We start from the raw sequence: 42792 nt of genomic DNA, 5'->3' as shown, positions 1-42792 counted from the left end.
CTGCAGAAGCGCTACAGCTTTTCCAGGGTAACCGGCAAACCATCGGCGGGCACCGGCAGGCTGCTGGTGTCCACCGGCATTTCGTAGTCCTCCGGCACCGACCATCGATAGTTGAGCAAAACCTGGTGTAGAACCGCTTTCACTTGCAGGTCGGCAAAGTGCAGGCCGATGCACTTGTGGGCACCACCGCCAAAAGGCATCCAGGCATAGGGATGCACCTTGTCTTCGCGCCGTTCGGCACTGAACCGTTCCGGGTCGAAGCGCTCCGGGTCTGGCCAGTACTCCTCCATATAATGGGTGAAGTAGGGCACCACGTTGATAAAACTGCCGGCGGGGATAAAGAAACCCTCATATTCCACATCTTTGACTGTTTTGCGGGGGAGGGAAGGTACCGGTGAGCACAACCGCAAGGCTTCCTTCATGGCCATGCCGATACCTTCCAGCCTGGGCAGATCGTCATATTCCAGATCCCGCTTGTTCAGGGCGCGACTTTCTTCGCGTAGCCGCTCCTGCCACTCGGGATTCTTGGCGAGATAATAAAAGAGGGTGGAGAGAGTGATCGTGGTGGTGTCGTGGGCGGCCATCATCAGAAAGATCATATGGTTGATCACGTCATCGTCACTGAACCGGTCGCCGTCTTCGGTGCTGGCATGACAGAGCGCGCTGAACAGGTCCGATTCCTGGCTGGCGCGCTTGGCAGGTAATTCCTTGCGGAAAAACGCTTCCAGAATCCGTCGCCCCTTGAGGCCTTTGGACCAGCGCAACCCCGGCACACTGGTACGCACGATGGCCGTGCCGGCGCGAACGGTATCCACGAAAGCCTTGTTGATAGAATCTGCCTCCGGCCCCAGCTCATAGCCCATGAATACATCCGTGGCCAGATCCAGAGTGAGCTGCTTTACCTCCTCAAGTACCTTGAATTGATCAATACGCTCCCAATCTGCGATCCCGCTGGCGATGTGTGGCCCCATGCGGTCGAGATAGCCTTTCAGCACGTCCTTGTTAAAGGCTTGCTGCATGATCTTGCGATGCCAGCGATGCTCTTCGAAATCCAGCAACATGATACCGCGATGGAAAAAGCGACCGATAAAATAATCCCAGCCATCATGATTGGAAAACAGGTCGCCGCGGTTGAGCATGACGAACTGGTTGGCGTCGGGGCCGAGCATCTGGATCATGCGCAAGCCAAATACGCTGCTCCAGGATACCGGCCCATAGGTGTCATAGCGTTTGCGCATTAATCCAATCGGGTCGCGCATGAAAGCCAGGGTGTGGCCGATAAGGGGCAATCCCGCATCACCAGGGATTGCCTTGAGAGAGCTTGTCCGTGGCGGGGCGCAGAATGGCTGAGACATATAGAGCACCTGAAAAATAGCTGTGAACGGCGCAGGTGAAGCGCCGAAATGAAACATTGTGTTTACTTTTAGCTCGCTTGCTGGCGCTCAGCAAGGGGAAGTAAATAGATTTCGCGTCCACGTTTAATTTGGGTGTTTTTTAATCGAACCGTAACGTGCGTCTGATCGGCCACGCTTTGCCGATTTCGCTCAGCGGTTATTCACCAGGTTATCCACAGTTTCTGTGGACAGTCTGAGTAGCAGTTTATGCCCGGCACTTTGGCACTGTGAGTGGCTTGGCAGGCTGTGTATGATTCGGCAACGCCAATACTTGCTGTTTAAGGAGAACAAGGAATGCGTAGAGTGGTGTTCAATCAGAAAGGGGGCGTGGGGAAGTCCAGTATTACGGTCAATCTGGCGGCTATCAGCGCGTCGGAGGGCAAACGCACCCTGGTTGTCGATCTGGATCCACAGTGCAACGCCAGCCAGTATTTGCTGGGCATGCCCGCGTACAGTAACGGGCACGGGCCAAAACCCAACATCGGCACTTTTTTTGCTCAGACCCTGTCGTTTCGGCTGAAAGAAAAAGATCCGCGTGACTATGTGCATGCCACCCCGTTTGAGAACCTGTTTGTGTTGCCGTCCGATGGCGAGCTGGGGGAAATCGAGCATATGCTCGAGTCCAAGCACAAGATCTACAAACTGCGTGGTTTGCTGAAGGCGCTGGCGAAAGACTTTGACGAGATTTTTGTGGATACGCCGCCAGCGTATAACTTCTACACCTTGTCATCGTTGATTGCGGCTGATCGGGTGCTGATTCCCTTTGACTGCGATGCGTTTTCCCGCAAGGCGTTGTACACACTGCTGGAAAATATTCAGGAAGCCCGGGAAGACCACAATGATGACCTGCAGGTGGAAGGCATTGTGGTGAATCAATACCAGCCTCGGGCGCGGTTGCCTCAGGAGTTGGTGGCGTCTCTCGAAGAAGAGGGGTTGCCGATTCTTGCCAACAAACTCTCCAGCAGTGTAGTGATGCGCGAATCCCACGAGAAAGCGACGCCACTGGTCAATATGCAGCCACGGCACAAGCTCACCGATGAGTACCGTGCGCTGTTCAGGGAAATCAGTGCCGGTTAATCCGTTCCGGGTCGAGGCCCGGCGTCGGGCGGGGCGAATCCTTCGTTCTGCCACGGCCACCCGCTGGCTGGTCCAGGCGGTTTTTAATCGCTCGGACCGGTTCAAGGCTCGGCTCGGAGATACCTTTGCCGACCTGATCTTGCTGGCGTCATTGCTACGGGATTGGGTAACCGGGCGATACCGAACGGTTCCCTGGGGTACCTTGCTAACGATCACTGGCGCGCTGGTTTATTTTTTGATGCCGCTGGATGCTATCCCTGACCCGATTGTGGCGTTGGGTCTGCTGGATGATATTGCAGTGATATCGCGCACACTTAAGCTGACCCGCACGGATCTGGACCGCTACCAACAGTGGCGCAATGTGCAGGGTGAGGCCGGGGGAGAAAACAATGAATGACGGCTACGGGGCTGAATCACTCAAGCCTGGTTATCAGGGCAAGGGCATGATTGTTTATGAGCCTCTCTCCGTGCTCAGCCTGCGGCAACGGCTTGGCCGCCTGCGGTTTGCGTGCTACCAGTTTGGTGCTGTGCTGCTGTCGGGCTTGCTGATGGCCCTTTTCCTGTTGTTGTCCGCCGAACTGTTGCCGCAGTGGGTGGGTTGGGGCGTCGTCGCAGTGGTGTCGCTGGCGTTGCTGGTCTACCAAATTGGACTTCTGGTGCGCCGTTTGCACGATATGGAAAAAAGTGGCTGGTGGGTCATCCTGGCGTTTGTGCCGTTGGTCAATTTGCCATTCCAGCTTTATCTCTATCTTGGTGATGGCAGCAGCATGATGAACCGTTTCGGAACGCCGAACCCTCCGGTTAGCACCGTGGTTATGCTGGTGGGCGGTTTGTGTTGGTTTATCAATGTGTTAGTGCTTTTATCCATGATGGTCTTGTTGGTGTTGGGTTGGTTTCTGCCCGACCTTCTGGCGCCTTATCTCGCCCAGCTTCCTCAGGGGTGGGCGCAGCCGGTACAGCAGGCGCTTAACGCTCGATAACTATTAGTCGCAGGCTCCTATTTTTGCTACCTTTTATGCTATTGTCTTGTGATCCAGGTCCGGGGAGAGCGGACTTGGCGATATAAATAAAGCCATAACCAGTAACAACAATAATAGCGATTATTAGGGAGTAGCTATGAGAAAGCGTCTTCTGGGGTGTCTCATTGCGATGGTGTTGCTGCCAATGCAGGGATTTGCGTCAATCAGCAATGCGGAACTCGAAGATTTTGAACTGGCGTTGTGGAAAGTCCGCGCTGATTTCCACATGTTGACCGTCATGGTCGGCAGCAAAACCTATATTTCCAATCTTGATGAGGCTATTGACCAGGCTCAGTCCGGGATTGATTTGTTACGCCGTGATGCAGAAGGTAGCGAGGAGCGCTCTCTGGTTGCTGACCTTGAAAAGAGCTGGGGTATTTTCAAAGCTGCTGCAGAAAGCAACACCATGGCGGAGCAGGGGTTCACCAACTCTTACACCATCCAGGATGTGAACGAGTTGCCAGTGGAGATGTCACTGCGCATGGAATCGTTCACAGGCACCACCGACGGCAAATACGATGATATTCGCGAGCTTTCCGCTTACCTTCAGCGCATGACCTCAGAATACCTGAATATCGCTGCAGACCCGGCAGGGGGGATGGCGTCGGGCTCGGATGAAGGTCGCATTGAATTCAAGGATGCCGTGCCCGAATTTGAGCGGATGCTGGCAGCGGCGAAAAAGAACCATGCCGATGATGAAGCCATCAGCCGCGCCTTGAATCAGGTAGGCGTCAAGTGGATGTTTATTCGTGAATCCATGGTCAAGTTTTATGAAAATGCGGTGTCTTATCTGATTTATCGGTACACCAACCAGATGGTGGACACTATGAGTCAGGCAATCAGTCTGGCGTCCACGGATGTAGAAAAGCCCAGCTTCGGGCCGGTTGAATAAGGCGGAGCCAGCGTGGCTCTTTCTACTGACCCTCGCATGTGTGCGGGGGTTTTTTGATGGTGGCTTGTGTTAAGCCGCTCTTGTTTACATGAATAGGGGGAGTTTGGGGTGAATAAAGGGATTCGACATGGCCTGATTGCGACGCTGCTATTGGTGTCAACAGGGGCTCAGGCAGCAATGTCCGCCACGGAATTGGCACTGGTTCAGGCAGATGCATGGCGTGTTCGTATGGGGTTTCATCTGCTTTCGATTCGTGGGGACAACCCGGAAGATCGTGTAGCGCTGAAAGCCTTGTTGGCGGATGGCGAGCAACATGTGGATGCGCTGAAGGCGCAAGCCGCTCCCGGTGAGAAAGACACTGCAACGCAACTCAATGCGTCCTGGGAAGCACTCAGCGCACGCGCCCTGGATAATCCGCTGGCCTCACTGGGCTATGCGGATTACGGCGCCATGAGTGAAATCAATACCACCACGCTGGCGGTGGATACGCTGGCTCGAGAGGCTGATGTGGCGGGCGATGCAACCTACCTGGATATCGCTCAGTTATCCGTGGCGATGCAGCGTCTGGCTAGTGAATATGCCGCCCTGGCAGCGTTTCCCTCAGCGGGTTTGAAAACCGGCACGGGCCTGCAATCCATGGACTTTGGCGCGGAAGCCCGGGGCATCGACGAGTTGCTGGCCAGCCTGAAAGGCAAATATGCGGGGGATCAGCAGGCGAGTGATGTGCTGGCGTTTATCGATCAACGCTGGGCGTTCGTGCGCAAGTCGATTCCCGGTATGGATGACCCGAACACGCAGAAAATTCCTTATCTGTTCTACCGCTATGCCACGCAAATGGCGGAACGGGTGAGTGAGCTGGCCCAGCCATAGAGTGGGTTCATCACGGAATTGAGTGATCAGCCTGCCTCGGAGCTTGTCGCATTATCTCTCCCTGACAGCCGCTGGACGCCGGATGTCCCTGACTACGCCTCAAAAGGGATACCACAATAACGACAGCCTCTCAGGCTATGGGGTTTACGTCAGGCATCCGGCGTCGAGCTTTTGGCAAAGCGCCGGATTATTCGCTCTGATCCGCGAAGAGCCATAAAGCGGTCCGGTTTTCGGCCAGGCGGTGCGGCTACTGCGAGCGCGCTACCAGCCAGTCAGCGCTGATGCGCCAGGCGTGGGAGGGGGCTTTTGAACCTGAAAAGACCCCCGCATGGCCACCCGGCACTTCCTCGAAGCGTTTCTCTTTGCTGCCGACAAGATGCATCACATCCCGTGCTGCGCGCAGGCTGACAATGTTGTCGGTGATGCCGGCAAAGGAAAGCAGGTCCTGCTGAATGGATGAAAAATCCACACTGCGCCCGCCGATCCGGATTTTCCCTCTAGCCAGGCTGTTGGCCAGAATCATCTTCTCGATCACCTCACGGACCACCGCACCGGGATAATCCACCATATCGTTGAACCACTGGCCCATGGTCATGTACTCAGTCACGTATTCACGGTCACCAAGATTACGGATCAGATCCATGTAGGCCTGGACCACGCCGGGGGGATTGGTCATCTTGAATCCCAGCGTCAGCAGGTTGGCGGGAATGTGAAATAGCTTGTCGCTGAGCGGCTCCAGACGAATTTGGAACCAGTCGTGGATCTGCATGGCGGGAATGGCGGCCAGGCCCAGCGCCTTGCCGAACGGTCCACTCTTGTGAAAATTCACCGGGCTGGCAATGGTGATCAGGCTGCGGACAGGTGCGTCATGGTGGCCGCCCAGATACATCAGGCAAAGCAGCCCGCCCATGCAGTAGCCCATCATGTTGATGGTTTCGGTTTCCGCATGGGCCTTTACGGCATCCACCGCAGAGGGAAGCCACCGGTTTACATAGGTGTCCAGGTCCAGGCTGCGATTGGCGTTGGACGGTTTCCCCCAGTCCACCAGATATACATCGTAGCCGCGGGCCATCAGGTAAAGGACCATGGAGCGGTTGGGCATCAAGTCGTAGGTCCAACAATGAATGCCCAGCGCAGGCACCAGCAGCAGGGGGATGCGGTGCTTGTCGGCGGAAACCGGCAGGACGTCATCGTTAAGCGGGACTTCGGTCACCGGTGGCAGGCTGTAATGGCGTACAGCCATGATGCCATCACGATAAATTTCATCCCACGGGCATTTATCCACCTGGATAAAGCGTTGCGGGTGGCGCCTGCGTTCAACAATGTGGCCAACGGCCCGCAGGCTGTTCTTTAATCGTGATGTAGCCATTCAAAACGACTCCTGAAATGGGCGGAGAAGCCTAGGGAACCTCTGAATAACTCCTTGCGTACTCAGCGTGACCTGAAGCGTGCAGCTGTTGCGCCTTGTCTCGACAGACAGGGTGGTTCCCTTTCTTAGAGAAAAGGCGCAGCAGATGTGCGCTTCAGGCCGCGCCCTCCGGGTCTTTCAGGCTGGCCCGCACTCGTTGTTGCGCTTTTTCGACAGGCAACCAGCATGCCATCAAAATCGCGCCTAGATTGCGAGCCAGTCTGAAAGACTGAGCATGCAAGGAGTTATTCAAAGGTTCCCTAGCAGAGAGCAAGGCCGTTTCTATGGTAAAACGGTAACACTTGCAGATTAGCCGCCAGCGGTTAATCTTGCCCCGGATATCAGCTGGAGACATTGGCCGCCGTGACAGAAAAAACACTTCCGTATACACGCCAGGACATATGCAATCGCTTCCTGGATTCCGTCCGCCACTCTGTTGTGCTTGGGCTTGAGGTTGTCAGCGCTACTGAAGAGTGCGTCCGGGTCCGAATGCCCTGGCGAGACGATCTGGTCGGTAACCCGGAGACCGGAGTCATGCACGGTGGGGCCATTTTCGCGATGATGGACCAGGCTGGGGGCATGGCAATCACTTGCCGAACTTTCCCCACGTTCGAGATTACTCCGACCATCGATTTTCGCGTGGATCATCTGCGTAGCCCGGGGAAAGGGCGGGCTGTGGTGTGTGAGGCCCGCTGCTATCGGCTCACCACCCACGTGGCCTTTGTCAGTGTCACCACCTGGGAAGAAGAGGGGGACGAGGAGCCCATTGCCACCGGGTTGGCAACCTATACGCGGTTAAAAATTGACAAGGCAGGCACGGTGGTGGGCCAATGAAAGCACTGAAAACGCTGATCGAAGAATGCCGTAGCGGCAAGGCAGACTATCAGGCCCTGATCGACCGGGTACCGTATGCCCGGTTCCTGGGCATTCAGGTGATTGCCCAGGGGGACGAGCTGACTTTTGTGCTGCCCAAGCACGACAATGTGGTCGGCAACCCGACCTTGCCAGCGCTGCACGGCGGGGCGGTGGCCGGTTTTATGGAGCAGGCGGCGATCATCTTCATCCTGCTGCAAATGGGCGAGCCCAAAGTGCCGAAAACCATCGATTTCACTATCGATTATCTGCGCGCGGGGCTGTTCCGCGACACCTACGCCGAATGCAGCGTGACTCGTCTGGGCCGGCGTATCGCCAACGTGCGCATCAGTGCCTGGCAAAAAAACCGCCAGGAGCCGATTACCATTGCCCGAGCTCACTTTCTGCTTTCTGACGATGGCAGCACCGATTAAGCGGATCTTGATCCATTGTGTTTAGGCGCCACGGACGGCGTTAATTGTCATATCACGACATTGCTCCCTTCCCGGCATCCGCCTAGCGTTGAGTCATGACTTAGCGCTACCAGGGATGCCCCATGAAAATAACTAAAGTCAGCACGCCGCCTGCCCATGTCAGTATCTATGAAAACTGGGATGGCCCAGGTCATGAGGATATTGAAGACAAACTGACCACACAGCACGTTGAAGATGTGGTGGAAATATTCCAGACCCCGCTTACCGGGCATTACAACTGGGACTACTCCTCCGCCGACGGGCGGATCCGCAAATTGTACAAATTGGGAAAAGAGCTCAACTGGAATGCGGATATGGATGTGGATTGGTCGCAGGATTTCCCCAAATCCGAGGTGCCACTGGATCAGTCCTTCAATCCCTTTAACGGCTGGTCCACCTTTGAGTCGCTCAGCGATGAGGAAAAGCTCCGTTTCGGCTGGCACAACCTGGCCTGGATGCTGGCCCAGTTTGTACACGGGGAGCAGGGGGCATTGCTGGTGGCGTCCCAATTGGCCAGTTGCGCACCCACCTACGACGCCAAACTCTACGCGGCCAGCCAGACCTTTGATGAAGCGCGCCATGTGGAGGTTTTCACCCGTTACCTGCAGGAAAAGATCGGCATTCTTTACCCGGTGAACCCCAACCTGAAATCCTTGCTGGACAAAATCCTGTCTGATCCGCGCTGGGATCTGAAGTTTATTGGCATGCAGATCATCATCGAAGGGCTGGCGCTGGCCGCGTTTAATACCCTGAAACTGACCGCCCAAGACCCCCTGCTGAAGCAGATTATTCACCTGGTTATTCGCGATGAAGCAAGGCACGTTACCTTTGGTGTCAATTACTTGGAGGACTTTGTTGAGACTCTGTCTGAAGAGGAGAAAGAGGAGCGCGCCCACTTCGCCTTCGAGGCCTGCGTGGTCATGCGGGAGCGCCTAATCAGCACGGAAGTGTTCGAGCACTTTGGCTGGGATGTGAACGAAGCCCGAGAGCAGGTTTTGTCATCCTCCATCATGGCGCAATTCCGCAATCTGCTGTTTACCCGGATCATGCCTAACCTCAAACGCATTGGTCTGCTCACCGATTCCGTGAGACCACGGTTTGAGGAGCTGGGCATCCTGCAGTTTGAAAACCTGGTGGACGATGGGCAGATCGATTGGGCAGAGCTTTCCAAGCCTCTTTACGACGAGGCGTCCTGAACCGATTCGATGATCAATGCATCAGCCACCGGCCGGGCCAATGCCCGGCCGGTGGCGTTATAGGCCTGGCGCATGGCCAAGCGGCCCTGTTCCAGCTTGCCGGGGCCGGAGCGGACCAGGCCGTCAATGGCAAGGGTGACCAGATTCGGGCGCGAGGGGTGATGCAGCGCCATGCTGTTACGGCCACGCCAGGGAGAGCGGGACTGCAAATGGTGATAAAGTACCCGCTCTCCGGGGAAGGTGGCAGCCAGCCCGTGGCGGTCGGCAATGCCGCCGTCCCAATAGTAGCGCCCGCCAATCCGGGCGGGTTGAAAGAGCAGGGGCACGGCACAGGACGCGTATACCGCTTCCACCAGATCCCCCTGTTGCAACACCTGCGTGCGCCGGCTTTTTCCCTGCCAGGCGGATACCGCCAGCGGGGTTCGGGACTCTTCCACGCGCTGAGTGGGTAGCAGGCCCGCCAGCATCCGTCGAAAAGCCTGACCGGATAACAAACCCAGCCCGGGGGATGGGTCCCAGAAGTGTGACCGATCCAGGCTAAGCAGTGTGTCTTCGATGGCATTGATGCTAGCGCCGGAGGCTATGCAAGCCGCCACCAGAGCGCCAGCGCTGGAACCACAGAAACGGGCGGGCGACAGGCCATGGTCAAGCAGGGCACGCAGCGTGCCGAAATGGGCAAAAAAGCCGAAAAACCCGGATGACATGGCGAGGGTGAACGACGCCTCTGCCAGCCAATCCGCCAGTAACGCCTGATGAGATGCGCCCCCTGGCGGTGCGTGATCCGCTACCCCTTGAACCGGAATATGTAATGCCACAGCTTGACCCTTCCACCAAAATCGCCGGCAAGACTATCTCGCGAGCCTTCAGTCACACAATGTTGTTGGCGGCAGTAGCGGTAACCGCACTGGGCCAGACCCTGGTTTTTACCCTGCTGCCATCACTGGGGCGCGCCACCGGCATGACGGAAATGCAGGTGGGGCTGATCATCAGTTGCTCGTCACTGGTGTTTGCTTTGGCAAGCCCGGTGTGGGGCACCTTGAGTGAGTCGCTGGGCCGCAAACGAGTGATGGTAATCGGTCTATCCGGTTATTCGCTGGGTACGCTGTCGTTTGCGGTGGTGTTTGATCTGGGACTTCGCGGTGCCCTGGTGGGAGTCGGTCTGGTGGCGGCTCTGGTCCTGAGCCGCATGCTGCAGGCCGCCATCATGGCGGCAACTCCGGCGGCGGCCGCTGCGTATACCGCTGACATCACCACCCCGGAGCAACGCACCCAGGGGATGGGCCGCATCGGTGCTGCCAACAATATCGGCACCGTCGTGGGGCCGGTGTCCGGCGGCATGCTCGCTGCCGTTGCGTTGGTGTTCCCGCTTTATGGGGTGGCGGCACTGACCGCGCTAATGGCGATCAGCGTGGCCTTGTGGCTGCCGCCGTCGCCGCACCAGCCAACCGCGCGCACCGTACCGCTGCGTTCCGTTTTGCGCCATGGATTGGCCGCCTATGCGGACCCGCGCTTGCGCGATCTGCTGTTGACCGGAGTCATGCTGTTTATGAGCTTTGCCCTGATTCAGCAAACCCTGGGTTTTCTGTTTCAGGATCAGTTCCAGATGAGCCCGACCGAAGCGGCAAGGGCGCTGGGGCTGACCATGATGATGGCGGCGCTGACGTCGCTGTCAGGGCAGCTGATCGTGGTGCAATGGCTGAAGGCGCCCGCAACCCTGCTGATCGCCCTGGCCGTGCCCAGCATCGGCGCGGGTGCCGTTATTCTCTGGTTGGCCAATACGGAGGCCTGGATGAGTGGGGCGGTGCTGCTGGTCGGGCTGGGCCTGGGGTTTGGCATGCCTGCGGTCATGTCCCTGGCCAGCCTGAGGGTGCCCACGCAAGAGCAGGGCCGGGTGGCTGGCCTGGCCAGCGCCTGTCCGGCGCTGGGGTTTATTGTCGGGCCACTGGTTGGGACCGGCCTGTACACGCTGGATCAGCGTTGGCCTTATCTGCTGGTGATCGCGTTGCTGTTGCCCATGTCGATGCTGGCCTGGCGGCTTGCCCGCAAGGCTTGAGACGTTCAGGCTTGCACCTGTAACGACTGCCACAGGTGCGCCGCCACCAGTGCCCGCCATGGAGTGAATTCGGCCAGCCAATCCCGGGTGGCCTTCGCTGCTGGGCGCTCATTCCAGGCCAGCAACTGTTGCAGCGCTTTCTGCACCGCCACATCCCCGTGCAGGCTGCCATCCAGGTAGCCATATCCCCGTAGCAGCGTGTAATTCACACTCCATGGCCCCAGGCCGCGAATACGCAGCAAGGCGCGCTCCAGGTTTAGTGCGTCAGCGTTTGAGTGCAATGCGTCGGGAAGCAGGCAGTGATCACAGCAGCGCTGCGACACCGTCAACAGTGTCTGCGCCTTGCTGGCTGAAAATCCGACACTACGCAGCGCGTTGCTATCCAGCTGGCTCACCGCAACGGCATCGGGGTAGCAGTGCAGGCCATTGATCACTTCTTGACCTGCCAGCTGAATAAACCGTCGACGAATGGCAGTAGCAGCGCTGACGCTGATCTGTTGTCCGATAATGGCCCAGCTCAAAGCCTCGAACGGGGTCGCCGATTGCGGGACACGCAGGCCCCGCTGTTGCTGCACCAGGTGGCCGAGTGCGGTCGGCTCCGCCATCGCCTTCTCGAAGGCCTCTACCGGTTGGTCCAGGCCCAGCATGGCGCGAGTGTGTCGGGATAATGCCGTGCGGGTGAGCGACTTGGCCGTGGCGCGGACCTGGCCAGGCTGGCTGAAGTCCAGGGTGAGCACGCAGGGGCGACCGTCGATGGTAGCGGCCTTGTGGAGTACATGGCCTTCCACCCGCTCGGAAATGGCGTGCCGATCACGGCCATGGAAATCAAGAAAGGCAGGCACACCAAAGCGTGCGGGTAGCGCGAGCGAAAGGCTGCTCACGCCTGTTCTTGTCCTTGTTCGCGGCCGAGCAGGGCGGCCTTGCGCTCAACCCCCCAGCGGTAACCGGACAGGCCGCCATCGGCGCGCACAATACGGTGGCAGGGCACCAGCACCGCCAGCCGGTTACTGGCGCATGCCCGCGCCACGGCGCGGGCCGCGGTGGGCCGGCCAAGCTTTTCTGCCAGTGCCTGGTAGGAGAGGGTTTGCCCTGCCGGAATCGATCTCAGCATCGCCCAAACCTGCTCCTGAAAGGCGGTGCCCCGGATATCCAGGGGCAGGGCATCCGGCATCGAAGCCTGTGTGCCGAGAGGCTGGTCGATCAGCGTAATCACCATGGCAACACGCTGATCGAATGCATTATTGCCGGGTAATATCTCTGCACCGCTAAATTCCTGTTGGAAATCTCGCAGCAGGGCATCCGGGTCATCGCCCATGGCGACGGCACAGATTCCATTTTTGCTTTCGGCCACCAGCACGGCGCCCAGCGAGCTGTCCGCAATGGCGACACGCAACGCCAGGCCTTTACCGGCTTTGCGGTACTGCCCCGGTTTCATGCCCAGTGTTTGCCCGGAGGAGCTATGGAGATGGCTGCTGGAATCAAAACCCGCGTGATGGGCGGCGTGGGTCAGCGGCTGGTCGTCACGCAGTTGTTGGCGAACTCGGCGGCGGCGGACCGCAACACCATATTGATGCGGGGAGATTCCGGTGATGGCCTTGAACTGGCGTTGCAAATGGAAGGGAGTCCAGCCGGATTGCGCGGATAATTCTGCCAGTGTGGGTTTGCGCTCCGCCATGTCGATGGCGCGGCACAGGGCAATCACCGTGGTCGTGGCGGGCGACGGGGCGTTCCCCAGCGGATGACAGCGACGGCAAGGGCGATAACCGTCTTGCAAGGCGGCCTTGTCGTTATCGAAAAGGCGAATGTTTTCAGTGCGTGGGCGGCGCGATGGGCACGTGGGCAGGCAGAAAATACCGGTTGTGACGACCCCATACACAAAGGGATCACCAGGAATGCACCGATGTTCATTGATGGCGCGTTGCCGTTGCTGGTCTGCATTCATGGTTGTGCGTTGGCCTGTTCGCATGGGTCCTGTCCCGTAGTTCTGAAAGGAAGTATGAAGGGAAATGAAGCTGACGGGGAGCATGGAGGAGGGACGACAAACGCACATTCGAAATATTGCGGTTGTATTGGAAAAAGCACAGGTGCTGAAAATAGAGGGGAGGACGTAAAACAATGGCGGCGAGCCTGGCCCGCCGCCATGCGGGAATCACTACGGTGCTTACTTGGTGTAAGGCAGCAGTGTCAGTTCCACGCGACGGTTCTGTTCCCGTCCGCTGGCCGTGTTGTTGCTGGCAATGGGTTGGGTTTCACCAAAGCCCACGGTGTCCAGACGAACCTGTTCAACCCCGAAGCCAGACAGCTTGTTGGATACCGCCTGGGCCCGTTGCTGGGACAGCAGCAGGTTGTAGCGATCGCCGCCAGTGCTGTCTGTGTGTCCGGCCACCTGGATCATGGTGGATTTGTATTCGTTAAGCACTTCGGCTACTGCATCCAGCACCGGATCGAAAGAGGATTTAACGTTGGTGCTGTCGGTGGCAAAGGTCAGGTTGCCCGGCATGTTGAGAATGATGTTTTCGCCATCACGGGTAACGGAAACCCCGGCACCTTCGAGTTTCTGACGCAGCTTGGCTTCCTGAACGTCCATGTAATAGCCCACACCACCACCGGTAATCGCACCGATGCCGGCCCCGGCCAGAGCGCGTTCTTTACGCTCTTTGGCGCTGTCGGACGTGGCGATACCGATCAAGGCGCCGGCGACCGCACCAATTGCCGCACCGGATGTGGCTTTGGAGGTTTGTTTTTCACCCGTGTAGGGGTTAACTGTGCTGCAGCCCGTAACGGCAATCGCACTCGCCAGCGCAAGTGACCCGGCAAATCGTTTCATGAAAGCTCCTTGGGATTCGATAACATATTGGTTTTTTTACTGGTTTAGGCCTGAATGAACCATAGCGGTAGTGTAAAAGCTGGTAAAGTGCCGACGTCACGACTGCACCCAATTTGATCAAATCGTTACAGGATATCGCTTGGCTATTCAGGATTTTTCACCGCCATCGTTGGCGACAATGGACCGGTTGCTGGCTGTGTCCCGGCGCTATTTCGCTCCCCGGCTATTTGGTGCCGATAATGTGGACCCACAGCGCCCGGCGCTGTTTGTGGGTAATCATGGCCTGTACGGCCTGATTGATTCCCCGCTTTTCGTGCTGGAGTTGTACCGGGAAACCGGCGTTTTCCCCAGAGCCCTTGGAGATCGGTTGCATTTCCGCGTGCCGGGCTGGGGGCCATTGCTCAAACGCTGGGGGGCGGTGGAAGGCAACCCCGACAATTGCACGCAACTGATGCAGGCCCGGCAGCCGGTACTGGTCTTTCCCGGTGGAGCGCGGGAGGTGGCCATGCGCAAGGATGAAGTGCACAAGCTGGTGTGGAAGAAACGCACCGGGTTTGCGCGCATGGCCATCGAACACGGTTACGACATTATCCCGTTTGCCTCTGCAGGCTGCGACGAAGCCTACCGCGTGCTGATCGACGGTAACGATTTTCAGCAATCCTGGCTCGGCCGCACTTTGCTGAAGCGCCCACGGCTCGACAAGCTGTTACGCGGTGGCGACATGTTCATGCCATTGAGTCGGGGCGTGGGACCCACCCTGATTCCCAAGCCGGAGCCCCTCTGGTTCCAGATCGGGGCACCAATCTCAACCGCTCCCTGGGCCGGCAAACAGGGCGAGACGGACGCCTGCTGGGCGGTGCGTGAAACCGTCGCGGCGTCGATTCACGGTATGCTCGAGTCCCTGAATCAGGAGCGCGCAGCCGCACGTCAGCAAGGCTGGCGCCGTTGGTTGCTGTAACCCGTCCGCAGCCTTGGCTTTGCACGTAACGCCCAAATCACGCCTTTGTCACAAATAGTCCATCCAGTGTCCTGCCACGCCAGTGAAAGCGCGGCGTGTCAGGGCTACTATGAGTGAAAATAAGGAGTGTATGCATGCGACGCTGGAATGGCTGGGGTGACAGCAATAATCACTATCCGTTGAAACCGTCCGGGTTGGCCTTTATTCAGGCGCGCCTGGGCCGTGCCGAACCGCTACCCGACGCGGAAATGGCGGCAGTGATTGCCCAAGTGCCGGCGTCCCGGCTACCGGAACACCCAGGGGTCAAGACCGATGCGGAAACCCGGCTGCGTCACGCGCGCGGGCAAAGCCTGCCCGACTGGCTGGCCATGCGCTCCGGTGAGTTCGAGCGATTCCCGGATGGGGTTGCCTCGCCTTCCAGCAGCGAAGAAGTTCGCGCACTGCTCGATTGGGCGTTGGCCCAGGGCATTACCGTGATTCCCTATGGCGGTGGCACGTCCGTGGCAGGACATATCAATCCCCCTGAGGGCGATGCACCGGTTCTGACCTTGAGCCTGGCGGCCATGGACCAGCTGATGGATCTGGATACGCAAAGCCAGATCGCCACGTTTGGCGCTGGCACACCCGGCCCCAAGGTGGAGCAACAGCTCCGTGAGCGGGGCTACATGCTGGGGCACTTTCCCCAATCCTGGGAGCTTTCTACCATTGGCGGCTGGGTGGCAAGCCGCTCCAGTGGCCAGCAATCCATGCGTTATGGCCGCATTGAGCAGATGTTTGCCGGTGGTCGAGTGGAAACGCCCAAAGGTACATTGACGATTCCTACCATTCCGGCCTCATCAGCCGGGCCTGACCTGCGGGAAATTATCCTCGGCTCGGAAGGGCGCATGGGGGTGATCACCGAAGTCAAAGTACGGGTCACGCCGTTGCCGGAAACGGAAACGTTTCAGGTGGCGTTCGCCCCGGATTGGGATACCGGCAAAGAGCTGGTGCGGCAGATGACCCAGGCGAAGATACCGCTTTCCATGCTGCGTCTGTCCAATGCGGAAGAAACCCGCACGCACCTGATGTTGGCCGGCCACGAAAAGCTGGTCGGTATTTTGCATCGTTACCTGAATGTGCGTGGCTGTGGTGACGGCAAGTGCATGATTACCTTCGGTGTCACCGGCGACAAGGCGCAGGCGCGCCATGTGCTCGGCCAGGCTCGCAAGCGGATCCGTCAGGCTGGTGGCGTCATGGTGGGTACCCTGCTGGGGAAAAAGTGGGAAGAGTCCCGTTTCCGCTCACCGTACCTGCGCCACGGGCTGTGGGAACACGGCTATGTGGTCGATACCTTTGAAACCGCCGTGGACTGGAATCGGGTGACCCCGGCCATGGTGGCCATGGAACAGGCGGTACGTGACAACGCCGGTGACGGCGAGCAGGTGCATGTTTTTACGCACCTGTCACATTTGTACTCGCAGGGTTCCAGTATTTATACCACTTACGTGTTTCGCTGCGCGGACAGTTACCAAGCCACGCTGGATCGCTGGCGGGTGCTGAAGCAGGCAGCCAGTGAGGCCATTGTGGCGAACGGTGGCACCATCAGTCACCAGCATGGCGTAGGCCGTGACCACGCGCCCTGGTTGCACCACGAAAAAGGCGAGCAGGGAATGGCGGTGCTGAACCGGCTGGTCGATCACTTCGACCCCCTGCATCGCCTGAATCCTGGCTGCTTGATCGACGATTGATACCGGCGCGATTCGCTTACGGACAAACAGGGGAAGACTCTATGCTCGGCCAACGCCGCACGTTGACAGAACTGGCCGCACCCGCCACACAGGGCAAGCCGCAATGGGACCTGATCGTTATCGGTGGCGGCATCACGGGTGCCGGTGTCATGCTGGAGGCGGCCCGTCGCGGACAACGGGTGCTGCTATTGGAGCAAACCGATTTCGCATGGGGGACCTCGAGTCGTTCCTCCAAAATGGTGCACGGCGGCCTACGCTACATCGCCCAGGGCGATATTGCCCTGACACGCCACTCACTGCTGGAACGTGAACGTTTGCTCAATGAGTTGCCGGGGCTGGTGGAGCGGGCCACCTATCTTTTCCCGTTACGCAAGGGCGTATTCCCCGGGCGCTGGCCCATGAAGGCGGTGTTGTGGCTGTACGATTTCCTGGCCGGTATTCGCGACCACCGTTACCTGAACAAGGCACAGCTGTTAAAGCGGGTGCCCGGGTTGCAGGATCAGGATCTCACCGGGGCCATGTGCTATACCGACGCGCTCACCGACGATTGCCGCCTGGTCATGCGCACGCTGCTGGAAGGGGCGCGCCATGGCGGGGTAGCACAAAATTACGCGCGTGTTGTTCAGGCCGAACAGAGCGGGAAAGGTGAACAGGGCTTCTCTGTTACCGTGGAAGACCGGGTCAGTGGTGAGCTGTCCACGCTCAAGGCTGCTGCGGTGGTGAGCGCTACCGGAGCCTGGGCAGACCGTTTTTCCGGCGCTGAGGCCAGAGTGCGGCCATTGCGTGGCAGCCACCTGTTTATCGACCCGGCCGCATTGCCGGTTAACGATTGCCTTACGGTGATGCACCCCGATGATGGTCGGCCGGTGTTTGTGTTCCCCTGGGAAGGGGTGACCTGTGTGGGCACCACGGACCTGGACCACCCCCAGGACATGGATATTGAAGCTGCGGCCAGTGATCGGGAAGTAGTCTACCTGCTCAAGCTGATCAACACCCAGTTCCCCGGCCGCAACGTCACCCGTGATCACATCTATTCGACCATCGCCGGGGTGCGCCCGGTTATCGCCTCCGGCAAGGGCGTGGATCCGTCCAAGGAGCGTCGGGACCATGCGGTGTGGGGTGAAAATGGCATTGTCACCGTCAGCGGCGGCAAGCTCACCACCTTTCGGTTGATTGCACTGGATGCGCTGTTGGCCACCGGTTTGATCGACGCTAAAGAGCACCGTCGCAGCCAGAAAAGCAAAGCGCGGGGGTTTGAGCCCATCGAGAATGCCCCCGAGGCCGTGGAGGCGTTTCTGCATGCGGACCAGGCGAACCCCGCCTTTATTGCGTGGATCCTTGCCCATGAATCGGTGGTGCATCTGGATGATCTGATGTTGCGCCGCACCCGCCTTGGGCTGGTCAAGCCCGCCGCAGGGATCGCGGTGCTGTCGTCATTGCGTGCGCAAATCCAACAGGCCCTGGGCTGGGATGACAGCCGCTGGGACAAGGAGCTGATCCGCTACCGGGAGATCCACCAGCGTTTCTACGGCGTGCCCACACCTGCTGGTGCCGCTGCTGAGCCGAACGTTTCGGCCGAGATCCGGGAGAAGCAGGCAGGATGATGGATGAGCCGCTGGTACTGGCGCTGGATCAGGGCACACAAAGCGTGCGTGCCATGTTATTCAATCGCGACGGCGAGTTGATCGCCCGTTACCAGCAGCATATCGAGCCTTATTTCTCCCTCGAACCGGGTCAGGCAGAACAACATGCCGGCTATTTCTGGGAGCAGCTCGGACTCGCTTGCCAGGGATTATGGGAGCAGCACGGCGCACTCAAACATCAGGTTAAAGCGGTGGCTCTGACCACCCAGCGCGCTTCGGTGGTGTGTCTTGATGAACACAAGCAACCGATACGCCCGGCGATTATCTGGCTGGACCAGCGCCGCACGGATTCCATCCCCCGACTGCCCTGGTGGCTGGCAGCCCCGGTGACAGTGATCGGGCAGGGGGAAACCCTGCGGCAGTTCCAGGCCAAGGCCGAGTGCAACTGGCTGGCGGTGGACGAACCTGTGCTATGGCAGAAAACCCGACATTTTCTGCTGCTGTCGGGCTACCTGACCTATCAGCTTACCGGGCAGCTGCGGGACTGTACCGCGTCCCAGGTGGGCTACATTCCTTTCGATTATAAAAGGCGCTGCTGGGCAGCGGCCCATGACCTTAAATGGCAGGCGTTGCGGGTGCGCCGTGAACAGTTACCGGAACTGGTAGAGCCGGGCAAACCACTGGGGGCGATCACCGAGCAGGCCAGCCTGGCCACAGGCATCCCCGCAGGGCTGCCCCTGATTGCCTGCGGCGCGGACAAAGCCTGCGAAGTGTTGGGTGCCGGCGCCTTTACCCCGGAAATTGGCAACCTCAGTTACGGCACCACCGCCACGTTCAACACCTGCAACGCGCACTATGTCGAGCCAATCACCTTTGTCCCGGCCTACGGCGCCGCCGTGCCCGACCGCTATAATTCCGAAATCATCGTTCAGCGCGGTTACTGGATGGTGAACTGGTTCAAGCGTGAATTCGGGCAACAGGAAGTGCAGCAGGCCGAAACGCTGGGCGTGGCGCCGGAAACGCTCTTTGAAGCCTTGCTGGAAGAGTCTTCGCCGGGCGCCATGGGGTTGATGCTGCAGCCGTTCTGGAACCCGGGCGTGCGTATTCCCGGGCCAGAAGCCAAAGGTGCCATTATTGGGTTTGGCGATGTACACACCCGCGCCCACCTGTACCGAGCGATTATCGAGGGCATCGCCTATGCCCTGCGTGAGGGAAAAGAACGGCTGGAAAAGCGTAACCGCATTCCGGTCAACTCCCTGCGCGTGTCTGGTGGTGGCTCGCAAAGCGATGCGATCATGCAGATCACCGCGAACATCTTCAATTTGCCTGCAGTGAGGCCCCACACCACGGAAACCTCCGGTTTGGGGGCTGCGATCAATGCGGCCGTTGCTTTGGGGCTGCACCCGGACTATCCCTCTGCGGTGGCCGCCATGACACGCCCGGGTGATACCTTCCTGCCAGAGGCGGCCCCGGCACGTCACTACGACGCCCTGTACCGGGACGTCTACCGCAAGTTATATCCTCGGCTGGCGCCGTTATACCGTTCCATTCGCCGCATTACCGGCTATCCGGCTCGGGTTTAATCACGCCCGCGCTGTCCTCTGTGGTAGGGTCTTACCTCCATTGTCTTCACGGTTTGTGTCCATGTTCCGCTGGTGCTCAACGCTGTCTCTGCTTGCCGCTTTGCTGGTGCTGCCTTTGGCTGCGCACAGTGACGATAACAGCAACACCCTGAGCCAATTGCGGGCCGATCTATCACAGGGCCAGCTGGGGGTGCTGTTACAGCGCCAGGATATCGTGCCGTTGCCGGCGTCGACCATCAAACCCTGGGTGCAGGCGCAGCCCATCGACCGTTTTGCCATTACCGGATTCAATGAAAGCGACAGCCGTTTTGCGGCGCGGGTACGGCTGCATTTTCCTGATGGCGCCATCAGCTTCCTCCGCCTGGAGGGGGCCCCGGCTAACCCCTACACATTAACCGACTGGTACGATTACAGTTCCGGGATGCGGCTAACCGCGCTACTGGAAGAAGGCCGCTGGCTGCAAAGTGAAGCAGGCAAGGCGTTTCTGGAAGCGCTCGGTGAGTCACAAAATCAGGCGCGTGTAGCCAACCTGGCGCAAGGGCGTCCTGCGGCACTGAAATTGTGGCTGACCCAGTGTCTGGGCAAGCCCTGCGAGCGCATTGCTGTGGAACATCAGCTTGAATCCGAACAGCCGATGGTTTGGTTGCTGCGCCGGGCAATTGCGAGTGGCGGCATGGACCAGTACCGGCAACAGCACGATGCGTTGCTGACAGCGCTGGGTGACGATCCTTACCTGTGGTGGCTGGAAGGGCAGTATGCGCTGGAATACCAGCAGTGTGCCTGGCTGGCCTCGCCATTACGCGAGGCCTGGCTGCGCCATCAGGAGGTGCTGGTTCTGGCGGATGTGGCTCTGCAGTGCACGCTGAACCACACCCCGGAGAAAACCGCCTTTGGCACGGCGCTGACTCGACAACTGCCTGTGGCTACGATCATGGATTCGGTAACTGCGTTTTTTGCAGCCCATAACCGCTCGGTACCAGAAAATTGGCGGCGGTGGGGCCAGACCTCTTTACCACTCATCCCGCCGTCTGATCAGGAGTAACGCCATGCGTGTATCGGAACTGGCAAAAAAGGCGAACACCACCGCAGAAACCGTGCGCCATTACACGGATATCGGTTTGCTGTCACCGAGTCGCGACAGCCATAACGGCTACCGTTATTACGGGGCAGAGGATTTACGCTTGTTGCGGTTTGCCCTGAAAGCCCGGTCTCTGGGGTTCACTCTGGGCGATATTCAGTCACTGACTCAGGCCTCCCGCGAAGGGGAAACACCTTGTGGCCAGGTCCGCACCCTGATTGAAAGGCGGCTAACGCAGGTAGAAGCTCGAATCGCCGAACTGCAGGCGTTGAGTGCTCGTATGCGTGATGCGATGAATGAATGGCAGGGTGCGCCGGACTGCCGGCTGGATGATGGCCGGGTATGTGGTCTGATTGATTCCTTTGTGGGTAACGAAGCAGAGTAGGGCAGCGCTGGCTGAACCGTTGAGCCTTTCGTTTAGAAACTTATCCAGCACAAGGAGCAGGAGGAGCGGAGAAGAGCACCTGCAGCCATCATCAGTATTGGCTACAGGTGCTCGCCAGCGGAGCACGCTAGGTGCTCGATTTTTTCTGCGAACTCCCTTTCTTCTTGTCGGCGATGGCCGAACCGGACTTGTTCTTGTCCGATTTGTTGTCAGTGGTGGTCTCTTTTTCCTCGCCTTTGCCATCCGTCTTGTTCTCCGCTGCCGCTTTCTCGGCGGCGGCTTCAGCGCGGGCTTCGGCTTTCTTTTCTTCCTTGGCGGCGTCTTCTTTCACCAGGCCAAGAATATGCCAGCCGGCCTTCGGGTCAGGCTGCTCTTCCGCGGAAAAAACATGAATTCGCTCGCGGGCATCAATGGCAAATAGCGGCCAGACCTGGCGCCCCGGTGCCTCTTTGTAGGCCTGAAAACTGAATTCTTCGGTAATGCGTGTTTTGCGGATTTCAGCGCCCTGGCTGAGCAGGCTGGCCAGGCGGGCATAGGTCATCTCCGGCGCAAAAAGGGTGGCGCCACGGTGTTCTGGCGCCACTTCGTGCTTCACTTCCTTTTCCGTTTTCTGGGTGGGCAGGCTGAAAATGTTCTGTTCGCCGAATTCCAGCCGGTAGCGCATGGTCGCCATGGTATTAAGCTCACGGCGAGGGCTGAGGCCCAGCAGCTTGCCATAACCCACCAGATCCAGATATTGATCCGCGTGTTGAGATACCGGGTTGCCGTAAAAGGTGCCCAGCCCTTCCATCCTCGCCGAACGAATGGACTCCCAGCTGGAATCGGTGACCACCACCGGGTACTGGTTTTTCTGCAAGGCTGCACCAATGGCCCGGGCCACCGGGTTGGCGCCGATGATCAGGAAGCCGCGTGCGGCAGGTTCCGCCACTTTCAGCAGGCGGGCCAGAGGCCGAGCCGTGAGGCTCTGCAACGCTACCGTGCCGATAATCACCATAAAGGTGAGCGGCACCAGCTTTTCGGCCCCGGGAACGCCATTTTGCTGCAAGCGTTCGGCAAACAGGGCGGAGATCGCCGCGGCAACAATACCGCGCGGAGCAATCCAGGCGAGCAGGGACTTTTCTCGCCAGTTTAGCGATGAGCCCAGTGTGGAAACCCATACCGACAGGGGGCGGGCAACGAATTGAATGATCGCCAGTACCGCCAGAGCCGTGAGCCCAAGCTGGCTCAGCTCGCTCATTTCCAGTCGTGCCGCGAGCACAATAAAGAGGCCGGAAATGAGCATCACCGACAAGTTTTCCTTGAAGTGGAGAATGTCGTCGGTGCGTACTCCTTTGCGGTTGGCCAGCACGATACCGGTGGCGGTAACGGCTACCAGCCCGGATTCTTCACTCAGCCCGTTGGCCAGAACGAATTCGCCAATGATCGAGGACAGCACCAGAAAACTGCGCAGGTATTCAGGAATCAGGTGGCGGCGCAGCAGCTCGGCGAGCCCAAACGCCACAACGCAACCGATGGCGGCACCCACACCGATGGTCTGGAAGAACAGCCAGAGTGTATGCAGCACCGCGCCGTCCTGTCCGCTTGCCACTACCAGTTCATAGGCCAGTACCGCGAAAATTGCGCCCAGCGGGTCGATCACAATCCCTTCCCAGCGAAGCAGGCGCGACACACTGCTCACGGGCCGCACGCTGCGCAGCAGGGGAACAATCACGGTGGGGCCGGTCACCACAACAAGGGCACCGAACAACAAGGCCAGGCCCAGCGGCAGCTTCAGCACCCACCAGGCAGAGACCGTCACGATGCTCCAGGTGACCAGCGCGCCCCAGGTGACCAGCCGCCGCACGGTTTTTTCCAGGCCGCGAATCTCATCGAAGCGCAGCGTCATCGCGCCTTCGAACAGAATAATGGATACCGCCAGTGAAACACCGGGAAGCAGCAGGTCCCCGAACAGCTCCTTGGGTTGCAGTACGTCAAAGAACGGGCCAAGGGCAAGGCCGGTAAGCAACAAGGGCAGGATGGCGGGGAGCTTGATTCTCCAAGCCAGCCACTGGCAGGCAAACGCAGCCACGGTGATGATGGCTAGCTGGAAAGGGACGCTTAAATCCATGAAGTTCCTAGGTGATGAAACGGATCCACATCTGGCGGGCACTTATCCATTGGCCGGCGAGATGGGCATTGCGGTAGCCACGGGCAGGGCAATACGATTGCGGTCATGCTGCCACGAGCCAAGCCGCATTATGCATGATTGCGGGTGGCGGTAAACGCGTATTCGGGCATCAAGCGCCGGGCTGCTTACCCGTGAGCCGGCTAATAGTCACAGCCCCTCAGCCCTGTCGCAACCTGTTTTTACCTGCAAACATTGAACCTGATTCATAAATCGACTGAAAGGGTTAGAGCATTGCGGTACCATTGCGTGCGATTGCGCTCTTGAGGCTGAGTTTGCGGGGCATTGCTGAACCGCTCCGGCATATCCGTCTTTACCCCGCATCATTCTCAATCTGGGCTCCCAAGGGGCGCAAAACGTGCACCGGGGCCGGCATCAGGATACTTCATGCAAAACCTTTCTCCCGGCCGCCTGGCATTCTTGCTCGCCACCCTGGTGGCACTGGGGCCTTTGGCCATTGACACCTACCTCCCGGCATTGCTGGCCATGTCTGGCCATTTCGCCGTTGAAATCCATGCAGTGGAGGTGTCGGTCAGTGTCTATGTACTGGGGGTGGCTGCGGGCCAGTGGCTGGGCGGGCCGCTGTCGGATCAGTTTGGCCGCAAACCGGTGGCCTATGTGGGGCTGACCCTGTTTATTCTTGGCTGCCTGAGCATTCCGCTGTCTTCGAATATCGAGATGCTGTACATGCTGCGCTTTCTACAGGCGCTGGGTGGTGGTGCCACGGTGGTTATTGCGGCGGCCTCAGTACGAGATCATTTTACCGGCAAGGAAGCGGCCAAGGTGATGACCACCATCGGCCTGGTGATGCTGGTGGCCCCCCTGGTGGCGCCGGCAGTGGGGGCTTTGCTGCTCAAGTTGTTTGGCTGGCAAAGTATTTTCTACATGCTGGCGATATACGGATTCATGCTCTTTGGCATTGTGCGTTTCCTGCTGCCCACCGTGGCGGTGAAACCGGGTACCGAGCCGCTACGCCAGCGCATGTTCCTGGCTTATGGCCGGGTGTTGAGTAACCGCCAGGCCATGGGCTTTATTCTGGCCAATGGCCTGGCGTTTGCCGCCATGTTTACCTTTATTACCGATGCTGCCTTTCTTTACATGGAGTATTTTAGAATCACGCCAGAGCAGTTCCCCCTGTATTTTGGCGCCAATGTGGTGACCATGCTCGGCATGAACCGGTTAAACGTTTTGCTGCTGCGCCGTTACAGCAGTGCATCAATCATGCAGGTGGCACTGGCGTTACAGGTGGCGGCCTGTCTCACCTTGCTGGGTTTAACCCTGGCCGGTTTGCTGACGCTGTGGCTGGTGGTGCCGCTGATCATGGTTGCTGCAGGAATGGTCGCGTTGATCATGCCCAACGGCATCGCCAGCTTCCTGGATTTGTTCGATCGCGACAGTGGTGCGGCCACCGGGCTGAATGGCGCGCTGCAATTCCTGTTGGCAGGTGTTATCGGTACGGTGCTGGGCATGCTCCACGATGGCAGCACGTTACCCATGACCGCCTTGATGGCCGCCAGTAGCGTGGCGGCCTGGGTGGCATTCTCTCTATTGGCTCGCCGACAGCCCTGAGCCTTTGGGCATCAGCGGTGGTGCCAGCAGGGCGGCCAGCGTTACCAACCCGGCGACTCCCCACGGCAGTAACAGCCAGCCACTCAATGGCAACTGGCTGTCGAACAGGCGAGTGCCGAGCGGTATCAGGGCGGCCAGGTGGATCAGATTGGCCAGCAATGCGGCCCCACCGAACAGATAGAAGGCTTGAAGTGCCGCGGTTTTACGCAGCAAGGCGCGGCGGCCCCCAATCACGATCAGCAACCGGTTGTCCCGCCGCAGGGCGTCTGTCATAGCCAGCAGGGCCGCCATCAGCACCAGCAGGGCAGCGAGTAACAGCAGTACGCCCACCACAAAGGCCGCACGGCTAGCCTGGCCGATGATATCCTGCAGCGTGGCCAGGATGGCATTTACGTCCAGCAAGCTGATTTGCGGGAATTGCTGGACCAGATCGCCCAGCTCTGCCTGCTGATCTGCGGGCAGGAAAAAGCTGGTGATCCAGGTGCGGCCCTGCGTCTTCAGTGTGTCGGGCGAAAAGATGAAATAAAAATTGGGAGCAAAGCTTTCCCAATCCACCTCACGCAGCCCCACCACGGTGGCACTGATGGTCGGCCCGGCGCCGGTGAACGTGAGCGAATCCCCGAGTTGTAGTCCCAACGAATCCGCCAGTTTGCTTTCCACGGTGACTTCATTGGCGCCGCTGGCCCAGCGCCCTTCGGTGAGAATGTTGCTGTCCGGCAGGGCATCGGCTTCGGTGAGAGACAGGTCCCGGTTCAGGGCGCGTTCAGCCCGATCCTCTTCCTTGGTAACGGCGCTGCGAACGGGCTCGTCGTTAATGGCGGTGAGCCGGGCCCGAACCACCGGATAGAGCGGCTGGGATTCACTGTTGTGTGCGCCAAGCCAGTCATTGAAGGCGTCCAGATCCTGATCAAACAGATTGATCACGAAATAGTTGGGCGCTTGTTCCGGGAGCGTGGCCCGCCAGTCGCTCAGCAATTCCCTGCCGGTTTGCACCGACATGGAAAGCACGGTCAGGGAAATGATCAGGGCTGCCAGCAAGGGCAGGGTGGTCGCCTTGCGGCGGCTCAACCGGCGCAGGGCCAGCCGCGCGGGCAGGCTCAGGCGCGTACTGAAACGGTCCAGTAACTGCACCAGTGGCCACAAAATCATTGGCAGCCCCAGCGAGACTGCCAGGGTGAGCAGCAAGAGCGGCCACAACGCGGCCAGCGAACCGGTCATGATGGCAGCCAGGGGAACAGGCGTGGCAATGGCGATGAGCAAAACCCGCCGCCCCAGTCGGGTCGGCGCCTCACGGCCACTGAGTAGTGCGGTGGCGGGCAGCGACAGGCTCACCCACAGCGTTGGCGCGGCAAATCCGAGCCAGAGTAGCACCGGGCCCAGCAGTCCCCAGATCACCGGCGCCATGAAAAACTGTTCCGCACCGAGCAACGCGGAGAGCTGCCAGCCCACCAGTACGGCAAGCGCGACACCGGCAATGATCGGCAGCAGCAGCGCAAGCACATCACCACCCAGTAGTCGCCGGACGATTTGCCGTTGTCGAGCGCCTACGGTTTTCATCACGGCACACAATGTTTGTTGCTGGCGCGCACGATGGTTGGCGGTGAGATAAATGGCGGCGGCACACAGCAGCACCACCAGCATCACCGCCAGTTGCGACCACAGAAACATTTGCTCCACCGGGCCACGGCTACGCAGATCTGTGGTTGCCACGGTTTCGATGGACTGGTCCGGACGCAGGTTATCGCCAAGCTGTTCATCCAGGGCTGCACGTTGCTCACCATTGGCGGCCACCAGCAGGTGGTGCCGGTAGCGACTTCCCGGGCCGAGCACGCCGGTACTTTCCAGGTCCGACAGGTGCATAAGGGTACGAGGGTTCATGCTGTAGAAGCCGGCCTGTTGATCTGGCTCCTGCACCAGCACCTTGTCGATCAGAAAGCTGCGCTCACCAAGGGTAATGAATTCCCCGGCTTTAAGCCCCAGCCGGTCCAGCGCCTGGCCAGCCAGCCAGACGGTTCCTGGCGTGGGGCCATGGCCCACGGGGTAAGGCTCGCTAAAGCGGGAGTCGCTGACCGACAGCTCACCATAAAGTGGGTAACCGTCGGACAGTGCGCGAATGCTGGACAGCAAAAACTGATCTTCATTGATCAGTACGCTGGCAAAACCGGTTGCTTCAGCATGGGGCAAATCGGCAACGGCCTGTTGCTGGTTCTCTTCGGGGAAACGGGAACCTTCCAGAATCCAGTCTGCCCCCAGTGCCACGGCGGTTCGCTGATTGAACCGCTGATCCACGCTGTCACGCAGAATCAGCATGGCAGTCATGGCAAAGGCCGCCACCAGCAGGGCCAGGGCCTGAACCCGAAATGCGGGGGATCGCCAGGGTTTAAACACTGAGGCGGCCCTCCGTCAGAGAGACCGATCGCTGGCAGCGACCGGCCAGCTGCGGGTCATGGGTGACTAGCACCAGCGCGGTTTTTTGCTCCGCATTCAGCGTAAACAGTAGATCGGCCACATGCTCACCGTTAGCGAAATCCAGGCTGCCGGTGGGTTCATCGGCAAACAGCAAGGCCGGCGACACAACAAAAGCCCGCGCCAGGGCAACGCGCTGCTGCTCGCCACCGGAAAGCTGTGCCGGGAAGTGATGTTGCCGGTGGGCCAGGCCCACCTGATCCAGCCAGTGCATGGCCAGCTCACGGCGCTTTTCGCGGTTGAGAATTTCCAGCGGCAGCATGACATTTTCCAGCGCGGTGAGGTCATTGATCAGCTGAAAATGCTGGAACACGAAGCCGCACTGTTCGCCACGCAGTCGTGCCCGCTCGTCCTCGTCAGCCTGGCTGAACGAGGCACCATTGAGTTTCACGTCACCAGCCGTGGGCACATCAAGACCCGCCAACAAGGAGAGCAGGGTGGACTTGCCTGACCCGGAAGGGCCTGTGATCGCCAGGCTGTCACCGGCATTCACCTCAAGCGTGATATCCTGCAGCAAATCAAGCCCGCCTTCTGGGCCCTGAACGCGCTTACTGACATTGTGGGCAAGCAAAACGGGAGACGCTGTATTCATCATGGCAAGATATCTTCTACTGATTCAGTTGTTGTGCGTGACAGCATCGGTTCACGCCAGCGGTGTCTTGATACTGGGCGATAGTATCAGTGCTGCCTACGGTATTGAAAAGTCGGCGGGCTGGGTTGCTCTTATGGACCAGCAACTGCAGGAAAGGTGCCCGGATTATCCCGTCATCAATGCATCGGTTAGCGGTGAAACCACCGCCGGCGGCAAAACGCGATTGCCGGCACTGTTGTCACGTCACCAGCCGGATCTGGTGGTGATTGAGCTGGGGGGTAACGATGGTTTGCGTGGTTTGTCGCCCATGGCCATGGCGAGGAACCTGGAGCAAATGGTCGTGCTTTCGCGGGAAGCGGGAGCCACCGCGGTGCTGTTGGGCATGCGCATTCCCCCCAATTACGGCCAGCAGTACACTGCCTTGTTTGAACAGCAATTCAAGGACGTTGCGCAATCCACCAGCACGCCCTGGGTGCCCTTTTTTCTGGATGGCGTGATTGAGCAGGGTTGGGTGCAGGATGATGGCATTCACCCCACCGTTGATGCTCAGCCGCTGTTGCTGGAAAGCGCCTTGTCAGTGATTGAGCCGCAACTGCCTGTGCAGTGCCAAGGCAAGAGTGATCAGTAAATACAACCGAGCGAGCCCCGATGTTTGATTTAGGCCCATCATGGCAGGAAATACTGGATTACTGGTTTAAGGATGGCCTGGAGCATGGCTGGCCATCGGGCAACATGAGCAAGCGATGGTTTGCCGCTACGGCTAGAGACGATGCGGAAATTGCACACCGCTTTGGTGCGTTGGTGGATGCGGCCCTGCAGCAGGAACTGGTGGACTGGGAAAGAACCCCCCTGGGGCGACTGGCGCTGATTCTGTTGCTGGACCAGTTCACCCGCAATATCTACCGCGGCCAGGCCCAGGCTTTCAGTGGTGATCATCGGGCCGCCACGCTGGCCATTGAGGGGCTGTCACGGCAGATGCACAGCAAGCTGCCGCTGTGCGGGCAGGTTTTCTTTGTGATGCCGCTAATGCATGCCGAAGACGAAGATCTGCAGCAGCAATGCCTTTGCGCACTGGAGGCTATCAGGGCTAATGCGCCCCAGGCACTGGCCAGCCATGTGGACAGTTCGCTGAAATCCGCGCGGGAGCATCTGCAAATCGTTCAGCAATTTGGTCGCTTTCCGCACCGCAACCGCGCGCTGGGGCGGGACAGCACGGCTGAGGAGCTCAGCTTTCTGGAAAACAGCTCCGGTTTCGGGCAGTAAAACCGGTGCTCCGGTAGAGAAAGGCGCTACGCGGGTTTACGGCGGATGTAGAGCGTCTTGTTGACCACCGCCACGCGGTTTCCATCGCCATCCACGATTTCAACCGGCCAGCACGGCAGGTATTTTTCTCCCCCATCGGTGTTCGCGCGGATATCGTCGATCATGGCATCGGTGAGCTGAAAATGGGCGAAGACCCGGCCCTTGCCGGGCCGGACAAATTCTATATCCGCTGCCTTGTCCCAGACCACATAATCGCGCCCAAGCACGGTCATCACCATCAGCATGTAGAACGGGTCCACCATGGAATAGAGGCTGCCGCCGAAATGGGTTCCTACATAGTTCCGGTTGTACCAGTGCAGCCCCATGGAGACATTCAGTTCGCGGAAGTCGTCTGCCAGGTAGTCCACACGAACACCGGCGCCCAGGTAGGGCCCGTACAGGTTCAGAAACCATTGCAGACCTTTCGGTGAGCGCGTGAATCGCGAGAGCAGATTACGCATTGCCGGGTTCGAGAACGGCAATGGCGCTGTCCAGGCGCGCTTTCACTGCGGCAGGCACCGGTGTTTGGTGCTGTTTGAGAAGCCGCTGCATTTCCTCGCGGGCGTCAAACTGTTGCTGCTTCATGACACTGGGTAGTTGCTCTAGCTGCCATTGCAAGCGGCGCTGGCGCTCCGGTTCCGGGCTGGGCACACCGGCCAGGGCCTCAAAGGCCACGGCCAGGGTAAGAGCGGAGTCAGTATTCGCACCACTTTCTGGTTGGTCAGCGGATTCGACACTTTCCGTCAGGGCCACAACGGCGTCACGGAGCTGCTGCCACTGCTGCCAACGACTGAGTTGCTGAAGTCGCTCGCTGGCGCGCCGCTTCAGTTGCTGTGCTTTGCGAACCAGCGGCTGGGGCTGATTGCCATCCAGGTGCTCGTCCACGGCTGCAGCCGCGCTGCGTAGACTGTTCGCTGTGTCAGCGCTAAACGGTTGCGTCAGTGATACCTCCAGCGCATCAATGTGCGTGGTCAGCATCTGGCTCGCTTGCTCCTGTTGCTCGCGCCGGGCGGCAATATCCCGGTTGCGGGCATCGAACAGGGCATCCATGGTTTTGCGAAACGGTTTTTGCCATGTGCGGTGCTGGCCGGGCGGTAACCAGGCGGATTGCCGCCAGCGTTTCTGGATGGCTTGCGCTTCGCGTGTGGCGTGCTGGGCATCGTCCAGTTCCAGCAATGCACGGGCCTGGTCCAGCAATTGTTTTCGCTCGCTCTCGGCTTTTTCAATGTAACGATTCAGCTGCTCGTCGAGCTGGGTGAGCAGGGAGGAAAACCGTTTCTGCACATCCCGGGCGTCGGTGAACCGGATCGGGTGCAGGGTTTTCCAGTCTTTCGGGGCCTGCTGGCGAATTTGCCAGACACCATGCCAATCAGCGGTTTCCCAGTTCTGAGCGGTGACAAAGTCTTCCAGTTGCTGGCACAGTGCCCGGCGCTTTTCCAAATTACCTGCCTTGATGGCGTCCAGTTCGGCAAAGTGCGCATGGCAGGGCTGGTAGGCCTGGTCGGATGCCTCTTTAAAACGCGTCCACAACGCCTGATCCTCGCCCTGGTCCGAACTCATCAGCGCGCGCCATTCATCATGGAGCGCCTGAATGGCGGTGGCCAGTTCCGGGGCATCCATGGTGGTGTCTTTAAGCGCTTCCATGCGTTCGCATAACGCCACTTTCTTCGGTTCAGCAGCAAAACGGTGCCAGTCCTGCAACTCTGCACGGCGCGGAGCGAGCTTGGTGAGCTCTGCGTCCAACCCGGTGTCTCCGTCGCTTTCGATGATCGACTGGGCTTTGTGCCAGAGCCGATTGGCATGGCGCAGATTGCCCTGGCGCAGCTCTCGCTTCAGGGCGACCAGCAAGCCGCGATGGGGCTGTGAGGCTGGTGCCGGGCGGTTCTGTGCGGACGTTTGCGCATCGGAGGTTTCGGCTTCCCGTTTACGCAGCGCCAACAATGCAGAGGGAGGCTGATATTCCCCTGGCCAGCGGTCGGCCAGCTCGGCGAGTGTGGCCGGTGAGTCTGCTGCATTGATATCGGCGGCCAGGGTAAGCAGCTGTTGAAATGCAGTTACCAGGTCAGTGAAAGCCAGCCGGTCTTCATCCTGGGCCTGCGATTGCTCATCGGCGCTGTCCCAGCGGCGTTGCTGGGTGGCTAATGCGGAGCGCATTTCGCCTAGCTGATGATCCCAGGTTTCCGGGGTCGCCTGGCTCAATAGCTGATACAGGCTGTGCGCTGCCGCTTCGCGCTCAGCTTTTGCGGTCTCTGCCAGCGCCTGTTGCCGGGTTTGCTCTTGCAATTCGGTGAGCTGCGTGCGGCACTGGTGAAGGGCTTGCTGAACGCGGGAAGCCAAATCCGGGGTCGCCTGTCGTGTCAGTTGCTGCCACTGTTGCTCAAGCTGTTCCAGCTGCGGCCCATACAGGGCGTCCACACGACGGCGAGCATGCTGTTCAAGCCGATCGGCGAGGTGGTAGACCTTGGCGGTTTCCCGTTCACTCTGTTGCTGTTGTTGCTGGAGCGCCCGGGCCTGGTCGCGCGCCAGGCGAGTGACGCGCTTGTCACGACCCTCCTTGCCTAAACGCTTCAGCAGCGAAAGGGAGGCGATGTTCTGCACAGAGGCAACACGCAGTGCTTCGGTGGGAGCATCCAGAGCCAGCTGATATAGCACGCCTTCATCCTTGAGCCGCTCAATGGCTGCCATGCGGCTGTGCATGTCCGGGCTGTGGCTGGCCACATGGGCAAGCACATTTTCATTGCCGGTGAGCCGAATCAGGCGCAGGCGGGTGTCGCTGTTGGGGGCATCATCGGTAGTGCCTGCCAGCAGGGCCATGATGCGCATGGAGGCGGCCTCGCGAACGGAGGGCGCTTCGTCACGTTGGTGCACTTCATCCAGGGCCGCAAAATCGGTGAGTCGGCTGGTGGCAGCGGCGCGCACCAGGGCGCTGGCATCACCGCGCGCCAGCTGATTCAGCAGGGTCGCGTCATCACAGAGGTCCAGTTGCTCAACGGCTTTGAGACGAATATCGGGGTTGGCGTGTTGCCAGCGGGGTTTCAGAAATCGGCCAAACATAACAAGGTTCCAAATGCGTCCGCACGCAACACTCTCCACGCTTGCATGCGGGTGAACGAAACCCCATTGGCAGAAAATTAGCGTGTGGCGTGTTGCGCGTTGCGTGTTGCGTTCTTTTTGTCCAGCAATGCATCCTTGTCCGCCCAGAGTTCGCCAATCCATTGCTGAAAACGGGCGCGGAACTCCGCGTCGTCTTCGTAGTTGCCCTCTGAGGCCCAGGCAGGAATAACCCGTTGCTGCACAACAACTTCCACCTCGCCCATGGCGCCACCAAGAAAGGCCATCAGCGAGCGAGGCGTGCCCGGGGGATAGATAATGGTCACATCAAGCAGATTTCGCAAATGCCCGGACATGGCGTTAAGGGTAAAGGCAGCACCACCGGCCTTGGGTTTGAGCAGGTGGCGATATGGCGAGCCTTGTTTGGCGTGCTTTTGCGCGTCAAAGCGGGTGCCTTCAAAGAAATTCATCACCGAGGTGGGGAAGTAGGCGAATTTCTCACAGGCTTTGCGGGTGGTTTCCAGGTCTTTGCCTTTCAGTGAGGGGGTCTTTTCCAGTTCGGCTTTGCTGTAACGCTTCATGAATGGGAAATCCAGGGCCCACCAGGCCAGCCCCAGCAGGGGAACCTTGATCAGTTCCTGCTTCAGGAAAAACTTGAGAAAAGGGATGCGGCGATTGGAAATGCGCTGCAGTACCAGAATGTCCGCCCAGGACTGGTGGTTGCAGGTCACCAGGTACCATTGATCCTTGCTCAGCGTGTCCATGCCACTGATGCGCCATTTGATCTGGCTGGCCAGGGCAATAATGGCGTTGTTGTTGCCAATCCAGGTTTCCGCAATGACCACCAGGATTCGTGACAGGATGACTTGTGCCTTCTCAAATCGAAGCACCAGTCGCAGCAGGGCGAAAGCGTAAAGTGGAAGGCAGAGAAGCAGGGTGTTGATCAGCATGCCTGTCAGGGCGAGTGTGGCCCGGATCTTGTGCCAAATGGTCATAGCGCGATTCATTCAGTCAACGTAAACGGGCATGCTACCCAAAGGTAAACGCCTTGTCCCGTGTCCGTTTCGGTCAAATGGCCGTTTGTCACTGCAGGATTCCGCAAATGATTCCATGCAGTTATGCTGCAGCAATGCGGACTATGGAAAGATGTTGGTTGCCCCTGTTGCTGGTGCTTTTGGCATTCGGGCTGCCATTGCCGGGTTATGCCCAGGATGGTCCGGAGGGATCCTGGCAAGACAAGCCGGAAGAGGCTGCCGCTTCCGTTCAGAAGGGGCAGGGGGTCCCAGAATCACCCTCTGACGGGCCCTCAAGGGTCTTTCATTCGAACCCGTGTGGCCACCTTTCCGGGGAGGCTGGCTGGGTCGACAGAACCCACGACTGGATGTCGCGCACCGTATGCGGGCCAACACGCTGGGTCGATGGTTTTTTTATCGGCCCCAACGAAATTGATACTGAAGAGCCTGGCACACAGCTGCGGATCATTGGCGCAAGCCGCTGGCAAGACAATGATGATGACGGCAGCGAGGTAAAAATCCGCGCCCGGGTAGAGCTGCCCAACGCCCAGGAGCGCCTGAGTCTGCTTTTCCAGAATGATGACGACACCAGTGGTGAGCTGCGCAATGATCTGGATAGTCGGCCAGAAGAGGTGGGGGACGACTCGGGTGGGTTCCGCACTGCCCTGCGGTGGGTAACCAGGATGCCGGATAGAATGAATCTGGATCTGGATGCGGGGCTGCGCTCTGAATTCACTACCTTCGTTCGCGCGCGTTATCGCTGGTACACGCCGTTGCCGGGAGGAAAAACCTATTTCCGGTTTACCCAGAAAGGCTACTGGGAAGATCCGGAAGGCTTCGGCATCAACTCCCTGTTTGAGCTGGACCGGCCGCTAACGCAGGCTTCCACGATTCGCTTCAGCAGTGAATATGAATTGACGGAAGAAAATAACGAGATGAACCGTGATTGGTACTTCAATCAGACGGTGAGCCTCTATACCCGCCTGGGCAAGCAATCCGGCATCGGCTACTCGGTGGGGTTTGATGGCTATACGGATCCCATTGCAGCGATTGAAACCTGGCGCACCAGTGTGCGCTTTCGACGTAGCGTCTGGCGACCCTGGTTCTTCTATGAAATCGAACCGTATGTATTCTGGCCTCGTTCACTGGGCTACGAGGGCATTACTGGCATTGTGCTAAGGGTGGAGGTGCAGGCAGGTTTGCCCGTGTGGGAATACCCGGAATAGGCGTTAACGCGGGGCGAGAGAACGGCTTTTCACTGGGGCGGGAGCGAGACGACGGCCCGGGTTGCCCCGGGCCGCATCCGGACTAGTTTGCCCAGCCGCCTCGCTGGCGACGGCCAGAGCGTGAACGCATCAGCACACCGGCAATCAGGCCGACAATCAGAATGCCCACGCCAGTGATCCATTGCTGGGACGTATTGTTGCTGCGCAGCATCACGTTCTCACCCTTGACCTGATCCAGCTCGGAACGCAGCAGGCTCAATTCTTCATTGAGGCGACGGTTAGCCTGGTCCAGACGAATGGGATCAGATGCCACTTCCTGAAGCTGCTCGAGTTCGTTGCTGCGTGAACTCAGGGAGCTTTTCAACTCGTTGGATTGCTCCGACAGGGCATCGCGCTCGCCCTTGATCTCGGCGAGCTGGGTGCGCAGCTTCGCCACTTCTGCCTTGGCTTGCTCGCTGGCCTGGGTGGCGCGCTCAAGACGAATTTCAGCAGTAGGGCTCTGGCTCAGGTATTGCTTGCCGATGTAGCCCTCGGTATCGCCGTAGCGAATCTTTGCCCAGTCGCCCTCGAAGCCCAAAAACTCGATACGTGTACCGCTTTTGATCCCGCGGTGAAGGATGCGTCCGCTGGGGTTGGCGGCGGCACGAATGGGTACATAAATACTGTCATCCACCCAGGCCGCAGCGGCGAGGGCGTTGCTGGATGCACTCAGCAATGCCAGTACACAGAATAATCTAGCGAGCATCAGTCACTCCTTGAGGTCAGGCCGCGCAGTCTAAAGAAGTCATGCGGGTAGCGGCGCTACCATAGTCACATTTCGCCGCGCAGGCCGTGGTGTCTTTGTAAAAAATAGCAAATTGCCATGACTGCCCATTCGTTGCGGCTGTAGCTTTCAGGGCAGTACGCGCTTGAAGGGCTTTACCGTAACGCTGGCGTACACGCCGGCATCCATATACGGATCCGCATCCGCCCAGGCCTGGGCAGCGTCCAGGGAATCAAATTCCGCAATGACCAATGATCCGGTAAAGCCCGCTGGGCCCGGGTCTTCACTGTCGATAGCCGGGTGTGGCCCTGCCAGTTGCAGGCGCCCTTGATCACGGAGGGCTTCCAGCCGCGCCAGGTGCGCGGGGCGAGCCTGTTTGCGTGACGGCAAGGAGTCAGGGACATCTTCACTGATGATCGCGTACAGCATGGTTTCGCTCTTTATTCAGGTTTGCGGTGGTGTGCGGCCATGATGTCTTCCAGGTCTAGCCCGGTCAGCTTGCCGATGCGGCGAAACAGGAAGAGCATGGCAAGAATCAGCACAATCATGGAGGGCAAGACAATAACCGGGTAGCTCAGAGCTGTCATCTTGCCCAGTTCGGCATTGAATGCCTCGCTGCCCGGCGGGCTGGTCAAAATTATTTTGGCCAGCACGTAGTTGAGCACAGAGGACAGGAAAAAGGAGGCCGCCACCATCCAGGAAGCCTGCTTGAGGGTCAGCTCGAAGGCGTGGAGGTTGTTGTTGTCTTCCAGTTTGGCGGCAATCCTGTCGGTATCCAGCACCTTGTCGTTGTAAATGAAAGTCTTTACCAGCGGCCAACGGGTGCGCAGGGATACCATCGTTGCAATGCCCAGCAAGGCCGGAATGGCAGCCTCTTTCATGGCGATATACTTGGCGTCCAGCTCCATCAGACTGATGCCGCCGGTAAGCATAATGCTGACGATGCCCAAGCCAGAGAAGAAATTGGCCTTGCCGTTCTGCAGGAAATCGCGCAGGCCGTAGAGCAAGGGGAAGGCCAGCGCCACCACAATGGCCCACTTGGTGCCCAGCCAGTCATCCCCGGAGAGTTTGGCCAGGATCAGGGCCGGAATCACGATATTGATCAGCAGGTTGGCCAGCAAGCTTTCCTGCTTTGGTGGCATGGCGCTGGCTGGCTTGCCGTTCTGTTCCGGGATGTTGCTTTCGCTCATTCGAGATTCCGTTTGATCAGTTTATGGCAGCCGGAGGGCGTTAAAGATGCCGGTGAAGGGCTCAAAAATGCTACCCTGCGCCTTGATTCCCGTCGTCAGCCTGTCGCAGTGAGCGTCTGTGACGCATGGGAGTCACGGCAGACACATCGAGAACCTTGAGAGGATCTGGCTATTTCTTGTAACCACACAATCGACCTGCACAGTCACAGTACAGCGTCGGACGGTATTCTAAGCCCTGCAGCGCTGGTGTCGAGGGCTGCGGACTATGGCGTAACCTGTCTGGCCCTGACTGACCACGATACCCTGGCCGGGTTGCCTGAAGCCCATGAGGCTGCCCGTCAGCACGACATCAGCCTGGTGAATGGTATCGAACTGTCTGTGCGTCACGAAAACCGGGAATATCATGTGCTTGGATTGTGGCTGGATACCGGTTGTGGTCAGTTACAGGAAAGGGTCGCAGCCCAGCAGGAGGCACGGGTAAATCGTGCCCGGGAGATTGGTCGCCGTCTGGATCGCGCAGCCACACTGGCCAACAGTTATGAGCGCACCTGTGAACTGGCGGGCACCGATGCGCCTGGGCGTCCTTTGTTTGCCCGTTTTCTTGAAGAAGCGGGCAGGGTGCGCAACCACCGGCATGCCTTCAACCGCTATCTGAAGCAGGGGCAATCCGCTTTTGTGGCGACGCCCTGGTGCGCTCTGGAAGAGGCCATTGCCGATATTCATGCTGCCGGCGGCACCGCGGTACTGGCTCATCCGCAGGCCTACGGGATGACGCGCAAGAAACTGCGCCAGTTTCTTGCCCATTTCAAGGAAGCCGGCGGCGACGGCCTGGAAGTGGCCATGCCCGGGCTCTCCCCGCAACAGACCGCGTTGCTGGATGAATGCTGGCAACACTTTGATCTGCAGGTGTCCGCCGGATCGGATTTCCATTCGCCGGAGCAGAAATGGCTGGCGTTGGGGCGATTGCCGCCGGTGCCCAAAGGCGCCAGGCCGGTGTGGGAAGGGAGGCTAACCAGCTGACAATTGATAGTGGACAGTTGGCAGCTAAAACAATAGGTTGCGTCAATGTTTTGACGTTACCTGTCAATTATTAATTATCAACTACCAACTGAAGTTATGACCGACGTTATCTACATCCATCCCGAAACACCCCAGCCCCGCCTGATTAGACAGGCCGTGGACGTCATTCGTAACGGTGGGCTGATTGCCTACCCCACGGATACCACCTACGCGCTGGGATGTGGCATTGGTGAAAAGGCCGCTCTGGATCGCCTGATTCGCCTGCGCCAACTGGACAAAAAGCACGAATTTACGCTGCTCTGCCACGACCTCTCTGCGCTGGCGGTGTATGCCAAGGTGGACAACCCGGATTACCGCCTGCTCAAGGCGCACACCCCAGGACCCTATACCTTCATTTTACAGGGCACCACCGAAGTGCCACGCCGGCTGATGCACCCCAAAAAGCGCACCATCGGTATTCGAGTCCCTGACCATGCCATCTGTCAGGCGCTGCTGGCCGAGCACGGTGAACCGATAATGACGTCGACTTGTCACCTGCCCAACGATGAGTTTCCGCTCACCGACCCGCAAGACGTGCGCGATTTTCTGGAAAATCACGTGGACCTGGTGATCGACGGGGGCTTTTGCGGCACCCTGGAAACCACCGTCATCTCCCTGTCTGAAGGGGAGGGACCGGTGGTGGTGCGTGAAGGCGCAGGTCCAGTCGACGCCATCTATTAGTCAAATTGCAGGGATTTGCTCAGGGTTTGACCAGACACTGACAAGTCGCTGTCCCTCACGGCGCGGTTCGCCGTATAATCGCGGGCTTTCCCCGCAGCGTTCCCCCTGGAATGCCACCTACAGGGTATAAGGAGTTGGCTTTGAGTTCCGTGGTTCCCTCCCAGCGAGTTGTTTCCGGCATGCGCGCCACTGGCCGCCTGCATCTGGGGCACTACCATGGCGTGCTGAAAAATTGGGCGCGTCTGCAGCATGAGTTTGAGTGTTTCTTCTTTGTCGCAGACTGGCACGGACTCACCACTGAATACGAAAACCCGCACAAGATTGAGCAGCATGTCTGGGACCTGGTGATCGACTGGCTTGCCGCCGGGGTGAATCCGGGTTCGGCCACGCTGTTTATCCAGAGCCAGGTGCCAGAGCACGCCGAGCTGCATCTGCTGCTGTCCATGATGACACCGCTGTCCTGGCTGGAACGGGTGCCTACCTATAAAGATCAGCAGGAAAAGCTGCGCGAGAAAGATCTGAGCACCTACGGCTTTCTGGGTTACCCGCTGCTGCAGTCTGCCGATATTCTCGCCTATCGGGCCGGTCAAGTGCCGGTGGGGGCAGATCAGGTAGCGCACGTGGAGCTGACCCGGGAAGTCGCCCGTCGCTTCAACCATCTGTATGGCCGCGAACCGGGCTTTGAAGAAGCCGTGGACGCTGCCATCAAGAAGATGGGCAAGAAGCAATCCAAGATTTACCTGAACCACCGTCGCCAGTATCAGGAGCAAGGCGACGAAGCGGCGCTGGAAACAGCGCGGGCGCTGGTTGACGGGCAACAAAATATTACCCTGGGTGACAAAGAGCGCCTGCTGGGCGACCTGGAGGGTGGGGGCAAGGTCATTTTGCCTGAGCCTCAGTCGCTACTCACACAAGCCTCCAAAATGCCCGGGCTGGATGGTCAGAAAATGTCCAAATCCTACGGCAACTTCATCAGCATGCGTGAAGAGCCCGCGGATGTGGACAACAAAATTCGCCGTATGCCCACAGACCCGGCCCGGGTCCGCCGCACCGACGCCGGCAACCCGGATAACTGCCCGGTATGGCAGTTTCATATGGTGTACTCTGACGACACTACCCGGCAGTGGGTGCGCGAAGGCTGCACCAGTGCCGGCATCGGCTGTCTGGATTGCAAGAAGCCGATCATCGAAGCGGTTCAGGAAGAGTTGGAGCCCATTCGCAAGCGTGCGGAAGAGCACCTGCGCAATCCGGACCTGGTCCGTACCATTGTGGCGGAAGGGTGCGAGGAAGCACGCGAAGCCGCCCGCGCCACACTGGAAGAAGTGCGCGCAGCCATGGGCCTGAATTACCGCTAGGCGGAGCAGAGCATGACGGAAACGGTAGAGCACACGGCAGAAGATCCGGCACCCAAGCAGCCAGCAGGCCTGCTCGGGCCTCTGCACCCGAGCCAGTCGGAAATGCCGTTTGGTCTGGTGTATGGCAAGGCCATTACCAAGCTGCCTGATGATCTCTACATTCCGCCGGATGCCCTGGAAGTCTTCCTTGAGGCCTTTGAAGGGCCGCTGGATCTGCTCCTCTACCTGATCAAGCGCCAGAATCTCGACATCCTCGATATTCCGGTGGCCACCATCACGGTCCAGTACATGGAGTACGTGGAGCTGATGAAGGCCATGAACTTCGAGTTGGCGGCGGAATACCTGGTCATGGCGGCCATGCTCAGCGAAATTAAATCGCGCATGCTGCTGCCTCGACCCAAGGAAGACGAAGAAGAGGACGGTGAAGACCCCCGCGCCGAGCTGATTCGTCGCCTGCAGGAATACGAGCGTTTCAAGAAAGCGGCGGAAGATATTGATGAACTGCCGCGTCTGGAGCGAGACGTCTTTCCTGCCGAAGCCAAGCGCCCGGAATTCACCCGTGAGAAAGCGCAGCCGGATGTGGATATGCGCGAGTTACTGCTGGCACTGAAAGAAGTCATGCATCGTGCGGACATGTTTGAAAGCCACCAGGTATCACGGGAAAAGCTGTCCACCCGCGAGCGCATGGCCAGCGTGCTGGACAAGCTGAAAGGGCGCGAATTCGTGCCTTTTATCGAGTTGTTCAACCCGGAAGAGGGCAAGCTCGGGGTCGTGGTTACGTTCCTGGCCACACTGGAGCTAGTGAAAGGGTCACTGATCGAACTGGTTCAGACCGAAGCCTTTGCGCCTATTCACGTGAAGGCGAAAACGCTGGTATTGGAAGAGTCAGATCTTTTAGCCGGCCTTGAGCTCGAGGATGAACCCGATGCCGAATCGGATGCCTATGAAAGTGATACCGGCACTCTCGATGCGGTGGATGACGAAGCTCACGATGGAACCAAGGGGTAAGCGTGGACGCTGAGCAAATAAAAAGAATCATTGAAGCCGCCATTCTTGTAGCCGAAGGGCCGCTGGACCGTGACGGCATGCTGGCCTTGTTCGATGAAGAAGATCGACCCAGCAAGCAGGATTTGTCCAAATACCTTGAGCAGTTGGCTGACGAATACGAAGGTCGGGGCATTTTCCTCAAGGAAGTGGCGTCGGGCTTTCGCTTTCAGGCACGCTCTGAGCTGGGCTCCTGGGTGAGCCGCTTGTGGCAGGAAAAGCCACCCCGGTATAGCCGGGCGATTCTCGAGACCCTGGCCTTGATTGCCTATCGTCAGCCGATTACCCGTGGTGAGATCGAAGAAATTCGTGGCGTTTCGGTAAGCTCCCATATCGTCAAAAGCCTGCTGGAGCGAAACTGGGTTCGAGTTGTCGGGCACCGTGACGTGCCGGGCCGCCCGGCCATGTTCGCCACCACCAAACAGTTTCTGGACTACTTTGATCTAAAGAGCCTGGAAGACTTGCCGTCGCTGGCCGAGATTCGCGACCTGGACAAGCTGAATGAGGAGCTGGCCCTGACCGATGTGCCGCCCAGCAGAGCGGGTGAGGGCGATGCTGACGAAGCCTCCGAAGGTGACGTGGATGATGATGGCTTTGGCGAACATGAAGTGCGCCTGCCGGGTGATCAGGGGAGCATCCCCGGTTTTGAGCCGGAACCGGAAATCGACGACTCTACACAAATGAGCATGGACAAGGTCGATTCCGTACTGGCCAGCTTTGAACAGGAATTCCGCCGTAAACCCGGCGACAAGAATGACGCTGAGCCCGCCCCAGTTGGCAATGACGCGGTGGCGGATGATGCCTCCACTGAGCCGGACGGCGCTGCAAACGATAGTGATGATGTCGCGGTAGATGATGCTTCTGATCAGGAGCAGGAACCGAGCGACAGCGCAGAGGAAAGCCGAACGCCCCATGAGTGAGAAATTACAGAAAGTCCTGGCCCGTGCCGGGCTGGGCTCCCGCCGGGAGCTTGAAACCTGGATCAGCGACGGTCGCGTCTCGGTCAATGGGACTGTAGCGACCCTGGGTGACCGGGTTGGCAGTGAAGATACCCTACGTGTAGATGGCAGGATAATTAAAGTGAAGGCCGAAGAAGACACCGTTCAGCGGGTCATTATGTACCACAAGCCCCCCGGAGAAGTGTGCTCACGCAACGACCCCGAAGGGCGCCCGACGGTGTTCGATAACCTGCCGCGCCTGCAAGGCATGCGTTGGGTGCAAGTCGGCCGGCTGGATATCAATACCACTGGCATGATGCTGTTCACCACCGACGGTGAACTGGCCCACCGCCTGATGCATCCCTCCAACGGCTTTGTGCGCGAATATGCGGTGCGGGTTCGGGGCGGCATGACCCCGGAAAAGCGCCAGGCCATGCTTGATGGTGTGTTGCTGGAGGATGGTGTTTCCAAATTCGATAGCATCGAGGATGCCGGTGGCGCAGAAGAAGGCGCCAACCACTGGTACAAGGCCACGCTGACCGGCGGCAAGTACCGGGAAGTGCGTCGCCTGTTTCAGTCCCAGGACCTGGAAGTGGCTCGCCTGATGCGGATCCGCTTTGGTGACCTGACGCTACCTCCGCAGTTGCGTCAGGGGCGCTGGATGGAGCTGGAGCCGGAGCAAATGAAAGCGCTGATCGACAAGGTGGAACTCAAGGGCAAGAAGTACACCGGGCTTTACGGCCGTGCTCGCCTGCGCCACCAGCGCAGCGGCAGCAAGCCACCGCGCAAGGCCCGCCGCGGGCCGTATCGCCGCTAGGGAACCTCTGAAAAACTCCTTGTGTACTCAGTCTTTCAGGCTGGTTCGCAATCTATACCCCATTCGGGGCACAGAGGGCGCGCTTTTGAAGGTGTCCCCTAACTGGGATCGAGATATGTCCATCCATCGAAAAAGCGCAACAACGAGTGCGGGCCAGCCTGAATGACCCGAAGGGCGTGGCCTGAAG

Annotated in this window: 40 protein-coding genes; 25 read left to right on the top strand and 15 right to left on the bottom strand. The window is 58.9% G+C overall.

Going from position 1 to position 42792, the window contains the following annotated elements; all coding sequences use genetic code 11:
- Positions 1-11 precede the first annotated feature (11 nt).
- On the bottom strand, positions 12-1355 hold the full coding sequence (locus A3730_RS10440; RefSeq protein WP_063520314.1) for a cytochrome P450: 1344 nt from the start codon (positions 1353-1355) through the stop codon (positions 12-14).
- A gap of 333 nt (positions 1356-1688) precedes the next feature.
- Here A3730_RS10440 and A3730_RS10435 point away from each other — a divergent pair, with 333 nt between their 5' ends.
- The 5 genes from A3730_RS10435 to A3730_RS10415 all read left to right on the top strand — a co-directional run bounded on the left by A3730_RS10435 (position 1689) and on the right by A3730_RS10415 (position 5252).
- Positions 1689-2471 (top strand): ParA family protein, encoded by a 783-nt coding sequence (locus A3730_RS10435; protein WP_039925960.1) that lies wholly within the window; start codon positions 1689-1691, stop codon positions 2469-2471.
- Positions 2461-2868, top strand: a complete 408-nt coding sequence (locus tag A3730_RS10430) for a YkvA family protein (RefSeq protein ID WP_063520313.1) — start codon at positions 2461-2463, stop codon at positions 2866-2868. Before A3730_RS10435 ends, A3730_RS10430 begins: the two co-directional genes overlap by 11 nt.
- Positions 2861-3451 (top strand): DUF805 domain-containing protein, encoded by a 591-nt coding sequence (locus A3730_RS10425; protein ID WP_063538031.1) that lies wholly within the window; start codon positions 2861-2863, stop codon positions 3449-3451. Before A3730_RS10430 ends, A3730_RS10425 begins: the two co-directional genes overlap by 8 nt.
- Positions 3452-3587: 136 nt before the next feature.
- On the top strand, positions 3588-4382 hold the full coding sequence (locus tag A3730_RS10420; RefSeq protein WP_063521197.1) for a hypothetical protein: 795 nt from the start codon (positions 3588-3590) through the stop codon (positions 4380-4382).
- A 108-nt stretch (positions 4383-4490) separates the two neighbouring features.
- A complete protein-coding gene (locus tag A3730_RS10415; RefSeq protein ID WP_063521198.1) occupies positions 4491-5252 on the top strand; it encodes a hypothetical protein in 762 nt (253 codons plus the stop codon).
- 247 nt (positions 5253-5499) lie between these two features.
- Here A3730_RS10415 and A3730_RS10410 read toward each other — a convergent pair whose 3' ends face one another.
- Complete coding sequence (locus A3730_RS10410) at positions 5500-6621, bottom strand: alpha/beta fold hydrolase (RefSeq protein WP_063521199.1); 1122 nt, start codon at positions 6619-6621, stop codon at positions 5500-5502.
- A 402-nt stretch (positions 6622-7023) separates the two neighbouring features.
- Between A3730_RS10410 and A3730_RS10400 the strand changes: the two genes are divergently transcribed.
- From A3730_RS10400 to A3730_RS10390, 3 genes are all read left to right on the top strand, one after another.
- Positions 7024-7494 (top strand): PaaI family thioesterase, encoded by a 471-nt coding sequence (locus tag A3730_RS10400; protein WP_363969984.1) that lies wholly within the window; start codon positions 7024-7026, stop codon positions 7492-7494.
- Complete coding sequence (locus tag A3730_RS10395; RefSeq protein ID WP_063521202.1) at positions 7491-7946, top strand: PaaI family thioesterase; 456 nt, start codon at positions 7491-7493, stop codon at positions 7944-7946. The genes A3730_RS10400 and A3730_RS10395 overlap by 4 nt, the downstream gene beginning before the upstream one ends.
- A gap of 122 nt (positions 7947-8068) precedes the next feature.
- The gene (locus tag A3730_RS10390; RefSeq protein WP_063521203.1) at positions 8069-9181 is read left to right on the top strand and encodes a ferritin-like domain-containing protein; all 1113 of its coding nucleotides are present in this window, start codon (positions 8069-8071) and stop codon (positions 9179-9181) included.
- Here the strand turns inward: A3730_RS10390 and A3730_RS10385 are convergent.
- Positions 9163-9996, bottom strand: a complete 834-nt coding sequence (locus A3730_RS10385) for a patatin-like phospholipase family protein (RefSeq protein WP_082872333.1) — start codon at positions 9994-9996, stop codon at positions 9163-9165. The two genes, A3730_RS10390 and A3730_RS10385, sit on opposite strands and share 19 nt — an antisense overlap.
- Between A3730_RS10385 and A3730_RS10380 the strand changes: the two genes are divergently transcribed.
- Positions 9990-11234, top strand: coding sequence for an MFS transporter (locus tag A3730_RS10380; RefSeq protein WP_231880720.1), 1245 nt, complete (start codon positions 9990-9992; stop codon positions 11232-11234). The genes A3730_RS10385 and A3730_RS10380 overlap by 7 nt on opposite strands.
- Positions 11235-11239: 5 nt before the next feature.
- Here the strand turns inward: A3730_RS10380 and A3730_RS10375 are convergent, their stop codons facing one another.
- The 3 genes from A3730_RS10375 to A3730_RS10365 form a co-directional block, all read right to left on the bottom strand.
- Complete coding sequence (locus A3730_RS10375) at positions 11240-12115, bottom strand: DNA-3-methyladenine glycosylase (protein WP_063521204.1); 876 nt, start codon at positions 12113-12115, stop codon at positions 11240-11242.
- On the bottom strand, positions 12112-13200 hold the full coding sequence (ada, locus tag A3730_RS10370) for a bifunctional DNA-binding transcriptional regulator/O6-methylguanine-DNA methyltransferase Ada (protein ID WP_231883921.1): 1089 nt from the start codon (positions 13198-13200) through the stop codon (positions 12112-12114). The genes A3730_RS10375 and ada overlap by 4 nt, the downstream gene beginning before the upstream one ends.
- A gap of 195 nt (positions 13201-13395) precedes the next feature.
- Entirely contained in the window at positions 13396-14061 is a 666-nt protein-coding gene (locus tag A3730_RS10365; protein WP_063520144.1) for an OmpA family protein, read from the bottom strand.
- A 139-nt stretch (positions 14062-14200) separates the two neighbouring features.
- Here A3730_RS10365 and A3730_RS10360 point away from each other — a divergent pair, with 139 nt between their 5' ends.
- From A3730_RS10360 to A3730_RS10335, 6 genes are all read left to right on the top strand, one after another.
- Positions 14201-15019 carry a lysophospholipid acyltransferase family protein gene (locus A3730_RS10360; protein WP_082872332.1) on the top strand — a complete coding sequence of 273 codons (819 nt, stop codon included), beginning with the start codon at positions 14201-14203 and terminating at the stop codon, positions 15017-15019.
- Positions 15020-15153: 134 nt separating this feature from the next.
- On the top strand, positions 15154-16746 hold the full coding sequence (locus A3730_RS10355; protein WP_063520146.1) for an FAD-binding oxidoreductase: 1593 nt from the start codon (positions 15154-15156) through the stop codon (positions 16744-16746).
- Between the two features lie 41 nt (positions 16747-16787).
- Positions 16788-18350, top strand: coding sequence for a glycerol-3-phosphate dehydrogenase/oxidase (locus A3730_RS10350; RefSeq protein ID WP_063520147.1), 1563 nt, complete (start codon positions 16788-16790; stop codon positions 18348-18350).
- Positions 18350-19912 (top strand): FGGY-family carbohydrate kinase, encoded by a 1563-nt coding sequence (locus A3730_RS10345; RefSeq protein ID WP_082872331.1) that lies wholly within the window; start codon positions 18350-18352, stop codon positions 19910-19912. The genes A3730_RS10350 and A3730_RS10345 overlap by 1 nt, the downstream gene beginning before the upstream one ends.
- A 61-nt stretch (positions 19913-19973) precedes the next feature.
- Positions 19974-20954, top strand: a complete 981-nt coding sequence (locus A3730_RS10340; protein WP_231883920.1) for a hypothetical protein — start codon at positions 19974-19976, stop codon at positions 20952-20954.
- A gap of 4 nt (positions 20955-20958) precedes the next feature.
- On the top strand, positions 20959-21375 hold the full coding sequence (locus A3730_RS10335) for a MerR family transcriptional regulator (RefSeq protein ID WP_063520150.1): 417 nt from the start codon (positions 20959-20961) through the stop codon (positions 21373-21375).
- 127 nt (positions 21376-21502) lie between these two features.
- On the opposite strand, the gene A3730_RS10330 is transcribed toward A3730_RS10335, so the two are convergent.
- Positions 21503-23482 (bottom strand): sodium:proton antiporter, encoded by a 1980-nt coding sequence (locus A3730_RS10330; protein ID WP_063538027.1) that lies wholly within the window; start codon positions 23480-23482, stop codon positions 21503-21505.
- A 444-nt stretch (positions 23483-23926) separates the two neighbouring features.
- On the opposite strand from A3730_RS10330, the gene A3730_RS10325 reads away from it, so the two are divergent.
- Positions 23927-25108 (top strand): multidrug effflux MFS transporter, encoded by a 1182-nt coding sequence (locus A3730_RS10325; RefSeq protein WP_063538025.1) that lies wholly within the window; start codon positions 23927-23929, stop codon positions 25106-25108.
- Here the strand turns inward: A3730_RS10325 and A3730_RS10320 are convergent.
- Together A3730_RS10320 and A3730_RS10315 are read right to left on the bottom strand one after the other, a co-directional pair.
- Complete coding sequence (locus A3730_RS10320; protein ID WP_063519094.1) at positions 25085-27496, bottom strand: ABC transporter permease; 2412 nt, start codon at positions 27494-27496, stop codon at positions 25085-25087. The two genes, A3730_RS10325 and A3730_RS10320, sit on opposite strands and share 24 nt — an antisense overlap.
- Positions 27489-28166: an ABC transporter ATP-binding protein gene (locus tag A3730_RS10315; RefSeq protein ID WP_063519095.1), complete on the bottom strand. Its 678-nt coding sequence runs from the start codon at positions 28164-28166 to the stop codon at positions 27489-27491. The genes A3730_RS10320 and A3730_RS10315 overlap by 8 nt, the downstream gene beginning before the upstream one ends.
- Before the next feature lies 1 nt (position 28167).
- Here A3730_RS10315 and A3730_RS10310 point away from each other — a divergent pair, with 1 nt between their 5' ends.
- Entirely contained in the window at positions 28168-28794 is a 627-nt protein-coding gene (locus A3730_RS10310; RefSeq protein WP_063519096.1) for an arylesterase, read from the top strand.
- Positions 28795-28814: 20 nt separating this feature from the next.
- Positions 28815-29429, top strand: coding sequence for a DUF924 family protein (locus tag A3730_RS10305; protein ID WP_063519097.1), 615 nt, complete (start codon positions 28815-28817; stop codon positions 29427-29429).
- Between the two features lie 26 nt (positions 29430-29455).
- On the opposite strand, the gene A3730_RS10300 is transcribed toward A3730_RS10305, so the two are convergent.
- The 3 genes from A3730_RS10300 to A3730_RS10290 form a co-directional block, all read right to left on the bottom strand.
- Positions 29456-29929, bottom strand: a complete 474-nt coding sequence (locus tag A3730_RS10300; protein WP_063520606.1) for a DUF4442 domain-containing protein — start codon at positions 29927-29929, stop codon at positions 29456-29458.
- Positions 29922-32522, bottom strand: a complete 2601-nt coding sequence (locus tag A3730_RS10295) for a DUF349 domain-containing protein (protein ID WP_063520605.1) — start codon at positions 32520-32522, stop codon at positions 29922-29924. The genes A3730_RS10300 and A3730_RS10295 overlap by 8 nt, the downstream gene beginning before the upstream one ends.
- A gap of 77 nt (positions 32523-32599) precedes the next feature.
- Entirely contained in the window at positions 32600-33514 is a 915-nt protein-coding gene (locus A3730_RS10290; RefSeq protein ID WP_063520604.1) for an acyltransferase, read from the bottom strand.
- Positions 33515-33900: 386 nt separating this feature from the next.
- Between A3730_RS10290 and A3730_RS10285 the strand changes: the two genes are divergently transcribed.
- The gene (locus A3730_RS10285; RefSeq protein ID WP_231883919.1) at positions 33901-34758 is read left to right on the top strand and encodes a hypothetical protein; all 858 of its coding nucleotides are present in this window, start codon (positions 33901-33903) and stop codon (positions 34756-34758) included.
- Between the two features lie 82 nt (positions 34759-34840).
- Here A3730_RS10285 and A3730_RS10280 read toward each other — a convergent pair whose 3' ends face one another.
- The 3 genes from A3730_RS10280 to A3730_RS10270 form a co-directional block, all read right to left on the bottom strand.
- Complete coding sequence (locus tag A3730_RS10280) at positions 34841-35503, bottom strand: TIGR04211 family SH3 domain-containing protein (protein ID WP_063520984.1); 663 nt, start codon at positions 35501-35503, stop codon at positions 34841-34843.
- Between the two features lie 147 nt (positions 35504-35650).
- The gene (locus A3730_RS10275) at positions 35651-35950 is read right to left on the bottom strand and encodes a YciI family protein (RefSeq protein ID WP_063519151.1); all 300 of its coding nucleotides are present in this window, start codon (positions 35948-35950) and stop codon (positions 35651-35653) included.
- An 11-nt stretch (positions 35951-35961) separates the two neighbouring features.
- Positions 35962-36711: a VC0807 family protein gene (locus A3730_RS10270; protein ID WP_231880700.1), complete on the bottom strand. Its 750-nt coding sequence runs from the start codon at positions 36709-36711 to the stop codon at positions 35962-35964.
- Positions 36712-36876: 165 nt separating this feature from the next.
- Between A3730_RS10270 and A3730_RS10265 the strand changes: the two genes are divergently transcribed.
- The 6 genes from A3730_RS10265 (at position 36877) to rluB (ending at position 42605) form a co-directional block, all read left to right on the top strand.
- Positions 36877-37731, top strand: a complete 855-nt coding sequence (locus A3730_RS10265; RefSeq protein ID WP_369819062.1) for a PHP domain-containing protein — start codon at positions 36877-36879, stop codon at positions 37729-37731.
- Between the two features lie 96 nt (positions 37732-37827).
- Positions 37828-38451: an L-threonylcarbamoyladenylate synthase gene (locus A3730_RS10260; RefSeq protein ID WP_063518829.1), complete on the top strand. Its 624-nt coding sequence runs from the start codon at positions 37828-37830 to the stop codon at positions 38449-38451.
- 140 nt (positions 38452-38591) lie between these two features.
- On the top strand, positions 38592-39806 hold the full coding sequence (locus A3730_RS10255) for a tryptophan--tRNA ligase (protein WP_197468417.1): 1215 nt from the start codon (positions 38592-38594) through the stop codon (positions 39804-39806).
- Between the two features lie 12 nt (positions 39807-39818).
- Positions 39819-40814, top strand: coding sequence for a ScpA family protein (locus tag A3730_RS10250; RefSeq protein ID WP_063518828.1), 996 nt, complete (start codon positions 39819-39821; stop codon positions 40812-40814).
- A 2-nt stretch (positions 40815-40816) separates the two neighbouring features.
- A complete protein-coding gene (gene scpB, locus A3730_RS10245) occupies positions 40817-41770 on the top strand; it encodes an SMC-Scp complex subunit ScpB (RefSeq protein ID WP_063518827.1) in 954 nt (317 codons plus the stop codon).
- Complete coding sequence (gene rluB, locus A3730_RS10240) at positions 41763-42605, top strand: 23S rRNA pseudouridine(2605) synthase RluB (protein WP_063518826.1); 843 nt, start codon at positions 41763-41765, stop codon at positions 42603-42605. The genes scpB and rluB overlap by 8 nt, the downstream gene beginning before the upstream one ends.
- The last annotated feature ends 187 nt before the right edge of the window (positions 42606-42792 follow it).

It is taken from the genome of Alcanivorax sp. HI0044 (assembly GCF_001634945.1).
Note: the sequence above shows the minus strand (reverse complement) of the source record. Positions and strands in the feature narration are given on the sequence as shown.

What these genes read in the sequence shown, in the direction of transcription:
- A3730_RS10420 (WP_063521197.1), top strand. Translation starts at nt 3,588, where the DNA reads ATGAGAAAGCGTCTTCTGGGGTGTCTCATTGCGATGGTGTTGCTGCCA.
- A3730_RS10300 (WP_063520606.1), bottom strand. Translation starts at nt 29,929, where the DNA reads ATGCGTAATCTGCTCTCGCGATTCACGCGCTCACCGAAAGGTCTGCAA.
- A3730_RS10340 (WP_231883920.1), top strand. Translation starts at nt 19,974, where the DNA reads ATGTTCCGCTGGTGCTCAACGCTGTCTCTGCTTGCCGCTTTGCTGGTG.
- A3730_RS10310 (WP_063519096.1), top strand. Translation starts at nt 28,168, where the DNA reads ATGGCAAGATATCTTCTACTGATTCAGTTGTTGTGCGTGACAGCATCG.
- A3730_RS10275 (WP_063519151.1), bottom strand. Translation starts at nt 35,950, where the DNA reads ATGCTGTACGCGATCATCAGTGAAGATGTCCCTGACTCCTTGCCGTCA.
- A3730_RS10295 (WP_063520605.1), bottom strand. Translation starts at nt 32,522, where the DNA reads ATGTTTGGCCGATTTCTGAAACCCCGCTGGCAACACGCCAACCCCGAT.
- A3730_RS10305 (WP_063519097.1), top strand. Translation starts at nt 28,815, where the DNA reads ATGTTTGATTTAGGCCCATCATGGCAGGAAATACTGGATTACTGGTTT.
- A3730_RS10260 (WP_063518829.1), top strand. Translation starts at nt 37,828, where the DNA reads ATGACCGACGTTATCTACATCCATCCCGAAACACCCCAGCCCCGCCTG.
- A3730_RS10425 (WP_063538031.1), top strand. Translation starts at nt 2,861, where the DNA reads ATGAATGACGGCTACGGGGCTGAATCACTCAAGCCTGGTTATCAGGGC.
- A3730_RS10270 (WP_231880700.1), bottom strand. Translation starts at nt 36,711, where the DNA reads ATGAGCGAAAGCAACATCCCGGAACAGAACGGCAAGCCAGCCAGCGCC.
- A3730_RS10325 (WP_063538025.1), top strand. Translation starts at nt 23,927, where the DNA reads ATGCAAAACCTTTCTCCCGGCCGCCTGGCATTCTTGCTCGCCACCCTG.
- A3730_RS10350 (WP_063520147.1), top strand. Translation starts at nt 16,788, where the DNA reads ATGCTCGGCCAACGCCGCACGTTGACAGAACTGGCCGCACCCGCCACA.
- A3730_RS10380 (WP_231880720.1), top strand. Translation starts at nt 9,990, where the DNA reads ATGCCACAGCTTGACCCTTCCACCAAAATCGCCGGCAAGACTATCTCG.
- A3730_RS10250 (WP_063518828.1), top strand. Translation starts at nt 39,819, where the DNA reads ATGACGGAAACGGTAGAGCACACGGCAGAAGATCCGGCACCCAAGCAG.
- A3730_RS10440 (WP_063520314.1), bottom strand. Translation starts at nt 1,355, where the DNA reads ATGTCTCAGCCATTCTGCGCCCCGCCACGGACAAGCTCTCTCAAGGCA.
- A3730_RS10435 (WP_039925960.1), top strand. Translation starts at nt 1,689, where the DNA reads ATGCGTAGAGTGGTGTTCAATCAGAAAGGGGGCGTGGGGAAGTCCAGT.
- A3730_RS10280 (WP_063520984.1), bottom strand. Translation starts at nt 35,503, where the DNA reads ATGCTCGCTAGATTATTCTGTGTACTGGCATTGCTGAGTGCATCCAGC.
- A3730_RS10410 (WP_063521199.1), bottom strand. Translation starts at nt 6,621, where the DNA reads ATGGCTACATCACGATTAAAGAACAGCCTGCGGGCCGTTGGCCACATT.
- A3730_RS10395 (WP_063521202.1), top strand. Translation starts at nt 7,491, where the DNA reads ATGAAAGCACTGAAAACGCTGATCGAAGAATGCCGTAGCGGCAAGGCA.
- A3730_RS10315 (WP_063519095.1), bottom strand. Translation starts at nt 28,166, where the DNA reads ATGAATACAGCGTCTCCCGTTTTGCTTGCCCACAATGTCAGTAAGCGC.
- A3730_RS10335 (WP_063520150.1), top strand. Translation starts at nt 20,959, where the DNA reads ATGCGTGTATCGGAACTGGCAAAAAAGGCGAACACCACCGCAGAAACC.
- A3730_RS10290 (WP_063520604.1), bottom strand. Translation starts at nt 33,514, where the DNA reads ATGACCATTTGGCACAAGATCCGGGCCACACTCGCCCTGACAGGCATG.
- A3730_RS10330 (WP_063538027.1), bottom strand. Translation starts at nt 23,482, where the DNA reads ATGGATTTAAGCGTCCCTTTCCAGCTAGCCATCATCACCGTGGCTGCG.
- A3730_RS10365 (WP_063520144.1), bottom strand. Translation starts at nt 14,061, where the DNA reads ATGAAACGATTTGCCGGGTCACTTGCGCTGGCGAGTGCGATTGCCGTT.
- A3730_RS10390 (WP_063521203.1), top strand. Translation starts at nt 8,069, where the DNA reads ATGAAAATAACTAAAGTCAGCACGCCGCCTGCCCATGTCAGTATCTAT.
- ada (WP_231883921.1), bottom strand. Translation starts at nt 13,200, where the DNA reads ATGCGAACAGGCCAACGCACAACCATGAATGCAGACCAGCAACGGCAA.
- A3730_RS10345 (WP_082872331.1), top strand. Translation starts at nt 18,350, where the DNA reads ATGGATGAGCCGCTGGTACTGGCGCTGGATCAGGGCACACAAAGCGTG.
- A3730_RS10355 (WP_063520146.1), top strand. Translation starts at nt 15,154, where the DNA reads ATGCGACGCTGGAATGGCTGGGGTGACAGCAATAATCACTATCCGTTG.
- rluB (WP_063518826.1), top strand. Translation starts at nt 41,763, where the DNA reads ATGAGTGAGAAATTACAGAAAGTCCTGGCCCGTGCCGGGCTGGGCTCC.
- A3730_RS10285 (WP_231883919.1), top strand. Translation starts at nt 33,901, where the DNA reads ATGTCGCGCACCGTATGCGGGCCAACACGCTGGGTCGATGGTTTTTTT.